The 57,671-nt window shown below is 33.5% G+C and carries 49 protein-coding genes, 1 pseudogene and 1 other annotated feature (2 of these 51 cut by a window edge); of the genes and pseudogenes, 7 read left to right on the plus strand and 43 right to left on the minus strand.

The genetic code is table 11. The annotated features are described in order from the left end of the window. Positions 1-621 carry the 3' portion of a FusB/FusC family EF-G-binding protein gene (locus B6K90_RS17740; protein WP_088014100.1) on the plus strand. The gene continues 15 nt to the left of window position 1, outside the view, so the window shows 621 of its 636 coding nt (coding positions 16-636); its start codon lies off the left edge, out of view; its stop codon occupies positions 619-621. A 62-nt stretch (positions 622-683) separates the two neighbouring features. Here B6K90_RS17740 and B6K90_RS17745 read toward each other — a convergent pair whose 3' ends face one another. Then, the gene (locus B6K90_RS17745) at positions 684-1,430 is read right to left on the minus strand and encodes a TerC family protein (protein WP_088014101.1); all 747 of its coding nucleotides are present in this window, start codon (positions 1,428-1,430) and stop codon (positions 684-686) included. A gap of 218 nt (positions 1,431-1,648) precedes the next feature. Between B6K90_RS17745 and B6K90_RS17750 the strand changes: the two genes are divergently transcribed. Beyond that, complete coding sequence (locus tag B6K90_RS17750; RefSeq protein WP_088014102.1) at positions 1,649-2,560, plus strand: bifunctional helix-turn-helix transcriptional regulator/GNAT family N-acetyltransferase; 912 nt, start codon at positions 1,649-1,651, stop codon at positions 2,558-2,560. 77 nt (positions 2,561-2,637) lie between these two features. Here B6K90_RS17750 and B6K90_RS17755 read toward each other — a convergent pair whose 3' ends face one another. From B6K90_RS17755 to B6K90_RS17765, 3 genes are all read right to left on the minus strand, one after another. Then, complete coding sequence (locus tag B6K90_RS17755; RefSeq protein WP_088014103.1) at positions 2,638-3,309, minus strand: hypothetical protein; 672 nt, start codon at positions 3,307-3,309, stop codon at positions 2,638-2,640. A gap of 8 nt (positions 3,310-3,317) precedes the next feature. Continuing rightward, a complete protein-coding gene (locus B6K90_RS17760) occupies positions 3,318-4,001 on the minus strand; it encodes a hypothetical protein (protein WP_088014104.1) in 684 nt (227 codons plus the stop codon). 286 nt (positions 4,002-4,287) lie between these two features. Further along, entirely contained in the window at positions 4,288-6,000 is a 1,713-nt protein-coding gene (locus B6K90_RS17765) for an ABC transporter ATP-binding protein (RefSeq protein ID WP_088014105.1), read from the minus strand. 335 nt (positions 6,001-6,335) lie between these two features. Here B6K90_RS17765 and B6K90_RS17770 point away from each other — a divergent pair, with 335 nt between their 5' ends. Then, complete coding sequence (locus B6K90_RS17770; RefSeq protein ID WP_088014106.1) at positions 6,336-9,362, plus strand: efflux RND transporter permease subunit; 3,027 nt, start codon at positions 6,336-6,338, stop codon at positions 9,360-9,362. 108 nt (positions 9,363-9,470) lie between these two features. Here the strand turns inward: B6K90_RS17770 and B6K90_RS23820 are convergent, their stop codons facing one another. The 19 genes from B6K90_RS23820 to B6K90_RS17860 form a co-directional block, all read right to left on the minus strand. Then, positions 9,471-9,623 (minus strand): hypothetical protein, encoded by a 153-nt coding sequence (locus tag B6K90_RS23820; protein WP_167555418.1) that lies wholly within the window; start codon positions 9,621-9,623, stop codon positions 9,471-9,473. Continuing rightward, positions 9,620-10,879, minus strand: coding sequence for a helix-turn-helix domain-containing protein (locus B6K90_RS17775; RefSeq protein WP_088014107.1), 1,260 nt, complete (start codon positions 10,877-10,879; stop codon positions 9,620-9,622). The genes B6K90_RS23820 and B6K90_RS17775 overlap by 4 nt, the downstream gene beginning before the upstream one ends. Before the next feature lie 163 nt (positions 10,880-11,042). Beyond that, positions 11,043-11,750 (minus strand): chitin disaccharide deacetylase, encoded by a 708-nt coding sequence (chbG, locus tag B6K90_RS17780; RefSeq protein WP_088014108.1) that lies wholly within the window; start codon positions 11,748-11,750, stop codon positions 11,043-11,045. Beyond that, on the minus strand, positions 11,747-13,078 hold the full coding sequence (locus B6K90_RS17785; RefSeq protein ID WP_088014109.1) for a 6-phospho-beta-glucosidase: 1,332 nt from the start codon (positions 13,076-13,078) through the stop codon (positions 11,747-11,749). The genes chbG and B6K90_RS17785 overlap by 4 nt, the downstream gene beginning before the upstream one ends. An 18-nt stretch (positions 13,079-13,096) precedes the next feature. Further along, positions 13,097-13,417: a PTS lactose/cellobiose transporter subunit IIA gene (locus B6K90_RS17790; RefSeq protein ID WP_088014110.1), complete on the minus strand. Its 321-nt coding sequence runs from the start codon at positions 13,415-13,417 to the stop codon at positions 13,097-13,099. Between the two features lie 158 nt (positions 13,418-13,575). Then, entirely contained in the window at positions 13,576-14,892 is a 1,317-nt protein-coding gene (gene celB / locus B6K90_RS17795) for a PTS cellobiose transporter subunit IIC (RefSeq protein WP_088014111.1), read from the minus strand. A gap of 22 nt (positions 14,893-14,914) precedes the next feature. Continuing rightward, the gene (locus tag B6K90_RS17800) at positions 14,915-15,220 is read right to left on the minus strand and encodes a PTS sugar transporter subunit IIB (protein WP_069035316.1); all 306 of its coding nucleotides are present in this window, start codon (positions 15,218-15,220) and stop codon (positions 14,915-14,917) included. 509 nt (positions 15,221-15,729) lie between these two features. Next, on the minus strand, positions 15,730-17,070 hold the full coding sequence (ypeB, locus tag B6K90_RS17805) for a germination protein YpeB (RefSeq protein ID WP_088014112.1): 1,341 nt from the start codon (positions 17,068-17,070) through the stop codon (positions 15,730-15,732). 16 nt (positions 17,071-17,086) lie between these two features. Then, on the minus strand, positions 17,087-17,800 hold the full coding sequence (gene sleB, locus B6K90_RS17810) for a spore cortex-lytic enzyme (protein WP_088014113.1): 714 nt from the start codon (positions 17,798-17,800) through the stop codon (positions 17,087-17,089). Between the two features lie 154 nt (positions 17,801-17,954). Next, a complete protein-coding gene (locus B6K90_RS17815) occupies positions 17,955-19,718 on the minus strand; it encodes an LTA synthase family protein (protein ID WP_088014114.1) in 1,764 nt (587 codons plus the stop codon). Positions 19,719-19,771: 53 nt separating this feature from the next. After that, on the minus strand, positions 19,772-22,024 hold the full coding sequence (locus tag B6K90_RS17820; RefSeq protein ID WP_088014115.1) for a glycosyltransferase: 2,253 nt from the start codon (positions 22,022-22,024) through the stop codon (positions 19,772-19,774). Between the two features lie 6 nt (positions 22,025-22,030). Beyond that, complete coding sequence (locus B6K90_RS17825; protein ID WP_088014116.1) at positions 22,031-22,369, minus strand: hypothetical protein; 339 nt, start codon at positions 22,367-22,369, stop codon at positions 22,031-22,033. 157 nt (positions 22,370-22,526) lie between these two features. Continuing rightward, a complete protein-coding gene (locus B6K90_RS17830; protein ID WP_088014117.1) occupies positions 22,527-23,447 on the minus strand; it encodes a DMT family transporter in 921 nt (306 codons plus the stop codon). Positions 23,448-23,645: 198 nt separating this feature from the next. Then, positions 23,646-25,124, minus strand: coding sequence for a protein adenylyltransferase SelO (locus B6K90_RS17835; RefSeq protein WP_088014118.1), 1,479 nt, complete (start codon positions 25,122-25,124; stop codon positions 23,646-23,648). 224 nt (positions 25,125-25,348) lie between these two features. Continuing rightward, complete coding sequence (locus B6K90_RS17840) at positions 25,349-25,900, minus strand: VanZ family protein (protein ID WP_088014119.1); 552 nt, start codon at positions 25,898-25,900, stop codon at positions 25,349-25,351. Then, a complete protein-coding gene (gene vanY, locus B6K90_RS17845) occupies positions 25,897-26,811 on the minus strand; it encodes a VanY-A/VanY-F/VanY-M family D-Ala-D-Ala carboxypeptidase (RefSeq protein ID WP_088014120.1) in 915 nt (304 codons plus the stop codon). The genes B6K90_RS17840 and vanY overlap by 4 nt, the downstream gene beginning before the upstream one ends. Before the next feature lie 101 nt (positions 26,812-26,912). Then, complete coding sequence (locus tag B6K90_RS17850; RefSeq protein WP_088014121.1) at positions 26,913-28,025, minus strand: sensor histidine kinase; 1,113 nt, start codon at positions 28,023-28,025, stop codon at positions 26,913-26,915. Further along, entirely contained in the window at positions 28,018-28,716 is a 699-nt protein-coding gene (gene vanR / locus B6K90_RS17855; protein WP_088014122.1) for a vancomycin resistance response regulator transcription factor, VanR-F/VanR-M family, read from the minus strand. The genes B6K90_RS17850 and vanR overlap by 8 nt, the downstream gene beginning before the upstream one ends. Before the next feature lie 323 nt (positions 28,717-29,039). After that, positions 29,040-31,568, minus strand: coding sequence for a vitamin B12-dependent ribonucleotide reductase (locus tag B6K90_RS17860; protein WP_407920538.1), 2,529 nt, complete (start codon positions 31,566-31,568; stop codon positions 29,040-29,042). Positions 31,569-31,935: 367 nt separating this feature from the next. Between B6K90_RS17860 and B6K90_RS17865 the strand changes: the two genes are divergently transcribed. Then, positions 31,936-32,430 carry an acyl-CoA thioesterase gene (locus tag B6K90_RS17865; RefSeq protein ID WP_088014124.1) on the plus strand — a complete coding sequence of 165 codons (495 nt, stop codon included), beginning with the start codon at positions 31,936-31,938 and terminating at the stop codon, positions 32,428-32,430. Positions 32,431-32,459: 29 nt separating this feature from the next. Here B6K90_RS17865 and B6K90_RS17870 read toward each other — a convergent pair whose 3' ends face one another. The 5 genes from B6K90_RS17870 to B6K90_RS17890 all read right to left on the minus strand — a co-directional run bounded on the left by B6K90_RS17870 (position 32,460) and on the right by B6K90_RS17890 (position 37,514). Then, on the minus strand, positions 32,460-33,167 hold the full coding sequence (locus tag B6K90_RS17870; RefSeq protein WP_088014125.1) for a M48 family metallopeptidase: 708 nt from the start codon (positions 33,165-33,167) through the stop codon (positions 32,460-32,462). Positions 33,168-33,418: 251 nt separating this feature from the next. Further along, complete coding sequence (locus B6K90_RS17875; protein ID WP_088014126.1) at positions 33,419-33,844, minus strand: SRPBCC family protein; 426 nt, start codon at positions 33,842-33,844, stop codon at positions 33,419-33,421. Between the two features lie 226 nt (positions 33,845-34,070). Continuing rightward, positions 34,071-34,889, minus strand: coding sequence for a DUF5995 family protein (locus B6K90_RS17880; protein ID WP_088014127.1), 819 nt, complete (start codon positions 34,887-34,889; stop codon positions 34,071-34,073). Between the two features lie 388 nt (positions 34,890-35,277). Beyond that, on the minus strand, positions 35,278-37,005 hold the full coding sequence (locus B6K90_RS17885) for an AAA family ATPase (RefSeq protein ID WP_088014128.1): 1,728 nt from the start codon (positions 37,003-37,005) through the stop codon (positions 35,278-35,280). Positions 37,006-37,217: 212 nt separating this feature from the next. Next, the gene (locus B6K90_RS17890) at positions 37,218-37,514 is read right to left on the minus strand and encodes a hypothetical protein (protein WP_088014129.1); all 297 of its coding nucleotides are present in this window, start codon (positions 37,512-37,514) and stop codon (positions 37,218-37,220) included. A 304-nt stretch (positions 37,515-37,818) separates the two neighbouring features. Here B6K90_RS17890 and B6K90_RS17895 point away from each other — a divergent pair, with 304 nt between their 5' ends. Next, positions 37,819-38,550: a hypothetical protein gene (locus B6K90_RS17895; protein ID WP_088014130.1), complete on the plus strand. Its 732-nt coding sequence runs from the start codon at positions 37,819-37,821 to the stop codon at positions 38,548-38,550. A gap of 99 nt (positions 38,551-38,649) precedes the next feature. Here B6K90_RS17895 and B6K90_RS17900 read toward each other — a convergent pair whose 3' ends face one another. From B6K90_RS17900 to rpiA, 4 genes are all read right to left on the minus strand, one after another. After that, entirely contained in the window at positions 38,650-39,321 is a 672-nt protein-coding gene (locus B6K90_RS17900) for a GNAT family acetyltransferase (protein WP_088014131.1), read from the minus strand. A gap of 15 nt (positions 39,322-39,336) precedes the next feature. Then, on the minus strand, positions 39,337-40,008 hold the full coding sequence (locus tag B6K90_RS17905; protein ID WP_088014132.1) for a GNAT family N-acetyltransferase: 672 nt from the start codon (positions 40,006-40,008) through the stop codon (positions 39,337-39,339). Positions 40,009-40,049: 41 nt separating this feature from the next. Then, the gene (locus B6K90_RS17910; protein ID WP_088014133.1) at positions 40,050-40,904 is read right to left on the minus strand and encodes a carbon-nitrogen hydrolase family protein; all 855 of its coding nucleotides are present in this window, start codon (positions 40,902-40,904) and stop codon (positions 40,050-40,052) included. 114 nt (positions 40,905-41,018) lie between these two features. Beyond that, positions 41,019-41,687: a ribose-5-phosphate isomerase RpiA gene (gene rpiA, locus B6K90_RS17915; RefSeq protein WP_088014134.1), complete on the minus strand. Its 669-nt coding sequence runs from the start codon at positions 41,685-41,687 to the stop codon at positions 41,019-41,021. A gap of 160 nt (positions 41,688-41,847) precedes the next feature. Between rpiA and B6K90_RS23470 the strand changes: the two genes are divergently transcribed. After that, the gene (locus B6K90_RS23470; protein ID WP_139840757.1) at positions 41,848-42,045 is read left to right on the plus strand and encodes a hypothetical protein; all 198 of its coding nucleotides are present in this window, start codon (positions 41,848-41,850) and stop codon (positions 42,043-42,045) included. A 94-nt stretch (positions 42,046-42,139) separates the two neighbouring features. Here the strand turns inward: B6K90_RS23470 and B6K90_RS17920 are convergent, their stop codons facing one another. From B6K90_RS17920 to B6K90_RS17970, 11 genes and pseudogenes are all read right to left on the minus strand, one after another. Continuing rightward, positions 42,140-43,489, minus strand: a complete 1,350-nt coding sequence (locus tag B6K90_RS17920; RefSeq protein WP_088014135.1) for an FAD-binding oxidoreductase — start codon at positions 43,487-43,489, stop codon at positions 42,140-42,142. A 99-nt stretch (positions 43,490-43,588) separates the two neighbouring features. Continuing rightward, on the minus strand, positions 43,589-44,920 hold the full coding sequence (locus tag B6K90_RS17925) for a cytochrome P450 (protein ID WP_088014136.1): 1,332 nt from the start codon (positions 44,918-44,920) through the stop codon (positions 43,589-43,591). Between the two features lie 464 nt (positions 44,921-45,384). Beyond that, positions 45,385-45,477: pseudogene (locus B6K90_RS24465) on the minus strand (IS3 family transposase); the annotation flags it as partial. Between the two features lie 20 nt (positions 45,478-45,497). Further along, positions 45,498-46,481: an aspartate--ammonia ligase gene (asnA, locus tag B6K90_RS17930; protein ID WP_088014137.1), complete on the minus strand. Its 984-nt coding sequence runs from the start codon at positions 46,479-46,481 to the stop codon at positions 45,498-45,500. A 71-nt stretch (positions 46,482-46,552) separates the two neighbouring features. Beyond that, positions 46,553-46,813: a binding site (T-box leader), on the minus strand. Positions 46,814-47,060: 247 nt separating this feature from the next. After that, positions 47,061-48,233 (minus strand): sugar ABC transporter permease, encoded by a 1,173-nt coding sequence (locus tag B6K90_RS17940; protein ID WP_088014138.1) that lies wholly within the window; start codon positions 48,231-48,233, stop codon positions 47,061-47,063. Positions 48,234-48,249: 16 nt separating this feature from the next. Further along, positions 48,250-49,764, minus strand: a complete 1,515-nt coding sequence (locus B6K90_RS17945) for an ATP-binding cassette domain-containing protein (protein ID WP_088014139.1) — start codon at positions 49,762-49,764, stop codon at positions 48,250-48,252. Between the two features lie 112 nt (positions 49,765-49,876). Then, the gene (locus tag B6K90_RS17950) at positions 49,877-51,025 is read right to left on the minus strand and encodes a sugar ABC transporter substrate-binding protein (protein WP_235821839.1); all 1,149 of its coding nucleotides are present in this window, start codon (positions 51,023-51,025) and stop codon (positions 49,877-49,879) included. 337 nt (positions 51,026-51,362) lie between these two features. Further along, positions 51,363-52,904 carry a response regulator gene (locus tag B6K90_RS17955; RefSeq protein ID WP_088014140.1) on the minus strand — a complete coding sequence of 514 codons (1,542 nt, stop codon included), beginning with the start codon at positions 52,902-52,904 and terminating at the stop codon, positions 51,363-51,365. Positions 52,905-52,921: 17 nt separating this feature from the next. After that, positions 52,922-54,343, minus strand: coding sequence for a sensor histidine kinase (locus B6K90_RS17960; RefSeq protein WP_088014141.1), 1,422 nt, complete (start codon positions 54,341-54,343; stop codon positions 52,922-52,924). Beyond that, positions 54,333-55,325, minus strand: coding sequence for a sugar-binding protein (locus tag B6K90_RS17965; RefSeq protein WP_088014142.1), 993 nt, complete (start codon positions 55,323-55,325; stop codon positions 54,333-54,335). Before B6K90_RS17965 ends, B6K90_RS17960 begins: the two co-directional genes overlap by 11 nt. A 365-nt stretch (positions 55,326-55,690) precedes the next feature. After that, a complete protein-coding gene (locus B6K90_RS17970; protein WP_088014143.1) occupies positions 55,691-56,941 on the minus strand; it encodes a dicarboxylate/amino acid:cation symporter in 1,251 nt (416 codons plus the stop codon). Positions 56,942-57,190: 249 nt separating this feature from the next. On the opposite strand from B6K90_RS17970, the gene dcuS reads away from it, so the two are divergent. Continuing rightward, positions 57,191-57,671, plus strand: partial view of a DcuS/MalK family sensor histidine kinase gene (gene dcuS, locus B6K90_RS17975; protein ID WP_088014144.1) — the start only. The gene runs 1,130 nt beyond the window's last position; 481 of the gene's 1,611 nt are visible here — the first part of the coding sequence; its start codon is at positions 57,191-57,193; its stop codon lies off the right edge, out of view.

The raw sequence follows: 57,671 nt of genomic DNA on the forward strand, positions 1-57,671 counted from the left end.
AGAACGGAACAATATAATTTTATTAAACATCAGCTTCAAGTCTTAACAAACGGACATTCTACTGTAAATGATAAAACTGTTTTAAATGCCTTACATTCACTAGTTAATGATAAAATACTAAGTTTATTTCCTGACCTCACTGAAGAGCAACATAGTCTTTTCAGTCCAATTGGAACAATTAAAAATTCGGACCAAGCAGATGTTTTACTGAACCGCCTAAAGCCTTATATAATTCCTTTTAAAGAAGTATCGGAACAAACCATCAAAAAGCTATTTCCTAAAGCGAAAAAATTGAAGCTTCCTTTATTAAAAAATTTTGATTTAGTTGAGACAACATACATTGGATGGGACGATTTAGGCTCTAATTCAAAGTTTATTGTCACATATTTAGAAGATAAACTAATTGGTTTACAGGGTACCTTTAATCCTATAAATAAAAGAGGAAACTGCACAATCTGTAATAAATATGGAGACTTAGGGTTATTCATGACAAAAACAAAAGGAAAAATTGAAGGTACTTTTACACAAAGAGGAAATTATATTTGCAAGGATAGTCAAGTATGCAATCAAAATATTATGTCGCTAGATAAACTGCATGATTTTATTATGTTAGTTAAATAGTAACGAAAAATAATAAATCGCTTAGAGCTTCAATTCTAAGCGATTTTTCTATTAATTTTTATTTATTCTACGTTAGTATCTGTCGATTTCTTTTTAGAAAGAAACCAACCGCCTAAAGCGATTAAAAGCATGACTGACCAGAAAATTGTATTCCAGATTGGTCCTTCAACGAAATGATGTGAAATAATGTGGAGAGAAGGATGTGCCAAAGTATGCATTAATAGTTTAACCCCTACCCAACCAACTAAAAGCATAGCCGCAGTTTCCAAACTTGGACGTGTTGTCAGCAATTTAACAAAAATACCTGCTGCAAAGCGAATGACGATTAATCCTGCAATTGCTCCAATAACAATGACTATAAATTTGGCACCATCCATGCCACCTATATTACTTATTTTTGTATTCGGCAGATCAATTACTAGCGCTACGGCTGCTAAAATAGAATCAATCGCAAATGCAATATCTGCTAATGATATTTGAGCAACTGTCATACGAAAGCTTTTTTCTTTTTTTCCTTTATCATTATCATGCTTTTTAAGTAAATGCTTTAATGCTATAAAAATTAAATAGGCCGCTCCGATCGCTTGAACCTGCCATACATTGAAGAGAAATGAAATAATAAAAATGGCACCGATTCGAAAAATGAAAGCTAAAAGTAAACCAATATTTATCGCTTTCTTTTGTTGTTCCTCTGGTAAATGTTTTGCCATAACAGCCAGCACTAGTGCATTATCAGCTGATAGTAAGCCCTCTAATAAAATTAGAATAATTAATACCCACCCGTACTCTAATAATAAAGATAGTTCCATCTTTTCCCCCTATTTAATTTATTTTTAACCTATTGTTAACTACTTTTTAATTATATTCCCTTTTTTAATAATTCCTTATCCAAATTATTGAATATTCTAGTACAATTTTCACCATTTCCACTTTTAAATGACCCTTCCAAAAATAGTTGACCCAGTCAACTATTTTAGTTTATATTATTAGTAGTCTAAAATTTCAGAATATTAAAGGGGATAAAAATATGAATCATGTTGAAAAAATACGCAAATTTAACAGACATTATGCTAATGTATTAGGAAAAATTGATCAAGAAATATATAATCACCCTTTTCCATTAACCGAAGCCAGAATTATTACAGAAATCAACGAAAAAAACGGATGTACTGCTACAGATATTATCGAAAAACTCGGTATCGATCGTGGTTATTTAAGTCGCATTATTCAACGATTCGATGACGAAAACATCATTACAAAAATCCAATCTCCTGAAGATAAACGTCAATATACTCTTCATTTAACGAATAAAGGAAACGAAATTTACAATAAATTGGTTAATGATGCGAACATTGGAGTAGAAAGTATGATTCAAAGCCTCTCTCCCACTGAAGTAAAAGAGCTAGTAAAATCAATGGAAACAATTGAATCAATTTTCTCATTAAATGAGATATCTATTCCTGATATAACAATTCGACCCTTTAAACCCGGCGATGTTGGATATATTGCTTATATTCATGGAAAGATCTATAGTACAACTTATCAATTTGGACGTGTATTTGAATATTATGTAATGAAAGGGTTAAGCGAATTTTTACTGAATCATAATGGAGGAGAACTTTGGGTCGCAGAAGTAAATGGAGAAATCGTCGGATCAATTGCTATTACAAAGGCAAACGAATCAGTAGCACAGCTTAGATGGTTTGTATTAGATGAAAAATACCAAGGATTAGGAATCGGTAAAAAACTAATCGAAACAACTCTCGACTTTTGTAAGGAAAATCAATACGGACATGTATTTTTATGGACTGTAAGTATATTAGAGACTGCACGTTATCTTTATAAAAAATATAACTTTACTTTAACTGAAGAGAAACCTAATTTCGAATGGACTGGAACTGAGTTAATTGAGGAAAGATGGGATTTAGTCCTATCATAAATAGTATATCTTAAAAGAAGGTCAACCCATAATTCAATTAATTTGATTTATGGATTGACCTTCAAAAACGTATCAGTCTAACTTATTATTAATTTGCCTAATTCATCAATAAATGCTGGTTTTTTAACGTATTTCTGTTTAAAGTTACTTATAATCTCATAAGCATATTGGCTACCAAAAATTTTATTAAATTCTACAATCGTTTTACAAACTTTTTTATACATTTTTCGATCAGTTGCTTGTTCTGTTTCTACTTCAATAAATGTTTTAAATATCCCCCTTGTTTCTTCCAAATAATCTTCTACTAAATGAGGATACAGTACTTTAATTGATGAAATGTGAGTTTTACAATATTGAAGTAATTTTTCTCTCATCTTTTCCTCAATTAGAATTTGTACATAGATAGTAGGAAGATAGCGTTGCTTTTCTAATTCAGCTAAAATTTCTTCCAAAATGCCAGGCCATTCATTTGGATGATAAAGCATTTTCAGCTTCGAATAATACTCAAAATCGTCATCATAAATAAATTCTAAAAGTAACTCAGATTGTTTATTTTTATCTTCAATCTTTTCGTAGGCAACAAATTGATATTGTTTCCATTTTTTAACTAGTCCACTGTATTTTTGATCTTCAATAATTCCATCCTCACAAAGTCTCAATACCTCTAAATAATCGTTCGATTGAATTAAGTTATCAATAGCTTTTTCTCTAAATTCACTTAACTTTACATTTTTATAAACGAACTGCATTGCATGATCTATTCCATCAAATTGTTCAATATTTGATATTGAAGTAACTTTATATTTTCTTTATTATAATCTTCACTCCAAGAATTGCCTTTTATTTCACTTAACAGTTTTTCTAATAGATTTTCAAGTTTATTTCTTAATTTTTCAATGCTACAAAAATGTATGCAGCTCTCTAATAAGTTAAATCTCCATTCATTCCAATCATCGTAACGTGAATGCTCCGCCTCTATTAATATCTTCGTAAAAAACGACTCTTGTTGTTTTTCATCTAAATAGCTTACAAAATATACTGCATCATTAATAATCTCCAAACTATTAGAAACAACGGGACTTATGTAGCCTCCAGAGTCATCACTATAATTCAACATATCTAATACTTCTGGAAGAATAATTAAACATAATGAAATTGCTACATCAGGCTCTTCTTCCAAAAGCATTTGCCTCGCTTTATTTAACGTCATATATACACCTTGTAGTGCATCGTCTAATTTATTCCATGAAATAAACTCACGATATTTAGATTGTTTGATAGATTCTTTCATTAATTTTTTACTACTCGTTATTATGTCTTCATTCGATGAATAATTAAATAATAAGCCTTTTTCAATTTCTTCATATTCTTCTGCTAAATCTAGAATGATTGTAATTAATTCCTCTTTTTTTAGCGCAGAAAGTATTTGTTTTAAATTCATTTCTTTATCTTTTGTAGATTACTTACTCATTGTTAATTTTTCTCCTACTATAATGACATCTTCTTACTATGAAAAATTTACAAATACACTCTGTACTTATTATTACAAAATGAACAACAAAGGGACAACGTAAAAAATATACGTTGCCCCACTTTTTATATCTACACAAAACCTAAATAACTTTTCGTAATATAAGGATAAATGATTTTACCATTTAAACTGTACTCTTTACCGGTAAAATTTTCAATCAATACAAAACACCTTCTTTTAAAAAATGTTTTTTGTGTTAAATTTGATGAGCATGAAGTCTAGCAAAAATTCCATCTTCCTGTGATAGCAGTTCTGTATGAGTACCATCTTCAGCAATTCCTTCTTCAGTGATTACTAAAATTCGATCTGCTTTTTTAATTGTGCCTAATCGATGGGCAATAACTAGTGTTGTTCGATTTTTTGATAAATCATTCAATGCCTCTTGAATAATTGCTTCTGTCTCTGTATCTAATGCCGAAGTAGCTTCATCCAATATTAGGATTGGTGGATTTTTCAAAAACATTCTAGCAATTGCTAATCGCTGTTTTTGTCCTCCTGAAAGCTTTAATCCTCTTTCACCTATTTGAGTTTCATAACCATCAGGCAATGAAGCAATTAAATCAGTTAAATGGGCTTTTCTAGCTGCTTCTTCAATTTCTTCACCGGTTGCATTTAACTTACCGTAAGCTATATTTTCTTTTAATGTGCCAGTAAATAAAAAGACATCCTGTTGTACGATTCCGATATTTGATCGTAATGATTCTTTCGTCATGTTGCGAATATCGATTCCATCAATTGTAATCGCACCACTTAAAACATCATAAAATCTTGGAATTAATGAGCAAATTGTTGTTTTCCCAGCTCCTGAAGGACCTACAAAGGCTATTGTTTTACCAGACTCAATAGAGAAGGAAAGATCATTTAAGATTCTACGTTTATTTTCGTAACCAAAAGAAACATTTTTGAACTTAATATCCCCTCTTAAATTTGCTACTTCAATTGCATCAGGAGTATTTACAATGTCCGGCTCATTATCAATCAATTCCGTAAAACGTTTAAAACCGGCCATACCCTTTGGATATAATTCAAGTAAAGCACTTATCTTATCTATCGGTTTAAATAAAATATTTAAATATAAAATAAATGCTACTAATTCTCCATATGTTAAAACTTTTGTAAAACTTAACCATGCTCCAAAAACTAAAATAACAAGTGTCATTAATCGAGTAGATACATAGATTCCTAATAAATTCACGCTCATTACCTTATAAGCTTTTAGTTTCGTTTTACGGAAATATTGGTTATTTTTATTAAATCGTTTCATTTCATATTGTTCATTTGTAAAAGATTGAACTACTCTTACGCCTGAAACACTATCTTCAACTTGTGCATTTACATTTGCAATATTGCCATACATTTTACTCCAGGAGGTATTCATTTTCATGTTTGAATATGAAATTAACCAAACTAAAAATGGAACGATTATGATCGCCACTAATGCGAGTTTCACATTAATTGTTAGCATGATCCAAAATGCACCGATGAATGTCATAATCGCAATAAATAAATCCTCTGGACCGTGGTGAGCTAATTCACCGATGTCCATTAAATCGTTTGTAATACGGCTCATTATATGACCAGTCTTCGTATTATCAAAGAATCGGAAAGATTGACGTTGAACATGATTAAATAACTCACGTCGCATATCAGTCTCAATATTAATACCAAGTTTATGGCCCCAATAATTCACGACAAACTGCATACCAGAGCTTACTAAATACAGTAGTAAAAGCCCTATGCTTACTGAGATAATTTTACTCCAATTCCCTTCAGGTAGTAGCTGATCAATAAACCAAGACACCGCTAAAGGAAATCCTAGCTCCATTAAACCTACTAATAATGCACAGAAAAAGTCTATATAGAATAGCTTTTTGTGCGGGCGATAATAACTAAAAAAGCGTTTAATCAAAATACGGCCACCTCAATTCTATTTGAATAATCTAGTTTGTTAGATGTTAATACCTTACCATATGTAATTTAAGTGTGCTATCATTTCAGAATTTTCCAACTAACTAACTCCAATATTGAAAAACTGAATTTTATTAAACAAGTATAAAAGACAGATTGTCTCATATTTTAGTAAAGTATGTACTGATTCTATTTCTTATTTAATAGTTCAAATGTCGAATTGTGCTTTTAAATATTTTGTAAATTCTAAATAAAATGTATTTTATTTTTAAGATTACTGTGTTACGATTCAACTTGTGTCACTGGATATATTTACCATAAAGGGGGATAACTTGAATGTCTTGGTTTACAAAATGGGCCTTTAATAATAAAGCCGCCATTACCTTTTTATCAGTTCTCATTTTATTAATTGGAGTACTTAGCTATAAAAAGCTACCAATGGAATTTCTACCTGCTGCAGACCAACCAATTGTTTCTGTCATTGTTATGGGCCAAGGTACTGATTCGAAAACAATGGAGGATCAAGTAACTACTCCAATCGAAAATGCTGTCTCTGGTGTAAAAGGTAAAAGTCATATTTATTCAAGCACAAGCAATGGTTTCTCAAAAATTGATGTATATTATGAATCAGGAACAAACATGAAGGACGCCAAACAAGAAGTCCAAGAATCTTTAAGTAAAATCACTCTACCTCAAAATGTTAGTAAACCTACAATTGTTCAATTAAACACTTCCATGATCCCTATCGCAGATGTTGCAATCACTTTCGAGGATGGATTAAGTCCGAATAATATTGATTTTGCAAACAAAAAAGTTATTCCATATTTTAAAGACATAAAAGGCGTAGCAGATGTTCAAACATACGGTACAGAAAAATCTTTTGTTTCTGTAAAAGTAGATAATGTGAAGCTCGCACAGAATAAAGTATCACTTGAAACTGTCATGGGTATAATCCGTGGTCAAAATTCTGCAGTTTCAGTTGGCGAAGGTATTATAAATGATAAAACCAGTAATATAAAAGTGGTTGGAAATTTAGATAATATAGACAAAGTAAAAAATTTAATGGTCACTGAAAATGTAAAGTTGGCTGATATCGCAACTGTTGAGGTCAAAAAGCCAACAAATAATCTAACAAGAATCAACGGAAAAGACGGATTATTATTAATCGTAACGAAGGACAGTAATTCTAATGCCGTTAGCATTACAAAAGATGTAAGAGAAGCTACTAAACACTTAAATAAAAAATATAAAAATATGAATTCAGACGTCATGGTTGCAACGTCAGATATGGTTAAAACTTCTGTACATGCAATGATTAAGGAAGTTTTACTTGGTGCATTATTTGCTACGATTGTCATCATGTTATTCTTAAGAAATGTACGTTCAACACTAATTACAATTGTTTCTATTCCACTATCGTTATGTTTAACATTGTTTTTACTTGCGGAGTCTGGCATTACACTGAATGTTTTAACACTTGGTGGAGTTGCTGTAGCAGTTGGACGATTAGTTGATGATAGTATTGTAGTTATCGAGAATATTTTTAGGAAAACTCAATCAGAGAAATTTTCAGTTCAAATGATTATTGACGCTACGAAGGAAGTCGGTAGTGCAATCACAGCCTCTACTTTAACGACCGTTGCTGTATTTTTACCGATAGGAATTATTAGCACGGGGCTTAAAGATTTCATGCTACCATTTGCCTTAACAATTACTTATTCTTTATTAGCTTCGTTATTCGTTGCATTGACGGTCGTTCCATTATTAAGTGCATTCTTCCTTAAAAAGGCTAAATTAAAAGCTCACAATCCTTCAGTACGATACAAAAAAGTTCTTACTTGGTCATTAAATCATAAATGGGTAATTGTAGTCGTTTCATTATTATTATTCTTCGGCTCAATTGGTACTTATTTTGCTATGCCAAAAGGTGCAACAGATAATTCTTCTTCAGACTTTGTTCAAACAACTTTAACGTATCCAAGTGATACACCAGTTGAAAAAGTAAAAGAAAACACTCTTAAACTAGAAAAGTATATTCTTGAACAAAAAGGAATAAAAGGAGTTTACACTCAATTAGGTAGTACAGCTGATGCTGCAAAATATGGAGATGTCCGCTCTTCTACCCAAGCAATCTATTTAATTACACTAGACGATAAAAAACTTACTGATCAAGTTGTAAAAAAAATCAATACGCAAAAATCTAACTATGCAGATGCAGAATTAAGTACGATGGCATCTAGTTTATTTGGCGGTTCTAAAACTCAAATAACAATTGATGTTGTCGGAAACAATTTAAATGATTTAGAAACTACCGCAAGTGAAATTAAAAATAAAATAAAAAATATTGATGGAGTTAAAAAAGTAACAACAAATGAAGAAGATAAAAAAACGGTTTACTCATTGGAGGTTGACCCTTCTAAAGGCAATGCTGAGCAACTATCGCAACAATTATTTGTTATGTTGAATCGAACTCCATTAGGAACAGTTACAATTGAGCAACAGCCAACTGATGTTTATCTTGAACCAATTTTAGAACCAAAGACTCCAGAAGATATTAAATCTGTTCCTATTATGACTAAAACTGGAATGATTCCAGTATCATCAGTAGCTACACTAAAAGTAGAAGAAAAGTCTACTAATCTATATCATAAAGATGGCGATACGTATTTAAGTATATCTGCCGAAGTAAAGCCAGATAAACTTTCAAAAATTAATGCGGATTTAAATAAAGTTATTTTTGGAGATAAAAAATCAAAAGGTATGAAAATTGCCGATGGTGTGAATGTATACATTGGTGGTGCTCTTGCACAACAGTCACAAGATTTCTCAGATCTATATATGATCATGCTTGTCTCAATCGGCTTAGTATTCCTAATCATGATTATTACATTTAAAACATTCCGTGCACCAATTGCTATACTATGTTCTTTACCTTTAGCGGCAATTGGAGCTGTGCTTGGATTAATTATAAGTCGTATATCAGTTGAACCAACAGCACTATTAGGAGCACTGATGCTCATCGGAATAGTCGTGACAAACGCAATTGTATTACTAGACCGAGTAAAACAAAAAGAAAAACAAATGATTCTTCGTGAGGCAATTATCGATGCTGCAGTAACTCGAATTCGACCAATCCTCATGACAGCCGTTGCCACAATTTGTGCAATGCTACCGCTTTTATTCAAAAAAGCCGAAACCGGTAGCCTAGTTTCCCAAAGCCTTGCAGTCGTAGTAATTGGCGGGTTAACTGTTTCAACATTATTAACATTAATTGTAATTCCTGTCGTTTATGAGTTACTTTATTTTAGAAAATCTAGAAAACAGCGTAGACAACAAGATACTAATAAACCAGTAAGCTTATAAATAAATGCGGGATGTCTCGATACATTTGAGATATCCCATTTTTTGTTTCAAATACAAAAAAAAACACAAGGAAAAGTGAAATTCCTTGTGTCTCTTGTTATAGTCAAATCAACTTCCAGGAGGTTTTGGATCGTCTTCTAGCTTGTTTACAGCGTAAGTTTCATTGTTTGCCAAATGATGACTTTGAATAGTATTTATTCCCGCATTTGCCAGCACAGTAATAATTAAGGAAAGAGCGATAATTTTAATCTTCTTTTTCATTTGAGAACTCCTGTATTATGTGTCTTCTTCATTTGATGTAAACTTATTTGTAAATACTTATTAGCTAAAAGTGGGTCGCCTTGCCTTTGGTAATAGTCGGCAATACGTTCACTATATTCATAAATCTTCATTCGATTACCATGTTTCTCCATAATTGATAAGCCGTCTCCCATTAAATACCGGATTAGTGCCCTTTCTTCATTTTTCGCTTCAAAATATAAGACTCGTAATTTCACATATTCTAATTTTGTTGTATCTTCGAATGACTCTAGTTCATGTTCGAGCATATTCACAACTTGTTCATTTTTTTGTAGCTTTAGCAAGTGAGTAGCAATATTTCCTAATGTAAGATAATAACTCTCAGTATATTTCTCTATTAACGGAAGTGATTTATAATAACACTCCAACGCTTTCTCTGAAAAATTTTGAGTACCATATAAAAAACCTAAATTATGCCAAGCCATCTCTTCAATTGTTGTGTTTTGAATCAATTCTGCATCATATAGTATTTCTTTTAATAAGCTTTCTGCTCTTTCATATTCACCGGTTTCAGTTAAATGAATAGATAAAATTGTTTTCACATCTAACGTTCTAATAATGTTATTACTTTGTTTAAAAACTTCTAGAGCTTTATTACCAAAATAGATTGCTAATGCAGATTGTCCTAATCTACAATGCATTAAGGATTTCAAATAATAGTATTCAGTTATTTCATCTCGATACTGCTTCCTTAAATTTTTTACTTCATCTAGCAATTCTAAAGACTTAATAAAGTTATTCCTTTTATGATTGAAAATTGCATTTAATACATTCCAAACAAATAGTTCAAACTCAGAAAACATCTTTGTATTTTGATTCATTTTTTCAATCAATTGTTCTGCCAAATCGAGCTGATTTAAAAACAAAGTATACCTTAACATGTATAATTCATATACATAAAGCAATTCCGTATATTGGACAAACTCTTTATATTCCGTTAAGCCTATGTGGAGTGTTTTTGCTTTTTTATGATGCAATCGTTCAATTGCGTCATAGAACTCCTGTAGTTTTATTTTAATATGATTAACTTTATTTTTTTCATCTTCAACTGATATACCTAACTTCATACATAATAAATTTAACGTTTCGATATTAACCTCTTTTGAGTTATTCTCAATTTTACTTAAATGAGAAATTGAACAAATTCCATCACATAGTTGTTCTTGTGTCATCTGTTGTTTTTTTCGATGGTAATTTATAATTTTTCCAATTTTCATAGGTGTTTTCCTTAAATATTATTTTAATATTGTTAATATTCATTATAGTTTAAAACTACTCTTATTTCATCTTACATTTTTTCCCAATATTATAAAACTCTAATTATATGTATAAATCAAAAAAAGCATAGAGTTGGACTCTATGCTAGTAAATTAAATGACTCTATAATAAAACAATCTCCTTTGGAAGTTTAACAGCTGAAAGAATTAGCGTCTCTTTTACTCGATCTTTAGCGTAAGAAGAATTGTTTAATATCTCGTGATCAAGATAACCAGGGTGACACATAACTTCGACAGATTGACCGTCCTTGACACGTGTTAAAATCTTATCAAAGTAGTCATCCGTCACGCCTTCTCCATAGAAATCATGAAGAAAAACATCGGTAAAAGGAGCGATTCCTTGTAAAGCATTTTCAGAAATGCGTCTAGCACTTAAATTAAATTTTTGAGCTAACTTCTGTACGACTGGTAAAAATTCAGGTACGGTGTGAACATGATGGTGGCTATCAAAATGAGTTGGTTTTAGTCCCGATTGTAAGAATTTTTCTATTTGTGTAGTCCATTCTCTTTCTAATTCATCTAGTGAGATATTTTTATCTTCGAAGAATTCTTGCCTACTTTTAAAATTACCATTTTCATTAACAAGTGTTGGAACATCATTTAATAACGGCTTTCCACAAGTTAGAACAAGATGGATTCCTACTTGAAGGCCAGGATTTTCTTTCGCTAACTCTACAGCGTGACTAACGCCGGGCATATTCATCATCATCGTAGCGGAGTTAACAACTCCATTTTTATGTGCATCAATTATTCCATAATTAATTCCCCTTGAATAACCAAAATCGTCTGCATTCACAATTAATTTAATCATTTAACTTTCACCTCTTTAAAAAATTGAGGTAAGTATTTCTTGTGTGCCTCTAGCATTTCATCAACAATTTGTTTAGCAACTTGATCTGATGCAACTAACGGGTTAATCGTTAACGCTAGAATTGCTAAGTCATAATCACCTGTTACCGCTGCTTCACAAGCTACTCTTTCAAATGACTTAATTTGTTGAACGAGACCTCTTACAGAAACTGGTAGATCTCCCATTACGATTGGTTTTGGTCCATCCTTTGTGATGACACAGCTAACCTCTACAGCTGAGTCATTAGGAATACTAGCAATTGAACCATTATTCATCGTATTAACTGGCTGAATATCACCTTTATCATTATAAATAGAAGAAATTAAGCGAACGGCTGCATCACTATAATAGGCTCCCCCTCGTTTTTCGAGCTGAGGTGGTTTAATTGACAGATTTGGATCTTTATAAAGTTCAAAAAGATCATCCTCTAACTTTTTAACAACTTCAGCACGAGTACCTACAGTTTCGGCATTTTTAATATCTTTTTCAACCATTTCACGAGTTTTGTAATAATAGTTATGATATGGACAAGGTAATGCATTTAAAGCACGAAGAAACTCAGGTTCCCAACCATATCCTTGAATATTCTTAACAAAACTAGAGTTTTCCGGGTTGGTTAATAATTCAATCACTTGATCTTTTACACTTTCGCCATCAACGAATACATCTAATCCATAAACCATATGATTTAATCCAGCAAAATCGATCCGTACTCGAGAATGCTCGACTTTTAGTAATTTGGCAATTCCCATTTCCATTCCAATAGGTACATTACATAAGCCAACTACTTTTCGATGGTCAGTGTATCGAAGTACAGCTTCAGTAACCATACCAGCAGGATTCGTAAAATTAACTAACCACGCATTTGGACAAAGCTCCCTCATATCTTTCACAATATCTAAAATGACTGGAATTGTTCGCAAACCTTTAAATAAGCCTCCTGGGCCATTTGTTTCTTGACCAAGTACGCCATATTTTAAAGGTATTCTTTCATCCTTTGCCCTCGCATCTAACAATCCAACGCGGAATTGAGTAGTAACAAAGTCGGCATCTTTAAGTGCCTCTTTTCGATTAAGTGTCAAATGAACTTCTACAGGAAGACCTGCCTTTTGAAACATTCGTTTTGCTAATTGACCAACAATCTCTAATTTCTCTTTGCCTTCTTCAACATCTACTAGCCATAGCTCACGTAGTGGAAGCTCATTGTACCGCTTAATAAAACCTTCTACTAACTCTGGAGTATAACTTGATCCTCCACCAATCGTCGCAATTTTAATTGATTTACCCATACCTATGTAACCCTCCTTTTATTGGTTGCTAACTTCTTGCCGCAGTTCAATAATCTCCCTCGCTAAATCTTTAAGCGTCATTGCTGTCATTAAATGATCCTGAGCATGAATTAATAGAATTGGTGTATCAAAATCTTCTCCACCAGCTTCTGCTTGAATCAATTGAGTTTGAAAACGATGCGCTTGACTAAACTCGCGATCTGCCTCTGAAAGCTTCTCAAAAGCTATATCAAATTTTTTTTCTTTTGCTGCATAAATAGCCTCCATTGAAAGACTTCTAGCATTTCCACTATGCAAGATTAGCTGAAACGAGAGGTTGTACAATTCTTCTTTTGTCATTAGAATCACATCCTTTACTAGAAATTAAGGAAACAATACCAAGAGCCTGCCTATAGGCAAGCTTCTAGGTGTGTTTTTGAAGAATCAAAAATCTGAACCCAGACTGATTGAAAGCGAGCGCTTAGTGGGCAGTCTGGGCAAACTCTTTTATGCTTTTCTTATTTTGCTGAGCCTTGTTCAGTTTGTAAATTTTGTTTATCCCACATTCTAAAGAATGGGAAGTAAATTAAGAACGCTACAACAAGATTAATCAATTGCATTGCAGAGCCTCTCCAGTTACCTCCAGTTGCTAGCCAACCGCCGATAATTGGTGGAGTCGTCCAAGGAATTGCAATACCATGAGTTTTTGGAGCAAATCCGGTTTTCATTCCTATATATGTGGTTACAACAAGTACTAATGGCGTTAAAATAAATGGAACTAAAAGCAATGGATTCATTACTACAGGCGCACCGAACGTAATTGGTTCATTAATATTAAAAATACCAGGTCCGATTGATAGCCTTCCTAGTTGTTTTGCATGCTGACTCTTTGCAAATAGTAGCATCATAAGAGCAAAACAAATTGTTGCACCAGAACCGCCCATATAGATGAAGATGTCAAAGAATTGTTGTGTAACGACATTTGGCATTGCATGATGAGCTTGCAGGGCTAAACGGTTTGCATCAGTTGCTGCTAACCATACTGGACCCATTACACCACCAACAATTGCCGCGCCGTGTAAACCAACTGACCATAATAACTGAATTAAAAATACAGCAATTAATGCGCCAGCCAATGACCCACCAAGTCTACTAAGTGGATCTTGTAATAGATCTCCAACGACATTGTGTAGAGTTTCATAGTGAGTATTTTCAATTAATAAACGAATAATCCATACAAAGAGAATAACTAGAAATGCAGGGAATAAAGCAACGAACGATTTACTTACACTAGGTGGAACGCCATCTGGCATCTTAATAACAAAATTCCTTTGAATTACCCATCTATAAACTTCAGTTGAGAATAAAGCAATAATAATAGCAACAAACAGACCTTTACTACCTAAAAATGCCATAGGAAGTACTCCGCCTACTTTAATAGCAGCAGATGCACCATCTGGAGTAAACATTGTGAAGTATGGTGTTGATAAAATAAATGAGGCAATAGAGATCGCACCAGCATTTAATGCATCTACTTTGTAATGTTCAGCGAGTCGATATGCAATACCAAAACCTGCAATGAGCGCCATTATATCGAATGAAGCACTTACAGGATAGAGAAGCTTTGTTTGCCAAGCTTCACCGAATGTTTTTGCCATAAAATCTGGATATCCATCAAACGGTAAGAAGCCTAAAATTAAGAAAATAGAACCGACAATAATGAGAGGCAGTGTTAAAATAATTCCATCACGTAATGCTTGCAAGTGTCTTTGACCTGCAATTTTACCAGCAATAGGCATTACTTTCTCTTCTAACATTTGAGTAAAGTTGGCCATCACAAATCACCCCTATATGAAATTATGAACCTATTAAATCGATTGCAAATTTCAGGACCTCTGCTCCTTTACACATCCCGTAATGAACGGGATTGATGGCATCAACTGGTATTCCTTTTTGTAAGCCTTCTTTTTTTAATTGTGGGAGTAGGTACCTTACTTGGGGACCTACAAGTAATACATCTGCTTGATCAAGATGATTTTTAACATCATTAGCACTCACTGCCCAAATCCTTGCATCGATTCCTTCAGATTTTGCAGCAGCTTCCATTTTTGTAACTAATAAACTTGTAGACATACCGGCAGCACAACATAATAATATGTTCATTTAATCCCCCTTTCTCTCTAAAGGAAACGCTTACAAACAATTAAACTTCTACTAACTAGCAGATTTTACCCCAATACCCCTTCCCTCTAGAATTTTAATCTCAAGAAATATATATTCATCATTTTGGACATTAGGACAAATATAAAAAATATTTTTTTACTAATTAAACGCTATAAATTTTTTAATATGTCCTACGCCTAAAGTCGCTTAAAATAAAGCTTTGTACAAGCCTAAAGTATGATATCTTGTTAGACTTAATTGAGAGGATTTTGCATTCAAACTATCCAAAAAATGTCTCGTATTTGTAATAAATAATGCATGCTATTTTGAACTTAAAATGCTAGTTTCGTATTCCTTCCATTTTTAAATCTAGTAAAAATTAAAAAGGGAATGGTTATAACTCAAACCATTCCTTTTTACATTTTTTATCATCATTATTATTGGGAGAAAGTTAAATAGAGGACTTTAGCTACATACTTAAGTCCTCTTTCGTTAAAAAAGTGCTTTCATCAGTCGTAGTTTTCGACTAAGACATTCAATTTTTTAATCTGTTCTTCTACTCCAGTATTCGCATTCACAAATACTTGATATGTGTCGTTACCTCTTGTTCCTACAAACTCATAGCAAAGTACTTCTTGATTTAATTTATTTAAAATGATCGCTTGGCGTTCTTCCATTATTTTTAAGTTTGAACTAATATTGTTTCTCGCTTCTTCAACCGATATTTTCGGCTTTGGAATCGTTCTTTTTGTATATGCTGCTAAGTAATTTCTTGATGAGAATCCTACAATGCTTCCATCATCAAGAGCAATCTTCATCGTAACAGATTCAGGATAGATTCTTACACCGTCCTGCTTTGTAACGTATGTAAATACACCAATCGTATCATATTGCGAGCTTTCTGTTAGTACCATATTGGAGAATTTATTACGTTCTAAAAACTTCAGACCGTTAATTGAAGCCTGATTTAAATCGACTTTTTGAGCTCTGATATCACGACTATCAATAACCCAAACTGGATATCCTCCCTTTTCGGTAATATCCATATAAATTTCGCTATTTGTTTTTGGTTCTTTAATTTCTAGACTATAATACCGATCTTCTAATTTTTCACCTGTAAGATCAACTTTTATTTGTGCTGTACTATTTAATTCAAGAAATTTTTTAGCAATGTCCTTCGCTTGCTCTTTCGTTATTTTTTCACCTTTTACATTCGAAAGACTTGCACGATTTACTTTGTAATTGGTCAATGAGGGATCTGCATTTGCATCGGAATACGTCATTACATTTTTTTCCACTGTCTTAAATCCATCAATAATTACGTTATTTTTCGGATTTTGATCTTTTGCATAAGCAAGCTCTACATCCATCCATCGTAATTTTTTCTCAAATACCATATGCTGAACTTTTCTAATCTCTCCTTGAATTTCAGCGGAGTTATCATATAATTTTTGTAGTGTCGCGTATTCATTTTGGGTCAATGGCTCTTTATCCAAATCTCTTACCGCAGTTCGATAACTGAAGTCACCAACATTTGTTAAAAATTCTTCCGTTTTGTTAACTGGTAATAGTCTCAATGGAAGTTGCCCTACGTTAGATCTAGCTTGAGAAGTAAGTCCCCATACATCAACTAGTGCTGGAGAGAGAGAGGACTTTGATTTCATTGCTAAAGTATCGCCAATTTTATCATGTAATTGATCTAGTTCATAAGTTAGTTCATGAAATGCCCGTTGATAGTTGTTTTCTGCCTGGATATTGATTTCGTTTTTAGCCTTATGCTCTGTATAACCCCAATATGATGTTCCGATAATCCCAATTGCTAAAACGCCTATTGCAGCTTCCTTAATCACTTAAAACACTCCTTTCCTATCGGCAAAATATATGTCTACCAATTTGTTTTATTTGTGGTCTGCTCCAAATCCAAGCGCTTGTCGCTGTGTCTGGATTAAAATAATAAAGTGCACTTTCACTCGGATCCCAACCATTTACTGCATCTAAAACAGCTTTTTTTGCGGTCTCATTTGGTGTTAAATAAATTTGGCCATCAGACACGGCCGTAAATGCACCCGGCTCAAAAATAACACCAGACACTGTGTTTGGAAATGATGAGTTGCTAACGCGATTCAGAATTACTGCAGCAACTGCTACTTGTCCGATATAAGGTTCACCACGTGATTCACCGTAAACTGCATTAGCCATTAGCTGTATATCATTTTGTGAATAACCATTAGGTACATTCGATCCAGCACCTGCATTTTCACCTTTTTCATATTTTGTAGCTTTTACTAGCATCGCTTTTGTCTTAGCTCCAGCAATCCCATCGACAGGCATTCCGAAATTATTTTGGAAATTCCTAACTGCCCAATATGTGTTGTATCCAAACACGCCATCCACTTTGCTAGTGTAATAGCCGTTGTATTTTAACCGAGACTGTAATTCAATAACATCTTCTCCTGTAGCACCAATTTGAAGTACTTGGCTAGTAAAAGCATTTACATTTTTAAGTTGAACATTAGAAAAGAAACTAAAAAATACGATTAGCAAAATTAAAGGACCTTTTAAGAAAACTAGTTTCCTCATTTCAAACCTCCTAAAGTATAATTATCCCTTTTTGTATTTTTTTCAATTAGTCCCAATTTATGTAAACACTTTTGAAATACAATAGATTCCTTTTCAAAGTCTGAAATAAGCTAGTTTTTTAAACAATAAAAAAAGGGCCTTATTGGCCCCGTTTTTATTTTCTATTAAAAGTTATACCTTCACCATATACTCGATCATATATAACCCAATCCCAAATATCATTTGAATGATTTTGAAGTACCCAATCATACCATGAATGCTCAATCTGACCGTTCGTTAGAACTTTCATTAAAAGAGGTGCAATTTCGTATGATTCTAATTTAAGATTTCCTTTCTCTAAAAATGGCTTCGAATAGTTTCTAATCTTGTCCATTGTATTTTTGTCATTACTCCAAATCCACATCGGAGTTTCATTGTACCAATCTTCTTCTTTCTTCTCTAACGGTGCTCCCCACTGCTCGTAGGTTGCCTTTTTATCGCCAAAAGTTGGACGATGGTCACCATAAAAAAGGACGATTGTAGGATTCTTACGTTTTTTTAGTTCTTGCCAAACAGAAACAAGAGAATTTCCGCTTTTATAAATACCACTTGCATAACTTTCCACTTTTCCTTTTAAATCTTCATTAATTGGCAATCCACTAACTTTCATATTTTCTTCTGGAAAATGACCTTTATGCCAATCGAAATGATTTTGCATTGTCACAAAAAATACAAATTGGCTCCCTTTTTTATTAATTAATGATAATGCTTTTTTCGAGCTACAGTCATCTGACAAATAAGAACCAAACTTTTGACAAGAAGTTAAATCTGCTTCTGACAAGAACTGATTAAATCCTATGTTAGGATAAACTTCTTTTCGTTTAAAAAATGATGTTTTAAATGGATGAAGAGCGATCGTATCCATACCAAATTGTTTAACATCTTGAATTAAACTAGGTGAACGTCTATTCCCCATTTTTCCTTCTTGGTATGGTGTCCGGCTTTCAAATTTACGTTTTAATTTTAGACTGGTTAATACTTCAAACTCCTCGTTAGCTGTCCGACCTCCAAATGTATTACTAATTAAAGTACCATGAATCCCTTCATTTATAGAGCGAAGAGGTGAATTTGGATCAGTATTCCATTTTAATTTCATGTCATCTAGCATACTGTATGCTTCACTTTGAATTACTAAAACATCTGGTAATTGTTTTGGTTTGGAAAGTGGTTTAAGAGAATTTAGCTCTTTAATGACATCATTTTTATCTTTATTAGATACTTTAGGTTCTTCACGTTTGCTATTTACATATGTAACTAAAAATGCTGGATACATACCATATCTTTCAACGCTAGTTTCGTAATTCCAAGGTATATATTTTACATTAGAGTTTTTTACAAAATAAGCATAGCCTTCTTTTGTACCAAATGAAAAAAAGACCCCAAGTAATACGATAAGAAAAAAACGGAGACTATTTTTCCTTGCAGAAGCATTTCTCCATTTTTTATAGGCAAAAAAAGTCCCTAAAAAAAGAAATGTTATGATTCCAATTAACCCTCCCCATTTTAGTAGAAATGGAAGCTTTGAAAATTGTAAAAAAACGATTGGGTCACGCAGGAAAAATAAGTCACTTGGATGAAACGGCTCTCCGGTATATTTTATTTTTTCTGATAGTGCATATGAGAAAATTCCAATTGAACCAATAATCGTAATTAAAATCCACCAAACATTAAATCCTAGAACAAGAAGTCCAATTATTAGTATTGATACAACAACTGACACAATCATAAAGTTCCACTTAAAAAAATCCGTGATGATCCAATTCTGATAAAGATTTACATTGTTCTTCCACAAATAATTATGAGACCAAATAACAAGTAAATAGCTACAGACCAATCCGATTAGAATTGGTCCTAGCAAATTAAAACTCTTTTTAATCATGAAGAATCTACCCTTTACAAAATTATTATAATTAACTTTGTTTATTTTCTTTTTTATATTAATTTTTCATTCGGTAATGTTTCATCAAGCTGTTTGAATTTTTTAATTAACTTCTCCGTGACTAATGATTCAAACACTTTTGTGGCACCTTCAATATCGCCAATTTCTGATTTGTATTTTGTTTCAAATCTACTTAGAATACTGCCTTCTTCAAATATTCCCCATATATTATTCCCACTACCCTTGTAATCACTCAATTTAGAGGGTAAGTATGGATTAATATCCTTATAACCCTTAGTAAACGCATCATTAACAACTAGACAATCAAATTTTGTTGTAAAATTTAAAAACTCTAGAAAGTTAACATATGGGTTTACTTTTACATGTTTTTCAATTATTTCTCCTGATAGTTCATTTGCAAGTGATTTTGGATCAGAAGTGAAAACATGGAGTTTAATTTTATCGCGTAATTCAGGTTTAGTTAATTTAAGCCCTTCTAATATTTCATTTAATTTTCTCGTTTGATAAAACGTTCCAAAATAACCTAGATTGACTTTATTTTCATCAATTCTATATTTACTTGCCTTAACGTGATAATATTGCTTCGGCAATGTCGGTTGATTACAAATCTTTGCTTTGTTTAAAATGACTTCTTTCATTTCTTGCATTGGGAACATTTCTGACATGTATTTCAACTGGTTCTCATTTGTAAAAACGATTTCATCTGCAAATGCATAAGCAAGGTATTCACACCAAAAAAACATATTATTATTTAACGCTAGTGGAAATTTTTTTTTCTTTAAAAGTGCATTCACTTTTTTATAAAACCCTAAATCAATAATTGCTGACTTCCGTTCATTTCCATGAATATCCAATAGGATCGGATCTGAGAATTCTGCAACCCATTTTACCTTTGGATTTTTTAATTTATATTCGAATGCTAAAAAGTGTGAAGCAGGCCATAGTGCTCGGCTATAAACTTTTTGATATGTACCATTTTTTCTTTCTCTCAATTTAATTTCCTTTAGAGATTTTTTAATAAAGTCTTTCATTGATTTCCATTGTTTAAAACTACTGGCAGATGATATTTCCATTCGATTATTAATAAAACCATCCACCATTGCATTTTGTCGATAATCAACATCCCTTACCTTCGACATATTATTATAAATTACATCGACGACTTCATTATTTTCGATAATACGCTTAGCCATTACAGTTCCACTTGTATCAACATATGGTGGAAAACAATAAGAAATAATTAAAGAACGCGTCTCACCATTGTATAACTTAAAATAAGGGAAATAGACGAAACTTTGTTTATTTACTTCTTCAATTACTTTTTCTCTCAATTCATTGCTATTATTTATATACCTGTCTATAAATCCATATTGAGAATGTATTTTTCCTTTAATGAATTGCTGGATTGTAGGACTATTCGTTTCTCCTAGTAAAACATCAAGATGTTTCATTACCTCAAGACGTTCTTGTACATTAAACTCAAACGAATTTTTACGTCTAGAAACCGAGTTATCTCTTAAAACTCGAAAATAAATTGCATGGTCTTCTAATGGAACAATCTTTAGATGAAAATGATGCAATGCAAATAATTTTGTAAAAAACACTACATCTTCTCCACTTTTTAAACCGAGTTCGTAGCGTTGGGTTTTTACTTTCTTTGTTGGTATTAATTTACAAGCATTCATTGTTAAAACACTATTTAAATCAGTATAAGTATAAATTTTAGCATCTAAGGCTTTTTTAATTTGGGAGTTAACAGGATTATTAGGATTGATATTACCTTCTAGATCTACGTCCACAACTTGTGAAATGACAACAGAATCTTCATCAGCATGATCGAATAGTTTTTCAAGAAAGTTAGGTGAAACGTAATCATCGTCATCTAAGAATGTAATGTATTTTTTCGATGCTTGTTGGATCCCCATATTTCTTGCAGATGAGACACTAGCTTCTTCTGAATGAAGAATGTTAAAGTGATTAATATTATGTTCCTTAATAAAATTCTTCAAAATCTCTTCAGTAAGATCTTTTTCCCCATTGATAATGAAGATTACTTCGAAATATTTAGGTGATAAGGTTTGATTTTTTAATGATTCGATACATTTTTTTATCACTTTTTCGCCTTTGTATGTCGGGACGATTACACTAATACCGTTTACTAATTTTTTAAAATGATATTTTGAAAATATTAAGTCTTCAGGTATTTCTTTATTCATTCGTTGGTAAATTTCGATCTTAATTTTTTCAATTTCTTCTAATCTTTGCTGAATTTCAAATTTGTTCAAAATTTCTCACCAACCTCTTAACTTTCTAAATAGCCATCTTTTAGCTTTCCAATAAAACTGCATTAATCTGCCAAGCTTTGAATGCATTACTTTTCTATAACGTTCTTCCATTATTTGAATTTCATTCTCTAGCTTTTCAATATACTTAATATTTTTATATTGCAGCTCTAACGCTGTTTCTTCATTAATTAATAAAGTTAAGAACTGTTCATAAAACTGAGACTCTATCTCCATATTATTTAAATTAGATTTAAACTTGTTTAATTTGATAAACCAACTAGGTATTTCTAATTCATTCTCAATTGTTTCTGCATTTAATGAATGAGTTCTTGGATCGATTGTCATCTTGATGAGTCCTTCCTAATAGCTTGAATACTTTATAATATGCCCTAATTAAGCTATTTTTTTTCATGAAATGCCGAATTAGAAATCATTTCTTAAGATAAAAAAAAGACAATTACCTTATCGGTAAATTGTCTTCATGGACAAAGCATATTGATTTTTAGATTTGGATTTGATTATCCCTTTTAAATTTACGAGATACATCTTCATATACTCCTGACCCAAACATCACGCCAATTAAAATTAAAATAAATCCGACTACTTGAGTTAAAACAATTTTTTCACCTAAAAATAATACCGCTCCGATTAGTGAAAAGAATGGATTTAGATTTAAGAATATAGCCGCCTCTGTTGTGCCAACCTTACCAAGAGCAAAATTATATAGCATATGCCCCATAGCTGTAGCAACAACTGCTGATGCAAAAAACACAGCCCAAATCCCTGCTGAATGATGTACCATACTAGCCATTCCACCTGGCTCAAGTATTTGGCTAATTCCGAATAATATAATCGAACCCATAACTAGCATATATCCAGTCATTAATCTTGGGTCTAAAGTTTTCGAAACTTTTTTTATTAAAACGAAGCTAGATGCTTGAGCTAATATTGCTAAAAACACATAAAAATCTCCATGCGAAACACCATGAAAACCTCCACCGCTCTGGAAGACAATAAAAGCAACACCAGAAAAACCAAATAAAACGCCTAAAATTCTAACAAAGTTCATTACACTACCTAAAAAGAAAACTGACAATAAGGCTGTTAAAAGTGGCCCCATTCCTAGAATTAGACCCCCGTTAGATGCTGAAGTTTGAGAAAGACCAATCGATAAAAAATAATGGTGTGCGACTACATTCAATAGCATCGCAAAAAATACATACCCAAACTCCCTCTTAGTAAGCAAACGAACTTTTTTTATTAAAAATAAAATAATAAAAACACTTACTCCAGCAGTGAAAACACGAATAGCTGTCATCGTAACTGGCATAAAGTTCTCTACTAGAACTTTTGTTGCAATTACATTAAATCCCCATACCACCATAATACAAAATAAAATGATATAAATTTGTTGCTTCTTCAACTTTCCCCACTTCTTTCTACTGGCCTAAATATAAAAAGAGGGAAAGAAATTGATCTTCCCTCTTTATTATAAAACTGAGTCCTTTTCATTTACTTTTTCTAATATAGTAAATTTCTGAGATTTATTCAAAGTGTATGCTCAAGAATCCATTAAAATTATGTTCCTTGTTTTACTTTTTAAAAAATATATTGAATATAATCAAGTACCACAAAAAGTCTGATAAGGACGATCCGGATCTGGGGGTATTGTACAATAATTTATCTGTTCTTTCGATTCAATAAAAGGATTAGAAAGTGCTTTAAGCAATTTCTCCATTACGCTATAATCTCCGTTCTCTACCGCTGCTTTTAATGCTTCTTCTACGCGGTGATTTCTTGGGATTACATTCGGATTGTTGTCTCGCATCAATTGAAGAGATGCTTCTTTTGATTCTGATTGTCTACTTAGTCTTTCTTGCCACTTTTTCTCCCACTGTTTATATTCAGGTGATGTGAATAAAGACATCTCATCTTGATTACCATATGATAATGCTTTGAACGTATTCGTATAGTCTGCTTTATACTTTTCCATTATTTCAAGTAACTCATCAATTAAGGACTTATCTTGCTCTTCTTCATTAAATATTCCTAATTTTTTCCTCATTCCTGCGATCCAATTATCGACATATGCAATAGGGTATTCAGAAATTGCATTCTGTGCTATATCTAATGCCTTTTCCTGATCATCATGCAATAAAGGTAATAATGTTTCAGCAAATCGTGCAAGATTCCAACCTGCCATTTGTGGCTGATTTCCGTAAGCATAACGACCGCGAAGATCAATTGAACTAAAAACGGTTGCAGGATCATACGAATCCATGAATGCACATGGACCATAGTCAATTGTTTCACCACTAATTGTCATATTGTCTGTGTTCATTACACCATGAATAAAACCAACTAATTGCCACTTGATAATTAAAGAAGCTTGACGCTTAATGACTCCTTGAAGTAGTGAAAGATATCGATTTGGATCATTTTTTCCAATTTCCGTATAATGTCTTTGGATTGTATAATCAGCAAGTTCTTGAAGCTCGCTTACACTACCCCATCTTGAAACATACTGAAACGTACCAACACGAATATGACTAGCAGCAATTCGTGTCATAACTGCTCCAGGTAATCGAGTATCACGCTGAATTTGTTCACCGGTCGTAACAACGGCAAGACTTCGTGTAGTCGGTATCCTTAGAGCATGCATCGCCTCACTAATAATGTATTCGCGAAGCATCGGGCCAAGTGCTGCACGACCATCTCCACCTCGTGAATAAGGTGTTCTACCTGAACCTTTAAGTTGTACATCAAATCGCTCGTTTTTTGGAGTAATCTGTTCACCTAGTAATAAAGCTCTTCCATCCCCTAGCATATTAAAGTGAGCAAACTGATGCCCTGCATATGCTTGAGCAAGAGGCAATCCACCTTCTGGCACTCTATTCCCAGCAAAAACATTTACACTTTCTTCACTTTGAAGTGATTGAACATCTAGACCAAGTGATAATGCCAATGGTTTATTTAGGACAACCAATTTCGGTGAACTTACCGGATTTAAGTCTTGAGTAGCAAAAAAGAATTCAGGTAATTTTGAATAACTATTATCAAAATTCCATCCCGCATCACTTTTTACGTTTCCCTGAGTCATCTTATCCCCCTTTTCCATTTTTTCTGTTTTATTATTTACTCTCTACATATAACAAAAAAACCATAGATTTTCTATGATTTTGTTTCATGATCCATTTCTGAATTAGTGTCTACTCCACGACTTCAATATATTCCAACATTGTATGAAAAAGCGTAGCTTCTATTTGCTGATTTAACACAATAACGGCTACCCCTCAGCAGCAGCCGTTCACTTACCTCGAAAATTTATAATTCCTGTTTTTTAACAATTTCTTTATTTTGGACAATGCTTGATGTATTTACTATAAATTTACTATAAACCTGATCACAAAGCTTGATAATACAATAGCCAAGGACTCCTCCAGAGGTGTTTAAAATTAGATCATCCACATCAAAAATTCCTAAAGAAAAAACAACCTGTAAGCTTTCTAAACATAAACTAAAAATCAAAGATCGTCCGAATACGCTTATGAATGACATCCCTCTATCTTTAGACAAAAATACAAGAAACATTCCAAATGGGATGAACGCGACGATATTACCAACCAAATTACTGAAATCAGGCCATGATGACAGGCTGTGAATATTAATGAATATTGTTTTAAACGGGATTATATTTCCCATTTTCAATTCGTTTATGAGATTATCAGGGTTCTCGAGTTTCGTCTGAAGTTGATACAAAAGAAAGGTTAGGTCTCTCCAGCGGAACTTAAAGAGAATGACTCTAATTATTGCATACATATAAAGGACAAATAGAGCTGAAACAAAAATTTTGTTCATTAGTTTTATTATCTTCATTCCGCTAAACTATCCTCCTTAAGATTATTTGTTGAGTTGTTAAATACCGTCACAATCACACCATCTATATTGTTGCCTGATATTTCATAACGAAGATTGGTAGGCACCTGAATGGTCGTATTTTTTGTAATAGGGTAATAAGAGATTTCGTATTTTTCGTCATGTATAGTAGTTGAAATAGACTTTTGTTCTTTTATGAAATCCAAATACTCTTCTAATGAAAAATTCTTTTCCTTCATAATCACACTGTGTGGCAATCCAATATAGCGAATATGCCAAGGTTCATACTGAATGCCTGTTATTGCTGTTTTGTCCTTTGGATAGCGTATAATAAAACCGTATTTCCAAGCATTTTTTTCTAGCCACTTACCTTCAGGTGCCTCATTCATTTTCATTTCGGTAGATCCTACGTCAAGCGATAAACCCAAGTTGTGTTCACTACGGCCTGCAGGCAAGGCATAGTCAGATCCCATTTGTTGATAAAGTGCATTTTGTTCATCAAAGTCTCGAAAACCACTATTAATGGTAAAATGACGAACCCCTTCTTTTTTAGCAGCAACAATCATATCCGAAAATTTACGGGCGACATCCGCTGACAATTCTATTTTAGTATCATTTAATTCGAATCCCTTTTTCAATTCTTTGTGAGTATATAAATTTACAACATCCGATTTTATACTCTCTTGGTGCACAGGATATTTTTGGTTAATCAATAGTAAATTTCCTTGATAGACCAGTTCTTTTGTAATGACCTTCGTTTGGAAACTATCAGAAGTCTCTTTATGATCTAATTGTTTATTGTTAATTTTATGTGTTTGCATCTCTACTTTATCTTGAAGAGACATTTCTTTCTTAACGAATGTAAAACACAGGCAAATTACTAAAATCACTAAAAATCCCCACTTCTTCATTTTTACGTTCCTCCTAATTCTGATTGATTCTAGAATAGGAAAAAATTTTTAAATAAAAAGTGGGGTAAAATTTAAATTTTTCTTAAATTCTTTATGAACTTTTAAACTTGGTCGATTGGGACGCTCTCCTGCGGTATACGAACTTCAAATACAGTACGGATTATACTACTTTCAGCCGTAATTGTTCCATTATGTTGCTCGACAATATTTTTTGCAATGAATAAACCAAGACCGGTGCTATCTTCTTTATGAGTTCGTGCTTTGTCACCGGTATAAAACATATCAAAAAGATATGGCAGTTCCTCTGGAGGAATACGATCCCCATAATTCACAACCTGAATGACTACTTCATTGGCGTCAACAAACCCGTTAATATCTACAAACTGACCATCATATCCATAACGATTTGCATTAGTTAAAAGATTTTCAAACACACGAGCTAACATCTCTCCATCACCCAAAATAGGTAAATGGGGCAGAATATTCATTCGAGAGATCAAATTATTTTTCTCGAAAACAGGGTACAATTCTTCTTTTAACTGAAAAAGTAGATCACTCAAATTAATTTGCTTTTTTTCAAGAGGTAACATGCCATAGTTCATTCTAGTTATTTCGAATAATTCATCAATCAGTTTTTCTAAACGCTGAGATTTCGTAAAGGCAATTGTTAGAAAATGACTGACCTGTTCCTTAGTTAACTTCTCATCCTTTAGGATTAAATCTAAATAGCCTAACACAGAAGTTAGCGGGGTACGCAAATCATGTGCCAAATTTACAACTAACTGTTCTTTACTGTTTTCTGAAAAATCTCCTCTTTGTACGGCTTCTTCTAATTTTTCACTTGCCAGATTAATTGCTTGAGCAATATCTTCAAACTCATCATTTGATTGGATAGAAATTCGATGTTTAAAGTTGCCTTGAGAAAGATAATGAATTCCGCTTGATATTTCATTGAAATAAGTAGAATAGGGCTTAGTGAGTAAATAGAAAAACAATATTGCAAGTGGGATAAATAGAAATAAAAAGAAGTTAACGTCTCCAATACTCTGTATGAATCGACGAAGCTGGGCCAAGGGGTCACCATATCGAACCATCGTGTGATAATAAAGCTGTAATCCTTTAAAAATTATGTAAGTTATAATACCAGCCAGAATCATACTTAAAGCAAATAATACGATGATTTTGGAGCGAAAACTACGTATAATTTTATCCATTAAATGAATACCCCACTCCCCAAATCGTTTTGATTAACTTATTTTTTCGCTTATCTTCTCCGAGTTTTTTCCGCAAGGTGCGAATATGTACCATTACTGTATTACCACCTTCAAAGTATGCATCACCCCATACTTGCTGAAAGATATTTTCTACACTAAAAACTTTCTTTGGATGACTAGCTAATAAATACAAAATATCAAACTCTTTCGGCGTTAGCTCGATGTTATCACCATAAAGCAAAACTGTACGTTGATCAGGTGAAATCATTATTTCACCAAATTCCAAAATAACTTTATGATCATCTACTTTGGAGTGATTCAACTTCATAAATCGCCGCAAATGAGCATTCACCCGTGCAACTAATTCAATAGGAGTAAATGGTTTCGTTATATAATCATCTGCTCCAATGACCAGTCCCTGTACTTTATCGAAATCAGATGTTTTAGCACTCAAAAATATAATTGGCATATTATGTCGCTCACGAATGAGCCGAGTTACTTCATATCCATCCATTTTTGGCATCATAATATCCAATATCAGCAAATCAATCGTTTGACTCTCGACTACACGAACAGCCTCATGCCCATCCGAAACTTTAATCACATAATACCCTTCTTTTTCTAAATGGTAGGATATCAGATCAGCAATCTCCTGTTCATCATCCGCTATTAAAATAGATATAGGTTTCATCTTATTTCCCTCCTATTTATCGTTTCATTTTAGTGGATGATTACGCAATTAATATCCTAACGATAATTTCTCTAAAAAAACTTAAATTAACAATTGCGAGTTACAACTAGCTAAGTTGTCCAATAAATTGGGCTCTGTATTATTTTCTATTATTTCCTCAAATTCTTCAAGAATATGGCCATTGGGAGATAAGGATTTTACTTTATTAAAATTTCTTCTAACTAACGTTCTAGTTCTTTTAGATATAAAAAAACACCCCTTTAGATCATCACATCTAAAGAGGTATTCTTCACAGCTTTTTTAATAATATCGTAAACTTACTTCTATATTCCACACTTCAACTGAACTTGACAATTATCACATGTATTACAACCACCATGTTCAACTACAATACCAGCTAAGCAGATCGGACAAGTGTCTCCATTTTCTACACCTACGTTACCTGTTTTAACTTGATCAGTTTCAACAGCACCGTTGTTCTTTGCATCTTTTACATTTTCGTCTGTTTCTAATTCTACTTTTGTAAAATCATTTTCTTCATTTGTTAGCGATAGTACTTGGGCATCACGTGAACCATCTACATAAACAGTTCCGCCTTTTGCACCACCTTTGTGTAATCGTTCATACACTTTTGCTACTTGTTCAACAGAATAACCTTTAGGAGCATTAACTGTTTTACTTATTGAAGAATCGATCCATCTTTGGATAATACATTGAACATCAGCGTGCGCCTCTGGTGAAAGGTCCATTGTTCCAACAAATTGTTCTGGAAGGTGTTCAATCATCTCATAAACATTTTCTTCAGTTACTTCGTATCCATTAGCTTCTAACCATTCTAGTGCGATATCGGCTACAACTGGAATAAATTTACCTAAACGTCCTGAACGGAAGTAGACGAAGTTGAAATAAGGCTCAAGTCCAGTGCTGACATTCATCATCGTTCCAGTACTTCCCGTAGGAGCAATTGTTAATAAGTGTGAATTACGAATTCCATTTTTCAAAACAGCTTCGCGAATTTCTTCAGGCATCTTTTTCATATATCCCGAGTTAATAAAACGATCGCGTCCATCTTCAAATGTTGATAAGAATGGGAATTCTCCCTTTTCTTTCGCTAATTCAATTGAAGTTTTATAAGCAGTCGTTGCAATCACTTCAAAAATTTGATCCACTAGCTTGTTTCCAGCTTCAGATCCATATACTAGACCACAACGGATTAGTAAATCATGTAATCCCATCACACCTAATCCGATACGGCGTTCACCTTTTGCTTGTTTCGTATTCTCTTCTAGGAAATAAGGAGTTGCATCGATTACGTTATCTTGCATTCTCGTTCCGATTTGAACAGTTCGTTTTAACTTTTCCCAGTTAACTTTACCATTTTCCGTCATTTCGGCTAAGTTAACAGCTGCTAAGTTACAAACAGAGAATGGAGCAAGTGGTTGCTCTCCGCAAGGGTTTGTTGCAACTACTTTTTGACCATACGATACAGCGTTCGTCATTTTATTTGCATTATCTAAGAAGAAGATACCTGGCTCAGCAGAATAAGTTGCACACACATTGATTAAATCCCAAAGTTCTTTTGCTTTTATTGTGTGGTACGTTCGTACACCATATCCACGTGCAGCCCATTCACGTACATCTCCACATTCCTGCCATTCTTGGTCATAAATTAAACGCATTTCATCGTCGTAGTTTTCTAAATCCGGGAATTGAAGCTTGTATTCATCATCATTTTCAACTGCTTCCATAAAATCATCCGTTAAACAAACAGATATATTCGCACCTGTTAAAAACTCAGGGTTATGAACTGAATACTTACCACCATCATTAAGAAGTTCTTTTGCCTGTTCTATTTCAGGTGTATTTAATTTCCCTTCAATAGTTGCAATATGAATTAATGCTTCATAAGCAGCTTTTTCAGTTGCACTAATTGGATCGAACTTTAATTTACGCTCTACTTCTTCACGAATTAATTTCGATTTTGTAGTTTGCGCAATATAACGTAAAACCTTTGGATTTTGGTTCTTTGATACGATGAACTCTACGATATCAGGATGATTGACATTCATCATAATCATTTGCGCACCACGTCTTGAACCACCTTGAATAACTAAGTTAGTTAGTTCAGATAAATCGTGTAACCAAGAAACTGATCCACTTGAGCGTCCGTTCACACTATATACAATTGCATCGCGAGGACGTAAAGTTGATCCATTCGTTCCAACGCCACCACCACGTGACATAATTTCCATTACCTTCTTACGGTGTTCACCAATCCCATCACGAGAATCGTGAATATGAGGCATTACATAACAGTTAAAGAATGTTGTTGAAGCTCCTGTACCTGCCCCAGCCAAAACACGACCTGCTGGTACAAACGTTTTGTTAGCTAAAATTTCATAAAACATATCTTTTACTTCGGAGAATTTTTCTGGAGTTTCTGCAGATGCAAGCCCACGTGCTACACGGTCTGCAATTTGTTCGTAGAAGATTTCAAGTGGTTTATCTACTTTATTAAATGCAACTGTAATGATTGCTCCGTCTTCAAACTGAGAATCTAATTGAACAGTTACTTCTTCATTACTATTGTCAATAGCAATTACTTCACCATAACCACGACGAGGAAACTTTGGATCATCCTTATATGTTAGTACAACTAGGTCACCTACACCTAAAGTAACAAGTTTAATATCTTTAAATGCGTATCGATCTAACATAACCGTTCTAGATACACCTTTAAATGTTGTTTTATGCATTTTTGGATTAATAGGTGTAATCATTGGAAAATGCATTATGTCTTGATTTAATTTCTGTATATTCGCAGGTAATTCAGCATCAATTATTGTATTTATCATCACCTGTTCCTCCTCGCAAAATATTATATCGATTTTACCATATATCGATATATAGGTGTTTTCTTTATTATCAACACCCATATGTAGTATTTATCCCGTCTCAACAAGATATAAATATACCGACTTAAGAAGTAAAAGTCAATGTAAACGACTGAAATAAACTTATTTAAATTTGTACTAATTCCTACAAATTTCATTGACAAATATACTTTTTACTAAGTGTTGTTTAAAAACAACTACAAGAATTCCGTATTCATAAGTATCCTTCAAATGAAAGTTTGTTCATGTATTTTTTAAATAAAGTATGCTAATTTCTCTATTAAATAGTGTACAATTTATAAATATTAAAGAATGGAGAAATCATATGGTAACTTGTAATGAAACGAGAGTCGTTAGAACAAATTTAGTTCTACCTAATGATGTAAATAGTCATAACACTTTATTTGGTGGAAAACTTATGAATGATTTAGATATTATCGGAAGTATTTCCGCAATGAAATTCTGTCGATCGTCAATTGTAACAGCTTCGACTGATTCAGTAGATTTTCTTCACCCAATCACGATGAAAGATTCCGTGGCATTCGAAAGTTATGTTACTTGGACAGGCACTTCATCATTTGAAGTTTTCGTGAAAGTAACTGCAGAAAATTTAAAAACTGGAGAAGAGAAAATCGCTGCAACTGCTTTTTTAACTTTTGTTGCATTGGACGAGGAAGGTAGATTAATTAAAGTTCCACAAATTGTTCCCGAAACTGAGGAAGAAAAATTCTTATATGAAGGCGGAGAAGAACGCGCTAAAATCCGTAAAAATAGAAGACTTAAAAGTAAGGAATTAGCAGACTTTTTTTACAAAAAATAAAAAATGGGACGACAAATGTCGTTCCCATTTTAAACAGTCATCTTCCAACTAGATAACGCTAACCAATTTTCTCTCTCCTTATACTCTGGTATTATTTTACCTACAAGTCGCCAAAAGGACCTGTCGTGATTCATATGAACCATATGGCACATTTCATGAACAACCACATAGTCAATCACCTGTTGAGGTGCCATTGCTAGTTTCCAATTAAATGTTAATTGCCTTTTAGAATCACAAGTCCCCCAGTTTGTTTTACTATCTGTAATACGAATAGAAGAAGGTTTTACTTTAAAATTACTTTGATACTTCTGAATACTCTTTTCAACTATTGCTTTACATTGTTGATAATAAAACCTTTTAAGTGCCTGTTTTATTCGTTCATCTTCTAGTTGTTTAACAATAATCTTTAGCCTATTTTCTTCAAAAACTACTTGATCTTGCCAAGTATTTTTATCGTGTGTAATTTGTATAGGATATGAGTTCCCTAAATAAAGAAATGCCTCACCAAATTCATAAGTCCTTTCTTTTGGACCACGAAGTCGCTCCTTCATTTCATTTGATTTTTGAAGAATCAATTCCCAATTAACCTCTAAAACTTCAATGACACTTTTATCAGGTGTATCTTTTGGAGCATGAACCTCAACGTTCCCATAAGCATCTATATAAATACCGATTGATTTCCGCTTTTTGTACTTTACATCATAACTAATTGTTTCGCCTAAGTAAGTATGTATCATTTTATCACCATTAGCTTTCTAATCCCGAATCTTTACTACTTATATAATATACTAAAAGAAGCTTTCGATATTAAATGAATTCTCATGTTTTAAAAAAATGACGATATTAAATCGAGATAAAATAAAGCGGCGTTCTATTTAACGTAACGGGTTTCAGTTGACGAGGTTATTCATTTCTTATTGCAAAAACGAATTAGTTAGTTGAACAACAATAAGAGGATGTTCTTATTCGAACATCCTCTTATTGTTGTTTAAATTGTTGTTTGCTCTGCATACTTTTTGAAATTATCTAGAATAGCTTGCCATCCCTGTTTTTGAAATTCAACTGGATTCTCCGTTTCAGGATCGAAAGTTTCAATTACTTCCGTTTCATTATCTTGACCTTTGAAAGTGATATGAACTTTCCTTCCATCCCCAAGCGTATAACTAATAACCTCATGTGTTTTTACTTCATCATAAATACCACCAAAATCGAAACCAAAACTACCATCTTTAGCTTCCATTCTTGAGAGGAATTTCCCACCTACTCTTAAATCATTCTCTGCAATCGGTGTGTGCCATTCATCTGAAGCAGTGTTCCATTTTTTTATATGAGCTGGCTCTGTCCAAAATTCCCATACCTTTTCAACTGGTGCTTGAATTGTTGTTGAAATTGTTACTTTATTAGTCGATTCCATTCCATTTACTCCTCTCTTTTACTAAACTTTTTAAGCAACTTATCCACTATAGATGTTTAACTATATTGTAGACGATTTATAAAAGTTTAACTACTTCTTCATTATTTTCTTATTAAACTGTTAATATACTTTTTTTAGCAGTTGATTAGTTCATTGATATTACAACAAAAAATTTATGAAGTTTACATTTTTCATATGTCGAACCTATCAGTACAATATCCTTAAACTACAATCGAATATTACTAGTTGTTGTTGTTGTTTCAAACCTATTATGATTTAAGAGATCTAAGTTTCTTTCAATATTTTTGGATTCACGAAAACGAATTGCCCATAAACCAGCTTTCAGCATCCAACTACTTGGACGTGCGACCATGTTTCCAATCGATGCAACCTCATGATCATGCACTTTAATTAGCCCTTCCCACTCACCAACATTCGCTCCAGCAAGCTTTTTCGCAAAAGCCCATGCATAATTTCGAGACTTCTCTAGGCTGAAGTTTATTATTGCCTTAGAGGCTTTTGGATCAACGTGGTCTAAAAAACCAATCCATGGTGAAATTCGATCCATGTCATCCCTTACCTCATCCACAAGCGATGCTAAAATACTATTTATTTTCATAAAGTCATTGTAAAGAGATAAAATGTCAGAGTCTTGACATACCTTTGCAGCAGCTACTCCTAGATCCAAATTAATATGAGCATTAATGCCAAGCAATAAATGCTGTAACAAAATAGATTTACGGTTTTCAGCTTGACGAAACGCTAATTGCCAACTGAGACTTAAAGGTTCTACATTCAAATAGTTTTTAAGTGCTTTTAAATAGAAATTTGCAAAATTCACATCCAGACTTTCCATTCTTGCTCCGTCTTCAAACTGATTATTTAAAATCCCATCTTTTACTTTAATCGTTACCAATCGATATAGTGAAGCAAAATATCCTAGTTTACTTTTTGTTTTATTACTCATTGAAATAATTTCATCTAACTGTTTAATTACATCATCGATTGTACTTGCATTTCCTATATACTTTGAAATACTTTTCATTACTCGCTCTCCTAACTTTTGTGACAAGTGCGTTGTATTAAATTTGTTAATCAATATGTGATTAGTGTTGAAAAGATACTTTTAATAGTGAGTATCTATTTTGATTCAGTGTGTCTTTTGAGAATTCCTTCGTTTTAGAGAACACTTTTGTGAAATTGGCTTTAATAACTGTGAATTGTTTGGAGGGGGTGAAAAAATTGAGATAAAAAAGAGCAAATCTTCAAGAATTGCACTTTTTTAATTGGTCCCAACAATGTGAAGGAAAGATACAATTTTCAATCATTAATTCAATTCAAGAAAATACAAAAAATCCACAAGGAACATCAATTTCCTTGTGGATTTTCTTTATAAATGAAGTACTGATGATTTATTAATGAGATCTCTTACACTAATTCTGATCACTTTCAGGTAATTTATCAAAATCCTTAAGCAATCCTTGAATATTTTTCTCATAAACAGACCCAAGCTTTACAATAGGTGGTTCAGGACGAGTACGTGCATAGATGCTTTCGTAAATATCTTCTATTTCTTCGCCTGTTAAGTCGCCTCTTTTTAGCAGTTCTTGTGCAATTGAGTGTACGAAATCGGCGTGTTCCGTAACAAGTTTCTTTACTTGGTTCATTTGATCCTTTAACAGAAGGTTGATTTTAGGTCGAAGTGCTCTAAGGCCTTCTGCTTGAGAGCCTAATGCATTCCAACTGAATAGCTCATCTCCCATTCCGACTAAACCTAAATATGCACCACCAAGTAGCGTCGCTTGTTGTAGATCAGATGTAACACCGTTTAATTTCTTATGGAGAAACTCTTCTTCTACTGCTCTAGCTGCTAAACAAACTTGGATTGCTGCAAGAATTTCACTGTCACTTCGATTATATCTTTCTGTTGTTGGTTTTGTTGCAGCTAAACCAAGTGCGTCACCTCTACGAATAATCGTAACCTTCCATACTCGATCATGTGGCTTTAACAAATATTGCGCTACTGCGTGACCCGCTTCATGATACGCTACATTTCTCTTCTCATCTTCATTCATCGATCTTAGTGGCTGTTTAAGACCCCACTCATATGTCTCCATTGCATCCCGGAAGTCAGTATAGTTTGTAATATCAGCCCCCCGCTGATGAGCAATTACGACAGTCTCATTTACAATATGTTTAATCTGAGCTGGACTGTAACCAATTGTATCAAGTGCAGCTCGCTCTGGTGTTAAAGAATCATCGCTTTTCACTTTTTTTAGATAATACTGGAAAACATCGATTCGTCCATCATAATCAGGAGAATCTACCCATAGTTTTCGGTCAAATCGGCCAGGTCTAAGTAACGCTTGATCAAGTACATCTGGTAGGTTTGTTGCTGCAATCGTAAGAACTGCTGGACGTTCTGCTTTCTTTTTCCGTAGTCCAAGTGAGCGAAGCAATTTTGCTATTTTAGAAGTATCAATGTTTGGAGGATCCATTTGTAGTAAAAGCTCATTCAATAATCCAGAGCCCATTCCCATACCGAACAATCCACCGCCACCGGCCCCTCCACCTTGGCGAGACATTCCAATTGCGTCAACTTCATCAATAAAAATAATACAAGCTCCGTAAATATTAGCTAACTTTCTAGCCTTTTTGTATATTCCCATTACTTTTAAATTCCCTACACCAAAGAACATGTTTTGAAAACTTGGTGCTGAGGCATATGCAAAAGGTACTTGAGCTTCATTCGCAATAACTTGAGCAAGATATGACTTCCCTGTACCTGGAGGACCGCAAAGCAACAATCCGCGAATTGCCTCGCCTCCCATTTCTTTAAACTCTTTAACACCTTTTAGTAATGTTACAATTCGTTTTGCATTTTCTACAATCTCAGGGTTTCCACGATAATCATCCCAGGTTGATCCAGTTTCACCAGGTAAAATCCAATAGGTACGTCCCCTGGCAAGAAACCAAAAAATTGCTACAAATTGTATGATCGCAAGAAATATCATAATGAAAATCTGAAATAATAAACTAACAATCGAAAATGCTACACTCCAGTATGCTGGCCCTCCTTGTATAAGCACAACACCAATAATAAAAATAACTGCTAACCAAATTAATAATCTTCGCCATTTTACCCATTGATATTTCTTCATAAACATTACTTCCTTCTAGGGAATTTTTTGAATATTCTATGAAAAGAACAGCCCATTGGTGCCTAGAAATATATGTATGCAAAAACAAAATAAATTTGTTCATTTAAATAAAATAAAATAACCTCAATGTCATTGGCTTTTAACTTGTTAACAAAGACCAAAAAATTTGATTTCAAACTAAAAAGCCCTCCTTAAAAGAGAGCTTTCAATACTTATTGAAATTTACTAAAAATATCTTTCAAATACTTAATAACGATTGCGATTCCACCGATGAAATAGAATGTTATTAAAATCCATCCAGTAGGATCAAGTCCAAACATTGTTATTAAAAACTTCAATGGAAAAATGAAGTATAGAATATCTTTTAAATATCCTAGTATAAAAGATGTATCGAATGATCCTTTCCAGAATGAACGGATAAATGCTATTACAAAATCAAGAATCATTAATCCAGTAACTGCCCATATAGTATATAGCATCCAATCCGCAAGTCCGAAGCCTAAATCCATAGTTATCACCACCTTACATCATACTATTCAAAGAAAATAGGCTGGTGATATGAATTCACTTAATTTTCAGATAATATTTTTTAAAACCTTTGAAATGCCATTGTTCTGGTCTTTATCCTTGCATTTATCATATTAATTTAATAAGAGATTAATTGCTAAAATGAGTCTTTAGTTCCCACTTCATATACTAAAATAATCGTCTTTTTCTAGCTACACAATAGCCCAACTAAACATACCCAAGTTCCCCCATCTGTACTTGAACATAAAATATTAGTAAAAAAAATATAGAAAGGGAGAAATAGTAGTGGGATTATTTATTAATAAGAATGACCATCCTGACGTCTTTAAAAATAATGAAACAATACAAACACCAAATCAAGGGCTTGTTCGGCATAATTACTTAGCTGAACTAATGGAAGAACAACAAAAAAATAACATGAACTTAGAAAAATCAATCTCTGAATTGAAGCCACGATATGAGCAATTAGAAGAATTACAAACAACTCAGTGGAATCATGTTAAAAATCAAATAAATAGTCTCATAGGTAGTAACCGTGAACGTGAACAATTTGAAAGAATCATGATTCAGCGGTTAAATACATTGGACGCAAATGAGAGTCTTGAAAAACAATCGTTGATTGATAAAATGATTAGTTTAAATGAAGCCTATACGGAATTGGTAAAGCGATTGGAAAAAAGTGAATCTGATAACCAAGCTCTCTCATTACAACTAGATAAGCTAATTGAAAAACAAAATGAAGTAGCTCATGGATTGTTACAGCAAGAGGAATTCCAACATGGGGTTTTAGATCGACTGGATACGCAAGAAGCAATGATGGATAGAATCTCTCACCAGCTCAACAATATACGCTCGATTATTTTTGAACGAGCAAGCTATATCACTACAAAACTTGAAGACAGCTATAAACTAACAACTGACTATATTTATAAACTAATAAATGGCTCCGATAAGCCCAAATTTTATAAGACTACGGTGAGCAACAAAAAAGAGGAAAAACAAAAACAAGCAGACTAAATTCCAAATAAGGGATTGTTCGAAAACTTTAGATCGAATATAAAAAAAGCTTCTCGAAGTCTATACTTAGACTGATCGAAAAGCTTTTTTTATGTTCTCTTAAAAATAGACTAATGCGACTTTTTCTTTCTCTTCTAAGTTTTCAATCATTGAATACCAAGACTCTGGTTTATTAGATAACACTGTATAATAACGCTTTAAAAACTTCACTATCAAGTCAGATTGAAGTTCATTAATTTCCCCATCCATTGGAAGGAAACAAAGATCTAGACCCGTAACCGCTTCACCATCGTTGTTCCATGATGGATGAATATATTCAAATTCAAGACGCTTATAACCTAGGTGAGCTAATACTTCTCGACGAACATATGGATTCATTGGCTTAACTCCACCAAACTCATGGTGTTCTACTCGATATGGATCGTAAATTTCAGCAAACATACCTGATAACTTTTTATTATTATCAGCTGCTAAAGCCTGTAAATCTACTAATCTATTTTGTGCCAAATACGGGCCGATTCCCAAACCAGCTTGGCCAATTATTGTAAAGTCAGTCATGGCCACATTAAAATCATCATAATAGCGATATTCTGTAGCTCCTACTACTCTACCTTCATTGACAGCAACAAAAACACGAATACCTGGATCCTCTAAAGGCTCTTTCCAAAGATCGAATTCTAATACTTCTTCTGGGGGAAATACATCTTGCATTAATTGATGCATTTGTTTAAATAATGGGTCATTAATATTTGTAATTCTTCTAAATTCCATTTTCTTTCTCTCCCTTTAATTAGAATGTTTAAATGGATTTTTCCATTCCATTAGAGTCCCATAATTACATGATTCTTCGTCCTCTAAATAATTGTCTACTACCTTAACTGGGGTACGACCACATCGAAGTAGAAAACTAATAACTGAATCTTTTAGTTCCCCTTTTATTACTGCATTTATGTATTGTTCGGGTGACAAGTTATTCGCCTCTTTATGATATCCTGGCATCCTGCCTCCTCCAAGCAATCTTTCCAAACCAAGATGGACAACAACATCATACATAGAAAACATTAACCATTTGCCCAAACCTAATTTTCGATAGGACGGTCTGACACTAATATCAACGACATAAAGTGTATTTCCGTTTGGGTCGTGGTTACGAATATAACCACCATCAGTAACCTCTTCCCATGAATGGTCAGGTTGGCTAGGATTAAAATGAACAAGTAAACCTGTCATAGAACCCGCCATTTGACCATTTACTTCTATACATAACGCTCCCTCTGGAAAAAGAGTTACATGATTTTTAAGCTGCTCCTCATTCCACCATAGTTCTGATGGGAATGGTGGAGGAAAGCTTTCCTGTTGAATACGGATTAGATCAGTAAAGTCATTCTCATTATAATTACGGATTACCACTTGTACAGGTTTGTCCTGGTCGAAAACAAAAAATTCTTTTCGATACATTCAGAAAATCCTCTTTTCCATTTAAGAATGCTTAATCTATTTTACCAATCCGGATAAAGATCTGTACGTCTATCACGCCAAGTAGTAACGGATCCCTTTTCACGAACTTTGTATAATAAATCTAAATTAAGATCGGCTGTTACAATCATATCCTGATTCATTTCACCTTCGACCATAATTCCTTTCGGAGGAAATGGGATGTCGTTAGGAGTGATGACAACTGCTTGACCGAAATTTGCACGCATAAAATCAACAGTTGGAAGTGAACCGATCGTACCTGTATTTACAACATATACTTGATTTTCAATTGCTCTTGCATGACATGTATAACGAACTCGATGGAATCCGTGGCGATCATCTGTGCATGATGGACAGAAAATGACATCTGCTCCTTTTGCTTTTGCCATTCGAACGATTTCTGGGAATTCAATGTCATAGCAAGTCAACATCGCAATTGTCCCTTTATCTGTCTCGAAAACCTCTAGACCGTCACCTGCACTCATATTCCACTCATTAACCTCGGTTGGTGTAATATGAAGCTTCGCCTGCTCACCAATACGACCATCTGGATAGAACAAATGTGCAACATTATAAAGTCGATCGCCTTTTTTAATAACATGCGTTCCTCCAATAATGTGCATATTGTATTGTTTAGCCAACTTTAAAAATAAAGAACGATATTGCTCAGTAAAGGTAGGTAAATCTTGTATCGTTAATGCCTCACCTTTTTCATTACCAATTGACATAAGTTGAGTTGTAAAAAATTCCGGAAAAATGATAAATTCCGCCTCAAATTCCTCTGCTGTTTTAATATAATGCTCTACTTGATTTTCAAACTCTTCGAAGGAGCTTATTGTGTGAAGATGATATTGAACGGCTGAAACTCTTAATTGCATATGATCCCCCTCTTCCCATTTACGCTTTATCTCTTACTATTAATTATTGAATAAATAGTAGGAACGGGCAAGTATGTACTTTTCATTCCATTTAGAATATAACTTTGCTTTGCACTATTTACTTAAAATTACTACTTTTTTATCTTTATCCATGGTGATAACAAGATCCGTCATTCCAACAAATAAACCGTTTTCTACCACACCTGGAATTAAATTGAGCTCTCTTTCTATTATTTGAGTTTGAATAGAATTAGGTATACTGCAGTCAAAAATATAGTTTCCGTTATCCGTAATAAACGGAGTCGTTCCATTTAAACGAAGTTCCGGAACTAAACCGATTGCTTCAATATGTTTTATCGTCATTTCCATGCCAAATGGAATAACTTCTATCGGAAGTCGGAACTTACCTAATCTCTCTACCATCTTAGTTGGATCTGCAACTACTATAAATGTTTTAGCTGCTTTCGCAATGATTTTCTCTCTTAATAGAGCACCTCCCCCACCTTTAATTAGCTCAAAGTTTGGATTAATTTCATCCGCTCCATCAATTGCAATATCAATCTGATCAATTTTACTAAAGTTTACTAGCTGGATACCAACCTCTTTAGCAAGCTTTTCAGTTTGAACGGAGGTCGGGATACCTTTTATATTCAGCCCTTCCTTAACTAATTGCCCAAGCTTTTTTATCGTATAAAAAACGGTAGTTCCCGTCCCTAATCCAATGACCATACCATCTTTTACAAATTCTGCTGCCTTTTCTCCTACAATTTGCTTATCATTCATTTTTACACCTTCTATTTCATTGTTTTATTTCTTAACTAGTATAAGTAAAAAATTCAAATTTCATTTTTCGCAAGAAAGCTATCGAATAGAAATAGTTTGAATAAAGAATTTTCAACTAAGAAAAACTATTTGAAAAAATACTAAGTAAGGTGATGAACATATGGATCTACCTAATTTTATTCTTAAGTTTTGCATCATTATAATGATTTTACCTGTAACGATTGCGTGTTGTTATTTTGGTTACTTAGATAAAAACTACCAAATTGTTATATTCGGTTTTGCACTCTTATTATTTTCAATACTCGGTAATTACTTTATTTATACTAGAGGCAATAAAAGTAGTAAATCGGGGCAATAAGAACCTTTTTCTTGATACTTTTTATTAAGAAAAAACCGACCAATTTCACAATTCAATCAATCGGTTTTCCACTATTATTTTTGATTTGATCAATTTAAAACCAACTGATAAAAGGTGGAATGCTTTGCGGAAATTTAAATAGATTGTATGGATCATATTCTCGTTTCACAACTCTAAGACGATTTAAATTCCCACCATAATATGCTGTTGGCCAATTTCTAATAAATCGATCAGGCCAATTTACGTAATCACCAGTAGTGTATCTTGATAAGGCATTCCTTAACTCTTCGACCCATTGATTGTTTTTTCGTTCTTCTTTAGGGGAACTCCAATTAGCAAGATACTCTTGAGCGATAATCGCATCTCTGTAATAGTAGGCCGTTTCATCTGGCCGAATCCGTTCTACGGCCCCTCCAAGAGATTGGTGCCATATGCTAGAATTTCCGTTTGGTGTATTTTCTAGAAAACTTTTCATAATCAAGATTGCTCTCTTTGGAAAAGTTTTATTTAGAAAAGATCCTGATCTCTTTTTATAAGCTGGAACATTACCACTTGGCTCATCAAAAAAATGAACAGCTTCAATATAAGGTACTTCCTTTACCATTACTTTTATAGGCGAGCCAGTTTCTATTAGTGGTCGGAGCAGTTCATTCAATTTTGTTACTGGGCCTACAAATTCCCCTTGAGCTATAATTTGATTTACTTCCCTAGATTTTAGTTCAATTTCTGAAGTTAATTTATTATCCGTGTTAATTGCCCAATTTTGCCATGCGTCAAAAGCAGCTTCAAAATCTTTCCACTCCCATATAATTGAGAAGATTGACACAGTTTGTATTGTGTGCACTTTAAATTTAAGAGACGTGACGATGCCAAAATTCCCGCCTCCACCTCCACAGCAAGCCCAAAAAAGATCACTATTCTTGTTCCTATTTGCTTTAATGAGTTTAGCTTTCCCAGTTCCATTCGATACAACTATTTCTACTTCAAGTAAACTATCACATGTAAGACCATACAATCGCGAAAGCATTCCGATACCCCCGCCAAGCGTAAGACCAACAAGACCAACACTACTTTCAGTACCTGCTGGGATTGTCGTACCATTTTCCCACAGAATATTATATACTTTCCCTAAATCAGCCCCGGCTTGTATTTTTGCAATCATGTTTTTACAATCAACAGTAACTGTATTCATTTCACTAACATCTATAACAAGACCACCATCTACGAGTGAATAATTTTCATAGTTATGCCTGCCGCTTCTTACTCTAAATGGTATATTATTTTCCTTTACCCAATTCAAAGCATTTAAAACATCTCGTTTCTTTTGACAAAATACAATGATTTTAGGAAACTTTGGATTGTTTAAAGTATTGTTTGTTCTAGCCTGTTCATAATCCGCATCAACAGGTGTAACAATCCGTCCAGTAAGTTTCGTCTTTTCCAAAAAATATCCCCCCCTTCATACACACTGTAAAGAGAATGCTATATTCTATGAAAAAACTCATGGAAAAGATACTTGCCTAAGTGTGCACACTAAACCCGCTTATTTTCTCTTTTTTACAATCATACGCAATCCGTCTTTCGGCCGAAGTGTGATAAGTGGTTCTGTCTCGATATTATGATGATTAGGGGCTAGATCAAAAGTATAATGCCCAACGATTGTTGCTAATACTAAAGTAGCTTCCATCATTGCGAAATGATTTCCGATACAAACGCGTGGCCCACCACCGAAAGGAAAATACGCATATTCAGGTACACCTTCTACCTTTCCATTCTTAAACCGCTCTGGAAGAAATTCATTTGCATGTAAGAAATACTTTTCAGAACGCTGCATGATATAAGAACTCATCATGACCGTTTCCCCTTTATGAATTCTGTAGTCACCTATACTGACATCTTCTATTGCTTTTCTGCTAATAAGCCATGCAGGAGGATATAGACGGATACTTTCCCAAATAATTTGCTGGGTATAGATTAAATCTTTCAACGAATGATAATCTGCTCTTCTTTTGCCAATAACGCGATCTACTTCTTCATATAATAATTTAGCTTTGTCAGGATGCTGAGATAAAAGATACAAGCACCAAGACAATGCATTTGCTGTCGTTTCATGACCTGCAAGGAAAATCGTCATTGCTTCATCCCTTAATTGTTGGTTCGTCATGCCTTCATTAGACTCTTCATCCCTTGCTTGCATTAGCAGTCCTAGTAAATCTTCCTTTGTATCCGTGCTATTTCTTGTTTCAATAATTTCATATAACACTTTATCAATTGCTTTAATAGCCTCTGTTAAAGATTTATTTTTAGGCGTATTCAGTTTGAGTGGAGCTTTTAAAACAGAGCGGATTCTCTTAGTTGCTATTTCCATAATAATGTCGAAATGTTTCCCCACACGATCATGTCCTTGATTCAGATCCATACTAAACATTGTTTTCGCAATAATAGCTAATGTAAGCTCCATCATATCTCTACTAATGAGGCGTTCTTCGCCATCCTTCCAAGAATTAATAAACTCTTCCGTGATCATCGTCATATCCCCTGCATAGGATTGTATATGTTGCTTCGTAAAGGATGGCTGAATTAAACGCCGTTGCCTCATATGTACTTCATCCTCACTCGTTAATAATCCCTCACCAAGCAAGGTTTTCATCTCTTGAAATGGTTTTGATTTATGAAAAGAATGTTGCTTAGTTACTAATACCTCTTTGATTAAATCCGGCTCTAATAGCAAGTTCATTTTACGATGCGCAAATCGAAAAGAGACAATCTTATCGTGACTTCTATAAAGTTCACTAAAAAAAAGTATAGGATCTTTCCGAAAGTCATTTAAGTGCCCTAAAGGTGAATAAGAAGCCAGTCCTTTTACATCAAGCATAAAATTCACTCCAATTCGTTTAATCATAGGATACTCTTATTATATTAAGAGTAGGAGAAGGCTCATGCTTTTTATATTATTTAAATAGTAAATGTTGTTTTTGAACTAAAAAAAGACTGTCCAAATTAGACAATCTTTAGTAACTCTTAATCACTGCAAATGTTTTAGTTTTCTTAGAAGTATAGTTATCCGTTTAAATACCTTTCCCAATCATAGTCAATGATTTTAACAAAACGCCTTCTTCTTTTCGTACATATACTTGTTTCTTATCTAGTTCCTTTTGAACTTCTTCTAGACGGTGTCCGAACCACTCTGAAACTACATAAGAAATAGAAAGACCTTTTTACCATTCCAAATCGCGTTTCCCGTCTTGGGTATTTTCTTATTCCTAGTCCATGTGATTAATCCTTATCAAAGTTTGTCGAAGCTTCTAGTAAACACAAAAAGTTAGACACATACTTTAATTAAGTTATTAGAGAGGATTGAATCCTGTACTGTACAGGATTCAATCCTCTTAATTTTGTCTTAATTCGTTTGTGATTAGAATCGATAATGTACTGCTATTGTCTTATTTTTCTTAAAACAAATGAATGTTTTCTTTCTTACATGCTTCTCGCATTTCATCAGGCCATACAGAAGATTGAACTTCACCGATATGCGCCTTACGTAAGAAGTACATGCACATTCTTGATTGACCAATACCACCACCAAGTGTTAGTGGAAGCACATCTTCTAAAATACCTTTATGAAAATCATACTCGCGTTTGAAATCTTCACCTGTCTTCGTTAACTGCTCATCAAGTGATTTACTATCTACACGAATGCCCATTGATGATAATTCAAATGAAGATTGCAATACTGGATGCCAGAATAAGATGTCTCCGTTTAATTTCCAATCGTCATAGTCAGCTGCGCGTCCATCATGTTTTTCACCAGAACGAAGTGCATCCCCGATTCCAATAATAAAGACTGCACCGTGCTCTTTTGCGATCGCATGCTCACGATCTTTCGGCGTTAACTCTGGGTATTTATCTTCTAACTCTTGGGATGTAATAAATACGATATCTTCTGGTAAATACTTACCAAGATACGGATATTTTTCAAATAAATGATTTTCCAAATCTTTGAAGATTCCATAAATTATTTGTACGGTTTCTTTTAAATAATCTACTGTACGCCATTCTTTTTGAATAATTTTTTCCCAATCCCATTGGTCAACGTAAATTGAATGCGTTGCATCAAGTTCCTCATCACGGCGAATCGCGTTCATGTTTGTATATAAACCTTCACCAGCTTCGTAACCATATTCATGCAGTGCAAATCGTTTCCATTTCGCTAGTGAGTGAACAATTTCTAACTCTTCTCCTGAATGAAGCATATCAAATTCTATCGGGCGTTCTACACCGTTTAAGTGATCGTTTAAACCTGATTTTTTCGTTACGAATAATGGTGCAGATACGCGGAACAGTTCAAGTCGTTTTGATAATTGATCCTCAAAAAATGTTTTTACTTCCTTAATTGCGATTTGTGTCTCTCTTACTGTCATTAATGATTGATACATACTTATTTCCCCCTAAAATGTTTGGATGTAAGGAAAAAAGCCAACAAAAAAAGCCCTTCTTTCCCCAAAAAAACAGGGACGAAAGGCTTTGGTTCCGCGGTACCACCCAAATTAGCAACAGAGGTTGCTCACTTATTCAGTACGGAGATTAGAGAGATCTCGATACTGTTCTTCTTGTAACGTCGAAGTTCACGGCTAAGTCTACTTTCCTCTAAAGGATTTCGGTTAGCGACTCCAGGAGGTTCTTCATAACAGGCTTCGTATCAGGCTCACACCATCCCTGACTCGCTTTGTCTACGTCCTACTACTACTCGTCCTTTCATAGTCGTTTTTTGTCACATCTCTGAAACATTTTATTAATGATTATTTTATATGTAAAAATGAGAAAGTCAACATTTTTTTCACTTTTTATTTTATTCTAAATAAATAATCAAGATAATGATTGGGACTTAAACGGTTCTCTGTTGCGTTTTTTAACCCGTAAAATAGTAAGAAAAACATCAATCACTCTAGCAAATTCCAATCATAAAAAAAAAAACAGAAACCAGTCATACAATCGACTGTCTCTGTTTTTATATATTATTTCCCTTTATTACGTGTCATTACGTCAAATACAACCGCAAGAACAAGAACTGCTCCTCGAATGATGTATTGGTATGAAATATCAATACCCATTAAGTTCATTCCACTTGTTAATGAAGCCATTACGAATGCACCGATAATTGTACCTGTTACTTTACCAACACCACCCGCAGCAGAAACACCACCTACATAAGCTGCAGCAATTGCATCTAACTCAAACATTGTACCTGCTTGGGGAGAAGCAGATGCAAGTCGAGCTGTAAACAATACGCCTGAAAGAGCTGCAAGCATACTCATTGAACCAAATACAATGTAAGTGATTTTCTTTACGCTAATTCCACTTAACTGTGCTGCTTCAGGGTTTCCGCCAACTGCATAAATGTGGCGCCCTAAAGGAGTTCTCGTTGTAATGAAATGATAAACTGCTACAACAATAAACATGATCACAGCAGTCCATGAAATCCCTTGATAGCCTGCAAGAATATAGCTAATGTAACCAATGATACCAGAAATAAATAATAGTTTTATAATTTGCATTGGCATTGAAAGTACTTCAAAACCGTACTTTATGTTTACGCTTCTCTTTTTAAAGTCACTCCAGATAAGAAGAATAATAGAGATCGCGCCAATTAATAATGTTGATACATGTAAGCCATTCAAATCTCCTAAACTAGGAATATAGCCATTTCCAATTGCCTTAAAGCTTTCGTTAGAAACGATAATCGTACCAGTTTTAACAAGAGACATTAATAGTAATCCCTTGAATATTAACATTCCTGCTAGTGAAACTACGAATGATGGAATTCCTAAATTAGCAACAAAGAATCCATTAATTAAACCAATAATAACACCAAATACTAGAACAGCAATAATTGAGATCCAAACTGGCATTCCATGTGTTAGAAATAGAGCAACCACTGCACCTAGAAAACCAGCAACAAACCCAACTGAAAGGTCAATATGTCGAATGACAATTACTAGTGTCATCCCTACTGCAAGAACAGCTACATAACCTGTCATATTGATTAAATCACTTAAATTACGAGATGACATAAATAGTCCATCTGTATTTAAAGTAAATACTAACATTATTACTGCAAGAGCTATATACATTCCATATTCACGGATGTTTTTCTTTAATAACATGCCTGCTTCTTGAAAAAAGTTCATTTTATCAAAACCTCTCTTAAACGGTAGCTAGAGCCATAACGCTCTCTTGAGTTGCTTCTTCTCTTGATAATTCCCCGGTTATTTTACCTTCTGCCATAACATAAATTCGGTCACTCATACCAAGGACTTCTGGAAGTTCAGAGGAAATCATGATAATACTCATGCCTTGTTCAACCAGTAGATTCATAAAACTATAGATTTCAAATTTTGCACCTACGTCTATTCCACGTGTAGGCTCATCGAGAATAAGTACATTCGGACTTGTAAATAACCATTTACTTAACGATACTTTTTGCTGATTACCACCGCTCAATTTTCCAACAATTGAAGTAATTGAAGGAGCTTTTATGTTTAACTTATTTAAGTAATCATTTGCAACGACAATTTCTTCATGTTGATTAATCACGCTTGACTTGGAAATTTCGAATAAGTTCGTAATTGAAATATTGTTTTTAATATCTTGTTCAAGGATCAATCCGTCACCTTTACGATCCTCTGTTACATAGGCTATACCAGCTTTTATAGCATCTTTTGGATGTTTAAAACGCTTTTGCTCGCCTTTCACTAAGACGGAGCCATCAAGTTTGAAATTTGTTGGATTACCAAAAATACTTTTTGCTAATTCTGTTCGGCCAGATCCCATCAATCCAGCAATCCCGATAATTTCGCCTTTTCGAACATTTAGATTAATATTATGAAGAATTTTCCGACCTAATTTTGGATCGTACACATCCCAATCTTTTAATTCTAATGAAACTTCACCAAACTTTTGGTTTGGACGCTTCGGATAAATATCATCGATTTCACGACCAACCATGTGCTTAATTATTGTGTTTTCGGTGATTTCTTCTTTATTTAAAGAGCAAATTGTTTTCCCGTCACGAAGTACAGTAACCGTATCTGCAACAGCAATTACTTCTTTAAGTTTGTGCGAAATCATAATACAAGAAATGCCTTGGTTCTTTAATTCTTCCATTAAAAAAAGTAGATTTTCACTATCATCTTCATTTAAAGCAGCTGTAGGCTCATCAAGAATAAGCAATTTAACGTCTTTACAAAGTGCTTTAGCGATTTCAACAAGTTGTTGTTTACCTACACCTAATTCTTTAATTTGCACGTCAGGATTGACATCCAATTTCACTTTTTTTAACATTTCAATTGCTTTTACAATCGTTTCATTGAAATCAACAGTTATTCCCTTTTTAATTTCATGTCCGATAAAAATATTCTCATATACGGACAGTTCAGGAAAAAGAGATAATTCCTGATAGATGATTCCAATACCCTTTTTTTCACTATCACTAATTTTTGAAAACTTTTGAACTTCATCAAAAAAAACAATATCACCTGTATATGTTCCAAATGGATAGATACCGCTTAACACTTTCATTAAGGTCGATTTACCAGCACCATTTTCACCAACTAAGCAATGTATCTCCCCTTTTCTAACTTTGAAGTTAACATCACATAATGCTTTCACACCTGGAAACTCTTTTGTGATATTTCTCATCTCTAAAATAAATTCACTCATATGATCCGTCTCCCGAATTTGCCATCTACTTGAGTCATTGATTAATTTGAATAATTAACAAAATAGTGACGGTTAGACCATCACTATTTTGCAAGTTTTTTTCTTTTATTTATTACTTCAATCCAGTGAAGTCTGAAGCACTATAGTATCCAGAATCAACTAAGTCTTTCTTCACTGTGCTTTGATCAACAACAATAATATCTGTTTGTTTTGTTTTGATATCAGCTTTACCGTTGTTTGTAACGCCTGAAGCATCAGGTGTTTCATTTTTTAAGATTGAAGTTGCAGTAGCGATTGCATCTTTAACTAAAGTACGAACATCTTTGAAAACAGTCATCGATTGTTTGCCATCAATAATGTATTGTACAGAAGCTTTTTCAGCATCTTGACCAGAAATTACATATGAAGTTACGTCTTTATCTGATTTAAATGTATCAGCGATTGAACGAGCAGTTCCATCGTTTGGAGCAAGAACTAATACATCGCCTTTGTCAGCTTTAGAAGCTTTTGTTAAGTTAGATGAAGTTAAGTTTTTAGCTATATTGAAATCCCAGTTCGTTGTAACTTGACCAATAATTTTTGCTTGCTCATCACGTGTTAAATCAGCTTTAGCTTTTAAGCTATTTGCGGCAGCTGAATTCTCAACTTTGAAAGTACCATCAGCAATTTTTGGTTGAAGAACTTTCCAAGCACCTTGGAAGAATAAAAATGCATTGTTATCAGATGCAGCACCTGCGTATAGGTATAAAGGTTGACCTGCTTTACCTGAAGCGTGGTCTACTAGATATTGTGCTTGTGCAGCACCTACAGCAACGCTATCAAATGATACATAGTAATCAACTGCGTCAGTACCTGTAATTAAACGATCGTAAGAAATTACTTTAACACCAGCAGCTTTTGCAGCCTCAGCTGAAGCAGCAGCAGCAGCTCCGTCTTGAGGACAAATAATTAAAACTTTGATACCTTTTGCAATTAAAGAATCAACGTTTGCTTTTTCTTTTGCAGAGTCACCTTGTGAGAATAAAATTTCAACTGAATAATCTGTATCTTTTAAAGCATTTTTAAAGCGAGTTTCATCTTGAGTCCAACGTGGCTCATCTTTTGTAGGTAAAACGATACCAATATCAACTTTACCATCTTTACTTTTCTTACCAGCAGAAGTGCTATCACTTGATGTTGCTGAAGATCCACATCCAGCTGCAACAAGAGTCATTACTAAAAATACCGAAATTATTGCAAAAATCTTTGATAACTTTTTCAAAGTGTTTCCCCCTTTTTTTCTGGTTACGCTTTCATAAATAAGGTTATCACGATTTTTATTGGAATCGCTTACTCATTTCCTTCACTCTTTTGTCTATTATCTGCACTAAATTACCACCCGTCGGAAAACGTTTACATTCAGAATATTAAAACTAGCATTATCTTAACTTTAGGACATATTAGTGAAGTTAATTTCGATTTAAAGCAAAAAAAGAGTCAAACTGAAAACTCAATAAAAGTATGTACAAATTAATAAGCAATTCGTAAATACAATCATTAAGTATGTCGTTAGACCCCTTTATAAATATATACATATAAAGTAAGTAATCGCTCTCCTCTTAAATATTCATTAATACCTTTTTTCGATATTCCTTAGGAGATTCATTCGTACATTTTTTAAACACTCGACTAAAATAATTTGGATCATTATAGCCCACTTGATAACAGATTTCTTTTAAATTCAATTCTCTTTTTTCCATTAATTGTTTTGCTTTATTAATTCTCAAATTCATTAAATAATCACTGAAAGTTTCACCTGTTTGCTTTTTAAATAATTTGCTAAAGTAAACTGGATTCAATTTTAAATAATTGGCTACTTGCTCAAGTGAGAGATCCTCAATGAAGTGATGAGCGATATATTCCCTGGCCAATATCATCAGATGATTCGTTTTAATTTCTTTTTCTCGATCAATCTTTGTAATTAAATTAATAATTTGTTGCTCTACAAATAGCTTCAATTGGCTGATATCATCTATTTCTGGAATGTGAAATTTCCCAACTTCAATCAATGAATTACGGAGAGATTGGAAAATTTGATTAAATAGAGAATTTAATTCCGTTCTAACTTGTGAAACATCATAGTTAACAAATCTTTCATATAAATTATTGAATTGGTTCATAACATCTTCATAGTCAGCTTTTTTAAAAGTATCGATTAAAACTTGTTTTTCTTCGTCAGATATACTTAAAGAAAGACTTACTGAATGCAGATTAACACGTGTTAACTCATCACACTCTAAACTTGCATGATATGCTTCATTATAAGATTGTCGTAGTCCTTCAATTCCTTGCTTTAAAGACCCAATCCCAATCACCGTTTCATAACCAGTTTGATTTTCGATGTATTCAATGGTTTTTAAAGCATCTTGATAGAATACAAGTGTTTGAGAATCGGCTTCTCGGTTTGGCTGTACTGGAATAAATATGGCTAATTGGCCATCTACAACAGGGCTAATTAAACAATTTCTAGAAGATTTCATAAAATGCCTAACACATTCATAAATTCTCCTTTGTTCTTTGTCATTTTGACTAATTTCTTTAGGCAATTTAATGACGCTCGCATAACCTAAATCAATTTCAAAACCGAGAATCTCAGACAATTGAGTCACATTTAATTCTTGTACAGTATTAAACATTAACATTAACGTATATTCGTTTTCCGTGAGTGGACGTATTAAAGATAAATTTTCAATAGCCTCTAATTCTTGTAATCTTTTCTTATGATCATCTTCAATTTCATCGATCATCTTTTGAAGCAAAGAGATGATATGATCCTTTTTAGCAGGCTTTAAAATATAATCTTTAACACCTAATGAAATTGCTTCTTGTGCGTAAGTAAAATAGTCATATGCTGTGACAATGAATATTTTTGTATCTGGGAGTTTTTGCTTTATAACTGAAACAGCTTCAAGCCCTTGAATACCTGGCATTTTTATATCCATAAAGATAATATGAGGCTGGTATTCTATTGATTTTTCAATAGCAACTCGTCCATTCTCAGCTTGTTCAAATTGAAATTGATTAGGCATTGAACGGTTAATCATCAATTCGAGTCCCTCGCGCTCTAATGGTTCATCATCAACAATTAATAAACGATACATAGTTTTCTCCTTCAATTTTAAAATTTTGATGAGACAGGGAGCTTTAAAATAATGGTAGTCCCTTTATTTATTTCACTTTTGATATCAACAATATCTTCTTTTCCATAAAAGAGGCGCCAGCGTTTAAAAACATTTGTTGTACCTAATCCAGTTGAGCTTTTTTGAGAGATGATCGGCATAGACGATGTTAAAAGAGCCTCTCTAGTCTCTTCTTTCATACCAGCACCATTATCATAAATTTCAATGTAAATATATTTTTCATGCTTCTTAATCGTAATCCCTATTACCGCTCCTTGTTCCATCCCTTCGATACCGTGTATAAATGCGTTTTCAAGAAGTGGTTGCAATGTTAAACAAGGAACTTTATCCCCTAAACAAGACTCCTCTATATTTAATTCGAAGCGTACACGATCTCTAAACCTTGCTTTTTGTATTGAAAAGTATTCCTCGGCATTTCTAACTTCTTCCAAAAGAGTTACAGGCTCGTCTAATTTTCGTAAATTATAGCGTAGCAAATTCGAGGTCGATACAGTCAAATCACTCGTTTGTTCTGCTCCTTCGATATATGCTAACTTAGAAATAACGTTTAACGTATTGAACAGGAAATGCGGGTTTATCTGACTTTGTAAAGCCTTTAATTCAAGCTCCTTTACAAGTCGATCCTTTTCTACTACTTCAATATTTTTTATCATTAAATTACTTAAATTTTTAGACATCTCATTGAGGATTTTACCAAGAATACCGATTTCATTATTTCGATACAATGTAGGGGGATCCACATTAAAATTACCTTTACCAATTTGTTTAGCCATATAAACTAATCGATTGATCGGAATGACGATACTTCTAGACAACCAAATTGCAAAAACAATACTAATGACAGTCGTTATAACGAACAACTGTACACCTAATTGATTCATAGACTGAGTATTTGCAATAATCTTGCGAAAAATAGGCTGATAATTACTAAGCTCTAAATCAACTAAGTTCTGACTATCCTCTCTAATAAACCCTGATATTTTCTCTATATCACGGTATTGCTCTGTATAACTTGAAAAATTTTGAGAGACTAAATTATCTGTAATGGATGATTCTAACGCTAGAAAAGAATCAATCATATGGGTAAAGTTTTCTAGCACAAGCTGATTATTTTTAGTGGCATTATGTGTTAGCAATTCCTTTTTTAATTTTTGTAAATTGCCTTTATGCTGCAAAATCGATCGATAATTTTTTGGCTGTGGATTAATAATATAGCTACTCACCAAGCTTAAATTCTCTTGGGTTTCAGAAGAGATTTGTTTATATAAAAATATTTTATTAATCATTAAATTATAACTCTCTTGAACTTTCTTACCATTTTCAAAAATAAAAAATGAAACAAGATTTAATAAAATAACTAGAATAGGAATAAAAATAAATAACTTTGTCCTAATTTTCAACGTTTCTCCTCCTGATCAACGTTTCTTTCGTCACCACCTCGGTTGGTGTAAAATTTTCTTTATTAATAACTTTTCCATGTAGCCAATCAATTAATAATCCTACAGATTGATAGCCCATTTCGTATGGCTTCTGAATAATAGTTGCCTTAATTGAATCATCTTGAACTGCTTGGAGTGTACCTTCAATGTTATCAAATCCAAATATCTCAACCTGATTTAACTTTAAATTTTTTGATGCATTTAAAATGCCAATCGCGTCTAAAGCACTTGTACCAACCATAACTGAAATATCTTTATTATTACGTAGCATACTTTCAGTTTGAAGCTTTGCTTGAATGATCGATATATTAGAAAACTCAATATCCTTTACTACTAATTTCGGATACTTTTTAACAATACTTAAAAAGCCATTTAATCTCGCCTGCTGACTTTCTGATTTTTCACTCCCTATAATAACGCCAATTTTCCCAACACCATTCGTTTCCTCTACAACAACTCTTCCTAATTGCTCTCCTGCGTTAAAATTATTTGTACCAACATAAGCAAGACGCTTACTTTTTGGCGCATCTGTATCAATTGTAATAACAGGAATATGTTGTGAAACCGCTTTATTAATTACGGGCGAAAAAGTATTCTCATCAAGACTTTGTACGATTATGCCGTCTACCTGAGAAGCAATTGCCTTTTCTAATAACTTAATTTGTTCTTCCGGACTTGTACGTAAAGGACCGATATACTCGACATTTACTCCAAATTTTTCAGCAGCAACGTTTGCCCCTTCTTGTACTTTCCTCCAATAAGGATTATCAAACTCCTGCGAAATAAGGACAAAATGGAGTTTTTTCTTCGATTCTACTTCTCGATCATGTAATTTTTGAACTGAATTTTCAATATTTCTAGCATTTATTTCAAAATGAATAAGTACATAAACAAACAATAAAAAAAGTACGCTTAAAATAATCGACCATTTTTTCTCTTCCATAACGTCCTCCAGTCCTATATTAAAATAGTACATTTTGATTATACAGTTTACAAGACTATTAGACTTTACAATTTTTTCCCTTTAATTTTATTTGAACGAACGAATGGATTAATAAAGTTTGAAACTTCAATCTACTTTTACTAAATCTTAAATCGCTATATTAAGATTCCTTCAAAAAAAATGATCCCCTTTTAAAAATAGGAGATTATTTTCATAAAACTATCTAGTCTTTTGGATTTAACCTACATGCCCTTTTGGCAAGTTGAGTATTATAAAGATTTGTTTGCAAGTACTGCTCTGACATAAAAAAAGTGCACAGAATATTTCTGTACACTTTGTTATAAAGCTAGCTCGCATTTTTTAACTTAAACTGTAATTTTTGTCTCCTCAACCTGATAAATCGGATGAAATTCACCTTCAGACTTGGAAACTACAACAGTAGCAACACCGTTTCCAATAAGATTAGTAACTGCGCGTGCTTCAGACATGAAACGGTCAACACCAAGAATCAGTGCCATACCCTCTACTGGGATTGACGGAAATACCGCTAAAGTTGCGGCTAATGTCACAAACCCAGAACCAGTAACTCCCGCTGCGCCTTTTGAAGTCAACATTAATACACCTAGTAGTGTAATCTGCTGCAATATGCTTAAGTCAGCACCATAAGCTTGTGCAATAAATAATGCAGCCATAGAGAGATAGATAGAAGTTCCATCAAGATTAAAAGAATAACCAGTTGGAAGCACAAGTCCCACTACTGATTTTGAGCAGCCATATTTCTCAAGCTTTTCCATCATTTTCGGTAATGCTGCCTCAGATGATGACGTTCCAACAACAAGAAGGATTTCTTCTTTTATATAAGCGATAAATTTGAAGATATTAAATCCGAACATTTTAGCAATTCCGCCAAGAACTAGAACAATAAATATAGCCATTGTAAGGTAAACAGATCCCATCAGTTTTCCAAGATAGATAAGCGAACCGATACCGAATTCTCCAATTGTATATGCCATCGCACCGAAAGCGGCAAATGGAGAAATCTTCATGATAATATTAACAATTCCAAAGAATACCTCAGTCAATTTCTCAAAAAACTCTATAACTGGCTTACCTTTCTTACCTAAATGGGCAAGTGAAATGCCAAATAAAATTGCAAGTAGAAGTACTGGTAGAAGCTGACCATTTGCAAATGCTCCAATGAAGCTTTCAGGTATGATTGAAGCGATAAAGTCCATGAAACCGTGGCTTGTTTCCGAGGCTGCCTTAGTATATTGAGAAATATCTCCTTTTCCCGCTGCTGCATCAATCCCTTTACCTGGCTTTAATACATTTGCAACAATAATACCGATTGCTAAAGAGATTGTCGAAACGATTTCAAAATAAAGTAAGGCCTTCCCACCAATTTTGCCAACCTTTTTTATATCCCCCATTCCTGCAATCCCGATAACAATCGTTAAGAATATAATCGGTGCAATAACAACTTTTACTAGCTTAATAAAAATATCAGCAATAACCTTTAGCTGTGAACCGATATCTGGAAATGTGAATCCGACTAAAATACCAAGAAAGATTCCTAAAATAACTTGAGTTGTAAGACTTTTAAAATTAATTCTCAATGTGCTTAACCTCCAATCATTTTTGAAAACGATTACAATTTATTGAATTATTTACATGTTACAATTTTGTGAACGTTATAAATAGTTAAAATAACTTTATAAAGTGTTTTGTAATTAATGTAAGTAATAAAATCATGATCTTAAGTTTAAATTGGACTATATTTTATAGTAAATTGGAAAAGTATTATTAAAAACCATTAGAGCAATAGTGGTTCAATATGATGAATCTAGTAATAGTTGGAGGTTAATGTGCGCGATCAGCGATTTAGATTTAAATTAAGTACAATTATCATTTTCTTTGTTTGTTTAGTCGTACTCCTATCTTTAATGATTACTGACTTATTAATCAGTCATTCTGTCAGTAAAAAAATTATAAAAAACCAAGAAGAAAAGGCCTTAATTGTAGCTAGAACTGTTGCTAAATCACAAATTGTAATTGATGAAATGAGCGACGACCACTCCACTACTGCAATTCAAGATTATACAAAGGAAATTCAAACAGCTACAAATGTAATGTTTATTGTCGTTATGGATATGAACGGAATTCGTAAATCACATCCAAATCCGGCAAAGATCGGCAAACATTTTGTTGGCGGTGATGAAAAAGCGGCACTAAAGGGTAAAGAATATGTATCAATCTCGCATGGTACATTAGGTGAATCAGTACGTGCCTTTACTCCAATATACAATTTGAGAAATAAACAAATCGGCGTGGTTGCAGTTGGAATTT

This window comes from Gottfriedia acidiceleris (assembly GCF_002128425.1).
GTDB classification, from domain to species: Bacteria; Bacillota; Bacilli; order Bacillales; family Bacillaceae_G; genus Gottfriedia; species Gottfriedia acidiceleris.

Excerpts from the sequence above, each read along its gene's own strand:
- B6K90_RS17955 (WP_088014140.1), bottom strand. The coding sequence starts at position 52,904 with ATGTATCGTTTATTAATTGTTGATGATGAACCATTAGAGCGCGAGGGA.
- B6K90_RS17865 (WP_088014124.1), top strand. The coding sequence starts at position 31,936 with ATGGTAACTTGTAATGAAACGAGAGTCGTTAGAACAAATTTAGTTCTA.
- B6K90_RS17965 (WP_088014142.1), bottom strand. The coding sequence starts at position 55,325 with ATGGAAGAGAAAAAATGGTCGATTATTTTAAGCGTACTTTTTTTATTG.
- B6K90_RS17750 (WP_088014102.1), top strand. The coding sequence starts at position 1,649 with ATGAATCATGTTGAAAAAATACGCAAATTTAACAGACATTATGCTAAT.
- B6K90_RS17875 (WP_088014126.1), bottom strand. The coding sequence starts at position 33,844 with ATGGAATCGACTAATAAAGTAACAATTTCAACAACAATTCAAGCACCA.
- B6K90_RS23820 (WP_167555418.1), bottom strand. The coding sequence starts at position 9,623 with ATGAAAAAGAAGATTAAAATTATCGCTCTTTCCTTAATTATTACTGTG.
- B6K90_RS17840 (WP_088014119.1), bottom strand. The coding sequence starts at position 25,900 with ATGAAGATAATAAAACTAATGAACAAAATTTTTGTTTCAGCTCTATTT.
- B6K90_RS17800 (WP_069035316.1), bottom strand. The coding sequence starts at position 15,220 with ATGAACATATTATTATGTTGTGCTGCCGGTATGTCTACAAGTTTATTA.
- B6K90_RS17850 (WP_088014121.1), bottom strand. The coding sequence starts at position 28,025 with ATGGATAAAATTATACGTAGTTTTCGCTCCAAAATCATCGTATTATTT.
- B6K90_RS17880 (WP_088014127.1), bottom strand. The coding sequence starts at position 34,889 with ATGAAAAGTATTTCAAAGTATATAGGAAATGCAAGTACAATCGATGAT.
- B6K90_RS17940 (WP_088014138.1), bottom strand. The coding sequence starts at position 48,233 with ATGAACTTTTTTCAAGAAGCAGGCATGTTATTAAAGAAAAACATCCGT.
- rpiA (WP_088014134.1), bottom strand. The coding sequence starts at position 41,687 with ATGAATGATAAGCAAATTGTAGGAGAAAAGGCAGCAGAATTTGTAAAA.
- vanY (WP_088014120.1), bottom strand. The coding sequence starts at position 26,811 with ATGAAGAAGTGGGGATTTTTAGTGATTTTAGTAATTTGCCTGTGTTTT.
- B6K90_RS17760 (WP_088014104.1), bottom strand. The coding sequence starts at position 4,001 with ATGAATTTAAAACAAATACTTTCTGCGCTAAAAAAAGAGGAATTAATT.
- B6K90_RS17835 (WP_088014118.1), bottom strand. The coding sequence starts at position 25,124 with ATGACTCAGGGAAACGTAAAAAGTGATGCGGGATGGAATTTTGATAAT.
- sleB (WP_088014113.1), bottom strand. The coding sequence starts at position 17,800 with ATGAGGAAACTAGTTTTCTTAAAAGGTCCTTTAATTTTGCTAATCGTA.
- B6K90_RS23470 (WP_139840757.1), top strand. The coding sequence starts at position 41,848 with ATGGATCTACCTAATTTTATTCTTAAGTTTTGCATCATTATAATGATT.
- chbG (WP_088014108.1), bottom strand. The coding sequence starts at position 11,750 with ATGATTAAATTAATTGTGAATGCAGACGATTTTGGTTATTCAAGGGGA.
- B6K90_RS17790 (WP_088014110.1), bottom strand. The coding sequence starts at position 13,417 with ATGACAAAAGAAGAATTGTACAACCTCTCGTTTCAGCTAATCTTGCAT.
- B6K90_RS17745 (WP_088014101.1), bottom strand. The coding sequence starts at position 1,430 with ATGGAACTATCTTTATTATTAGAGTACGGGTGGGTATTAATTATTCTA.
- B6K90_RS17900 (WP_088014131.1), bottom strand. The coding sequence starts at position 39,321 with ATGGAATTTAGAAGAATTACAAATATTAATGACCCATTATTTAAACAA.
- B6K90_RS17775 (WP_088014107.1), bottom strand. The coding sequence starts at position 10,879 with ATGAAAATTGGAAAAATTATAAATTACCATCGAAAAAAACAACAGATG.
- B6K90_RS17890 (WP_088014129.1), bottom strand. The coding sequence starts at position 37,514 with ATGGATTTAGGCTTCGGACTTGCGGATTGGATGCTATATACTATATGG.
- B6K90_RS17905 (WP_088014132.1), bottom strand. The coding sequence starts at position 40,008 with ATGTATCGAAAAGAATTTTTTGTTTTCGACCAGGACAAACCTGTACAA.
- B6K90_RS17825 (WP_088014116.1), bottom strand. The coding sequence starts at position 22,369 with ATGACAATCGATCCAAGAACTCATTCATTAAATGCAGAAACAATTGAG.
- B6K90_RS17885 (WP_088014128.1), bottom strand. The coding sequence starts at position 37,005 with ATGAAGAAATATCAATGGGTAAAATGGCGAAGATTATTAATTTGGTTA.
- vanR (WP_088014122.1), bottom strand. The coding sequence starts at position 28,716 with ATGAAACCTATATCTATTTTAATAGCGGATGATGAACAGGAGATTGCT.
- B6K90_RS17870 (WP_088014125.1), bottom strand. The coding sequence starts at position 33,167 with ATGATACATACTTACTTAGGCGAAACAATTAGTTATGATGTAAAGTAC.
- B6K90_RS17945 (WP_088014139.1), bottom strand. The coding sequence starts at position 49,764 with ATGAGTGAATTTATTTTAGAGATGAGAAATATCACAAAAGAGTTTCCA.
- asnA (WP_088014137.1), bottom strand. The coding sequence starts at position 46,481 with ATGTATCAATCATTAATGACAGTAAGAGAGACACAAATCGCAATTAAG.
- celB (WP_088014111.1), bottom strand. The coding sequence starts at position 14,892 with ATGGCCAACTTTACTCAAATGTTAGAAGAGAAAGTAATGCCTATTGCT.
- B6K90_RS17815 (WP_088014114.1), bottom strand. The coding sequence starts at position 19,718 with ATGATTAAAAAGAGTTTTAATTTGCTAGGACCAATTCTAATCGGATTG.
- B6K90_RS17755 (WP_088014103.1), bottom strand. The coding sequence starts at position 3,309 with ATGCAGTTCGTTTATAAAAATGTAAAGTTAAGTGAATTTAGAGAAAAA.
- B6K90_RS17910 (WP_088014133.1), bottom strand. The coding sequence starts at position 40,904 with ATGCAATTAAGAGTTTCAGCCGTTCAATATCATCTTCACACAATAAGC.
- B6K90_RS17925 (WP_088014136.1), bottom strand. The coding sequence starts at position 44,920 with ATGCTTGATGTAAAAGGACTGGCTTCTTATTCACCTTTAGGGCACTTA.
- B6K90_RS17770 (WP_088014106.1), top strand. The coding sequence starts at position 6,336 with ATGTCTTGGTTTACAAAATGGGCCTTTAATAATAAAGCCGCCATTACC.
- B6K90_RS17785 (WP_088014109.1), bottom strand. The coding sequence starts at position 13,078 with ATGGGTAAATCAATTAAAATTGCGACGATTGGTGGAGGATCAAGTTAT.